This is a genomic window from Tenggerimyces flavus (genome assembly GCF_016907715.1).
Lineage (GTDB): Bacteria > Actinomycetota > Actinomycetes > Propionibacteriales > Actinopolymorphaceae > Tenggerimyces > Tenggerimyces flavus.
The window spans coordinates 5,687,497-5,743,961 of sequence record NZ_JAFBCM010000001.1 but is presented as its reverse complement, the minus strand read 5'-3'; the positions used below and the strand labels follow the sequence as shown (position 1 = coordinate 5,743,961).

57 protein-coding genes and 2 pseudogenes (2 of these 59 only partly in view) are annotated in these 56,465 nt (G+C 69.9%); 34 read left to right on the top strand and 25 right to left on the bottom strand.

Going from position 1 to position 56,465, the window contains the following annotated elements:
* Positions 1-217, bottom strand: partial view of a lipoyl synthase gene (lipA, locus tag JOD67_RS26890; RefSeq protein ID WP_205123194.1) — the 5' portion only. The gene continues 695 nt to the left of window position 1, outside the view; only the first 217 of its 912 coding nucleotides appear in the window; the start codon lies at positions 215-217; its stop codon lies off the left edge, out of view.
* Between the two features lie 87 nt (positions 218-304).
* Between lipA and JOD67_RS26885 the strand changes: the two genes are divergently transcribed.
* Positions 305-880, top strand: a complete 576-nt coding sequence (locus JOD67_RS26885; protein WP_205120484.1) for a DUF84 family protein — start codon at positions 305-307, stop codon at positions 878-880.
* On the opposite strand, the gene lipB is transcribed toward JOD67_RS26885, so the two are convergent.
* Positions 877-1,530, bottom strand: coding sequence for a lipoyl(octanoyl) transferase LipB (lipB, locus tag JOD67_RS26880; RefSeq protein ID WP_307782566.1), 654 nt, complete (start codon positions 1,528-1,530; stop codon positions 877-879). The two genes, JOD67_RS26885 and lipB, sit on opposite strands and share 4 nt — an antisense overlap.
* Before the next feature lie 80 nt (positions 1,531-1,610).
* Here lipB and JOD67_RS26875 point away from each other — a divergent pair, with 80 nt between their 5' ends.
* A complete protein-coding gene (locus JOD67_RS26875) occupies positions 1,611-3,182 on the top strand; it encodes a serine/threonine-protein kinase (RefSeq protein ID WP_205120482.1) in 1,572 nt (523 codons plus the stop codon).
* A gap of 10 nt (positions 3,183-3,192) precedes the next feature.
* The gene (locus JOD67_RS26870) at positions 3,193-4,947 is read left to right on the top strand and encodes a serine/threonine protein kinase (protein WP_205120481.1); all 1,755 of its coding nucleotides are present in this window, start codon (positions 3,193-3,195) and stop codon (positions 4,945-4,947) included.
* 7 nt (positions 4,948-4,954) lie between these two features.
* Here JOD67_RS26870 and JOD67_RS26865 read toward each other — a convergent pair whose 3' ends face one another.
* From JOD67_RS26865 to lpdA, 3 genes are read right to left on the bottom strand one after another with little or no spacing between them, the layout of a single operon-like run.
* Entirely contained in the window at positions 4,955-5,845 is an 891-nt protein-coding gene (locus JOD67_RS26865) for a TIGR01777 family oxidoreductase (protein WP_205120480.1), read from the bottom strand.
* 7 nt (positions 5,846-5,852) lie between these two features.
* Positions 5,853-7,748: a 2-oxoglutarate dehydrogenase, E2 component, dihydrolipoamide succinyltransferase gene (gene sucB, locus JOD67_RS26860; RefSeq protein WP_205120479.1), complete on the bottom strand. Its 1,896-nt coding sequence runs from the start codon at positions 7,746-7,748 to the stop codon at positions 5,853-5,855.
* A gap of 20 nt (positions 7,749-7,768) precedes the next feature.
* Complete coding sequence (gene lpdA / locus JOD67_RS26855; RefSeq protein WP_205120478.1) at positions 7,769-9,160, bottom strand: dihydrolipoyl dehydrogenase; 1,392 nt, start codon at positions 9,158-9,160, stop codon at positions 7,769-7,771.
* Positions 9,161-9,337: 177 nt separating this feature from the next.
* On the opposite strand from lpdA, the gene JOD67_RS26850 reads away from it, so the two are divergent.
* On the top strand, positions 9,338-9,685 hold the full coding sequence (locus tag JOD67_RS26850) for a hypothetical protein (protein ID WP_205120477.1): 348 nt from the start codon (positions 9,338-9,340) through the stop codon (positions 9,683-9,685).
* A 189-nt stretch (positions 9,686-9,874) separates the two neighbouring features.
* A complete protein-coding gene (locus JOD67_RS26845; protein WP_205120476.1) occupies positions 9,875-10,039 on the top strand; it encodes a contact-dependent growth inhibition system immunity protein in 165 nt (54 codons plus the stop codon).
* An 18-nt stretch (positions 10,040-10,057) separates the two neighbouring features.
* Here JOD67_RS26845 and JOD67_RS26840 read toward each other — a convergent pair whose 3' ends face one another.
* Entirely contained in the window at positions 10,058-10,972 is a 915-nt protein-coding gene (locus JOD67_RS26840; protein ID WP_205118013.1) for an IS982 family transposase, read from the bottom strand.
* Positions 10,973-11,227: 255 nt separating this feature from the next.
* On the bottom strand, positions 11,228-12,742 hold the full coding sequence (locus tag JOD67_RS26835; protein WP_205120475.1) for a leucyl aminopeptidase: 1,515 nt from the start codon (positions 12,740-12,742) through the stop codon (positions 11,228-11,230).
* Positions 12,743-12,847: 105 nt separating this feature from the next.
* On the opposite strand from JOD67_RS26835, the gene gcvT reads away from it, so the two are divergent.
* From gcvT to JOD67_RS26815, 4 genes are read left to right on the top strand one after another with little or no spacing between them, the layout of a single operon-like run.
* The gene (gcvT, locus tag JOD67_RS26830) at positions 12,848-13,939 is read left to right on the top strand and encodes a glycine cleavage system aminomethyltransferase GcvT (protein ID WP_205120474.1); all 1,092 of its coding nucleotides are present in this window, start codon (positions 12,848-12,850) and stop codon (positions 13,937-13,939) included.
* Positions 13,936-14,835 (top strand): acyltransferase domain-containing protein, encoded by a 900-nt coding sequence (locus JOD67_RS26825; RefSeq protein ID WP_205120473.1) that lies wholly within the window; start codon positions 13,936-13,938, stop codon positions 14,833-14,835. The genes gcvT and JOD67_RS26825 overlap by 4 nt, the downstream gene beginning before the upstream one ends.
* Positions 14,836-14,894: 59 nt before the next feature.
* On the top strand, positions 14,895-15,149 hold the full coding sequence (locus JOD67_RS26820; RefSeq protein WP_205120472.1) for a helix-turn-helix domain-containing protein: 255 nt from the start codon (positions 14,895-14,897) through the stop codon (positions 15,147-15,149).
* Between the two features lie 3 nt (positions 15,150-15,152).
* The gene (locus JOD67_RS26815) at positions 15,153-15,698 is read left to right on the top strand and encodes an ATP-dependent Clp protease proteolytic subunit (RefSeq protein WP_205120471.1); all 546 of its coding nucleotides are present in this window, start codon (positions 15,153-15,155) and stop codon (positions 15,696-15,698) included.
* On the opposite strand, the gene JOD67_RS26810 is transcribed toward JOD67_RS26815, so the two are convergent.
* The 4 genes from JOD67_RS26810 to JOD67_RS26795 are packed head-to-tail and all read right to left on the bottom strand — an operon-like array spanning position 15,682 to position 19,937.
* Positions 15,682-16,470 (bottom strand): ECF transporter S component, encoded by a 789-nt coding sequence (locus JOD67_RS26810; protein WP_205120470.1) that lies wholly within the window; start codon positions 16,468-16,470, stop codon positions 15,682-15,684. The genes JOD67_RS26815 and JOD67_RS26810 overlap by 17 nt on opposite strands.
* The gene (locus JOD67_RS26805; protein ID WP_205120469.1) at positions 16,467-18,083 is read right to left on the bottom strand and encodes an ABC transporter ATP-binding protein; all 1,617 of its coding nucleotides are present in this window, start codon (positions 18,081-18,083) and stop codon (positions 16,467-16,469) included. The genes JOD67_RS26810 and JOD67_RS26805 overlap by 4 nt, the downstream gene beginning before the upstream one ends.
* Positions 18,080-19,177 (bottom strand): energy-coupling factor transporter transmembrane component T, encoded by a 1,098-nt coding sequence (locus tag JOD67_RS26800; RefSeq protein WP_205120468.1) that lies wholly within the window; start codon positions 19,175-19,177, stop codon positions 18,080-18,082. Before JOD67_RS26800 ends, JOD67_RS26805 begins: the two co-directional genes overlap by 4 nt.
* Positions 19,178-19,181: 4 nt before the next feature.
* A complete protein-coding gene (locus JOD67_RS26795) occupies positions 19,182-19,937 on the bottom strand; it encodes an SCO2322 family protein (protein WP_205120467.1) in 756 nt (251 codons plus the stop codon).
* A gap of 385 nt (positions 19,938-20,322) precedes the next feature.
* Here JOD67_RS26795 and JOD67_RS26790 point away from each other — a divergent pair, with 385 nt between their 5' ends.
* The gene (locus tag JOD67_RS26790; protein WP_205120466.1) at positions 20,323-20,532 is read left to right on the top strand and encodes a hypothetical protein; all 210 of its coding nucleotides are present in this window, start codon (positions 20,323-20,325) and stop codon (positions 20,530-20,532) included.
* A gap of 189 nt (positions 20,533-20,721) precedes the next feature.
* Here JOD67_RS26790 and JOD67_RS26785 read toward each other — a convergent pair whose 3' ends face one another.
* Positions 20,722-21,306: a DUF3043 domain-containing protein gene (locus JOD67_RS26785; RefSeq protein WP_205120465.1), complete on the bottom strand. Its 585-nt coding sequence runs from the start codon at positions 21,304-21,306 to the stop codon at positions 20,722-20,724.
* A gap of 161 nt (positions 21,307-21,467) precedes the next feature.
* Here JOD67_RS26785 and JOD67_RS26780 point away from each other — a divergent pair, with 161 nt between their 5' ends.
* The 4 genes from JOD67_RS26780 (at position 21,468) to pspAB (ending at position 24,243) form a co-directional block, all read left to right on the top strand.
* Entirely contained in the window at positions 21,468-22,307 is an 840-nt protein-coding gene (locus tag JOD67_RS26780) for a PspA/IM30 family protein (protein WP_205120464.1), read from the top strand.
* Positions 22,304-22,582, top strand: coding sequence for a PspA-associated protein PspAA (gene pspAA / locus JOD67_RS26775; RefSeq protein WP_205120463.1), 279 nt, complete (start codon positions 22,304-22,306; stop codon positions 22,580-22,582). The genes JOD67_RS26780 and pspAA overlap by 4 nt, the downstream gene beginning before the upstream one ends.
* 107 nt (positions 22,583-22,689) lie before the next feature.
* A complete protein-coding gene (gene htpX, locus JOD67_RS26770; protein ID WP_205120462.1) occupies positions 22,690-23,580 on the top strand; it encodes a zinc metalloprotease HtpX in 891 nt (296 codons plus the stop codon).
* Positions 23,581-23,649: 69 nt separating this feature from the next.
* Positions 23,650-24,243: a PspA-associated protein PspAB gene (gene pspAB, locus JOD67_RS26765; protein WP_205120461.1), complete on the top strand. Its 594-nt coding sequence runs from the start codon at positions 23,650-23,652 to the stop codon at positions 24,241-24,243.
* Here the strand turns inward: pspAB and JOD67_RS26760 are convergent.
* Positions 24,240-25,127, bottom strand: a complete 888-nt coding sequence (locus tag JOD67_RS26760; RefSeq protein ID WP_205120460.1) for a GNAT family N-acetyltransferase — start codon at positions 25,125-25,127, stop codon at positions 24,240-24,242. The genes pspAB and JOD67_RS26760 overlap by 4 nt on opposite strands.
* Before the next feature lie 92 nt (positions 25,128-25,219).
* On the opposite strand from JOD67_RS26760, the gene JOD67_RS26755 reads away from it, so the two are divergent.
* Both JOD67_RS26755 and JOD67_RS26750 read left to right on the top strand, forming a co-directional pair.
* Complete coding sequence (locus JOD67_RS26755; RefSeq protein WP_205120459.1) at positions 25,220-26,323, top strand: glycerate kinase family protein; 1,104 nt, start codon at positions 25,220-25,222, stop codon at positions 26,321-26,323.
* A gap of 219 nt (positions 26,324-26,542) precedes the next feature.
* Positions 26,543-26,905, top strand: a complete 363-nt coding sequence (locus tag JOD67_RS26750) for a HesB/IscA family protein (RefSeq protein WP_205120458.1) — start codon at positions 26,543-26,545, stop codon at positions 26,903-26,905.
* Positions 26,906-27,038: 133 nt separating this feature from the next.
* On the opposite strand, the gene JOD67_RS26745 is transcribed toward JOD67_RS26750, so the two are convergent.
* The 4 genes from JOD67_RS26745 to JOD67_RS26730 are packed head-to-tail and all read right to left on the bottom strand — an operon-like array spanning position 27,039 to position 31,722.
* Positions 27,039-28,430, bottom strand: a complete 1,392-nt coding sequence (locus tag JOD67_RS26745) for a CehA/McbA family metallohydrolase (RefSeq protein ID WP_205120457.1) — start codon at positions 28,428-28,430, stop codon at positions 27,039-27,041.
* Positions 28,427-29,896, bottom strand: coding sequence for a M81 family metallopeptidase (locus JOD67_RS26740; protein WP_307782565.1), 1,470 nt, complete (start codon positions 29,894-29,896; stop codon positions 28,427-28,429). The genes JOD67_RS26745 and JOD67_RS26740 overlap by 4 nt, the downstream gene beginning before the upstream one ends.
* A gap of 13 nt (positions 29,897-29,909) precedes the next feature.
* Complete coding sequence (locus tag JOD67_RS26735) at positions 29,910-30,758, bottom strand: amidohydrolase family protein (RefSeq protein WP_205120455.1); 849 nt, start codon at positions 30,756-30,758, stop codon at positions 29,910-29,912.
* The gene (locus JOD67_RS26730) at positions 30,748-31,722 is read right to left on the bottom strand and encodes an aldo/keto reductase (RefSeq protein ID WP_205120454.1); all 975 of its coding nucleotides are present in this window, start codon (positions 31,720-31,722) and stop codon (positions 30,748-30,750) included. Before JOD67_RS26730 ends, JOD67_RS26735 begins: the two co-directional genes overlap by 11 nt.
* Before the next feature lie 141 nt (positions 31,723-31,863).
* Here JOD67_RS26730 and JOD67_RS26725 point away from each other — a divergent pair, with 141 nt between their 5' ends.
* Complete coding sequence (locus JOD67_RS26725) at positions 31,864-33,159, top strand: enolase C-terminal domain-like protein (protein WP_205120453.1); 1,296 nt, start codon at positions 31,864-31,866, stop codon at positions 33,157-33,159.
* A gap of 181 nt (positions 33,160-33,340) precedes the next feature.
* On the opposite strand, the gene JOD67_RS40450 is transcribed toward JOD67_RS26725, so the two are convergent.
* Positions 33,341-33,499: a hypothetical protein gene (locus JOD67_RS40450; RefSeq protein WP_239554072.1), complete on the bottom strand. Its 159-nt coding sequence runs from the start codon at positions 33,497-33,499 to the stop codon at positions 33,341-33,343.
* On the opposite strand from JOD67_RS40450, the pseudogene JOD67_RS42465 reads away from it, so the two are divergent.
* Both JOD67_RS42465 and JOD67_RS40445 read left to right on the top strand, forming a co-directional pair.
* Positions 33,471-33,533 (top strand): annotated as a pseudogene (locus tag JOD67_RS42465) (hypothetical protein); the annotation flags it as partial. The gene JOD67_RS40450 and the pseudogene JOD67_RS42465 sit on opposite strands and share 29 nt — an antisense overlap.
* A 61-nt stretch (positions 33,534-33,594) precedes the next feature.
* Complete coding sequence (locus tag JOD67_RS40445) at positions 33,595-33,909, top strand: hypothetical protein (protein WP_239554070.1); 315 nt, start codon at positions 33,595-33,597, stop codon at positions 33,907-33,909.
* Here JOD67_RS40445 and JOD67_RS26715 read toward each other — a convergent pair.
* The gene (locus JOD67_RS26715; protein WP_205120451.1) at positions 33,906-34,892 is read right to left on the bottom strand and encodes a carbohydrate kinase family protein; all 987 of its coding nucleotides are present in this window, start codon (positions 34,890-34,892) and stop codon (positions 33,906-33,908) included. The genes JOD67_RS40445 and JOD67_RS26715 overlap by 4 nt on opposite strands.
* Before the next feature lie 107 nt (positions 34,893-34,999).
* Between JOD67_RS26715 and JOD67_RS26710 the strand changes: the two genes are divergently transcribed.
* The 5 genes from JOD67_RS26710 (at position 35,000) to JOD67_RS26690 (ending at position 40,221) form a co-directional block, all read left to right on the top strand.
* Positions 35,000-35,494 (top strand): hypothetical protein, encoded by a 495-nt coding sequence (locus tag JOD67_RS26710; RefSeq protein WP_205120450.1) that lies wholly within the window; start codon positions 35,000-35,002, stop codon positions 35,492-35,494.
* 270 nt (positions 35,495-35,764) lie between these two features.
* On the top strand, positions 35,765-36,634 hold the full coding sequence (gene ctaC, locus JOD67_RS26705; protein WP_307782564.1) for an aa3-type cytochrome oxidase subunit II: 870 nt from the start codon (positions 35,765-35,767) through the stop codon (positions 36,632-36,634).
* Positions 36,631-38,409: an aa3-type cytochrome oxidase subunit I gene (ctaD, locus tag JOD67_RS26700; RefSeq protein ID WP_205120449.1), complete on the top strand. Its 1,779-nt coding sequence runs from the start codon at positions 36,631-36,633 to the stop codon at positions 38,407-38,409. The genes ctaC and ctaD overlap by 4 nt, the downstream gene beginning before the upstream one ends.
* The gene (locus JOD67_RS26695; RefSeq protein ID WP_205120448.1) at positions 38,406-38,801 is read left to right on the top strand and encodes a cytochrome c oxidase subunit 4; all 396 of its coding nucleotides are present in this window, start codon (positions 38,406-38,408) and stop codon (positions 38,799-38,801) included. Before ctaD ends, JOD67_RS26695 begins: the two co-directional genes overlap by 4 nt.
* A 187-nt stretch (positions 38,802-38,988) precedes the next feature.
* Positions 38,989-40,221, top strand: coding sequence for a L,D-transpeptidase family protein (locus JOD67_RS26690; RefSeq protein ID WP_205120447.1), 1,233 nt, complete (start codon positions 38,989-38,991; stop codon positions 40,219-40,221).
* A 79-nt stretch (positions 40,222-40,300) separates the two neighbouring features.
* Here the strand turns inward: JOD67_RS26690 and JOD67_RS26685 are convergent, their stop codons facing one another.
* Both JOD67_RS26685 and JOD67_RS26680 read right to left on the bottom strand, forming a co-directional pair.
* The gene (locus JOD67_RS26685; protein WP_205120446.1) at positions 40,301-40,732 is read right to left on the bottom strand and encodes a peptidase inhibitor family I36 protein; all 432 of its coding nucleotides are present in this window, start codon (positions 40,730-40,732) and stop codon (positions 40,301-40,303) included.
* Positions 40,733-40,755: 23 nt separating this feature from the next.
* A complete protein-coding gene (locus JOD67_RS26680) occupies positions 40,756-41,619 on the bottom strand; it encodes a hypothetical protein (RefSeq protein WP_205120445.1) in 864 nt (287 codons plus the stop codon).
* Between the two features lie 135 nt (positions 41,620-41,754).
* On the opposite strand from JOD67_RS26680, the pseudogene JOD67_RS42460 reads away from it, so the two are divergent.
* The 3 genes and pseudogenes from JOD67_RS42460 to JOD67_RS26670 all read left to right on the top strand — a co-directional run.
* Positions 41,755-42,315: pseudogene (locus JOD67_RS42460) on the top strand (epoxide hydrolase family protein); the annotation flags it as partial.
* Positions 42,316-42,457: 142 nt separating this feature from the next.
* Entirely contained in the window at positions 42,458-42,907 is a 450-nt protein-coding gene (locus JOD67_RS42090) for a hypothetical protein (protein ID WP_307782771.1), read from the top strand.
* A 4-nt stretch (positions 42,908-42,911) separates the two neighbouring features.
* The gene (locus JOD67_RS26670) at positions 42,912-43,451 is read left to right on the top strand and encodes a hypothetical protein (protein ID WP_205120444.1); all 540 of its coding nucleotides are present in this window, start codon (positions 42,912-42,914) and stop codon (positions 43,449-43,451) included.
* A 68-nt stretch (positions 43,452-43,519) separates the two neighbouring features.
* Here JOD67_RS26670 and qcrB read toward each other — a convergent pair whose 3' ends face one another.
* Genes qcrB through ctaE form a run of 4 tightly spaced genes read right to left on the bottom strand, consistent with a single transcriptional unit; the run spans position 43,520 to position 47,726 of the window.
* Entirely contained in the window at positions 43,520-45,199 is a 1,680-nt protein-coding gene (qcrB, locus tag JOD67_RS26665) for a cytochrome bc1 complex cytochrome b subunit (RefSeq protein ID WP_205120443.1), read from the bottom strand.
* A 4-nt stretch (positions 45,200-45,203) separates the two neighbouring features.
* The gene (gene qcrA / locus JOD67_RS26660) at positions 45,204-46,232 is read right to left on the bottom strand and encodes a cytochrome bc1 complex Rieske iron-sulfur subunit (protein ID WP_205120442.1); all 1,029 of its coding nucleotides are present in this window, start codon (positions 46,230-46,232) and stop codon (positions 45,204-45,206) included.
* A complete protein-coding gene (gene qcrC, locus JOD67_RS26655; protein WP_205120441.1) occupies positions 46,229-47,038 on the bottom strand; it encodes a cytochrome bc1 complex diheme cytochrome c subunit in 810 nt (269 codons plus the stop codon). The genes qcrA and qcrC overlap by 4 nt, the downstream gene beginning before the upstream one ends.
* A gap of 40 nt (positions 47,039-47,078) precedes the next feature.
* Entirely contained in the window at positions 47,079-47,726 is a 648-nt protein-coding gene (gene ctaE / locus JOD67_RS26650; protein WP_205120440.1) for an aa3-type cytochrome oxidase subunit III, read from the bottom strand.
* A 1,173-nt stretch (positions 47,727-48,899) separates the two neighbouring features.
* Between ctaE and JOD67_RS26645 the strand changes: the two genes are divergently transcribed.
* From JOD67_RS26645 to JOD67_RS26615, 7 genes are all read left to right on the top strand, one after another.
* Positions 48,900-49,331 carry a hypothetical protein gene (locus tag JOD67_RS26645; RefSeq protein WP_205120439.1) on the top strand — a complete coding sequence of 144 codons (432 nt, stop codon included), beginning with the start codon at positions 48,900-48,902 and terminating at the stop codon, positions 49,329-49,331.
* A gap of 96 nt (positions 49,332-49,427) precedes the next feature.
* Positions 49,428-50,480 carry a LacI family DNA-binding transcriptional regulator gene (locus JOD67_RS26640; protein ID WP_205120438.1) on the top strand — a complete coding sequence of 351 codons (1,053 nt, stop codon included), beginning with the start codon at positions 49,428-49,430 and terminating at the stop codon, positions 50,478-50,480.
* The gene (locus JOD67_RS26635; protein WP_205120437.1) at positions 50,477-51,754 is read left to right on the top strand and encodes an extracellular solute-binding protein; all 1,278 of its coding nucleotides are present in this window, start codon (positions 50,477-50,479) and stop codon (positions 51,752-51,754) included. The genes JOD67_RS26640 and JOD67_RS26635 overlap by 4 nt, the downstream gene beginning before the upstream one ends.
* Positions 51,755-51,761: 7 nt before the next feature.
* Positions 51,762-52,637, top strand: coding sequence for a carbohydrate ABC transporter permease (locus JOD67_RS26630; protein ID WP_205120436.1), 876 nt, complete (start codon positions 51,762-51,764; stop codon positions 52,635-52,637).
* A gap of 3 nt (positions 52,638-52,640) precedes the next feature.
* The gene (locus tag JOD67_RS26625) at positions 52,641-53,483 is read left to right on the top strand and encodes a carbohydrate ABC transporter permease (protein WP_239554068.1); all 843 of its coding nucleotides are present in this window, start codon (positions 52,641-52,643) and stop codon (positions 53,481-53,483) included.
* Positions 53,484-53,486: 3 nt separating this feature from the next.
* Entirely contained in the window at positions 53,487-54,557 is a 1,071-nt protein-coding gene (locus tag JOD67_RS26620) for a glycoside hydrolase family 130 protein (protein ID WP_239554066.1), read from the top strand.
* On the top strand, positions 54,554-56,465 hold the 5' portion of the coding sequence (locus JOD67_RS26615) for a hypothetical protein (protein ID WP_205120435.1). Its footprint extends 50 nt past the window's final position; only the first 1,912 of its 1,962 coding nucleotides appear in the window; the start codon lies at positions 54,554-54,556; its stop codon lies off the right edge, out of view. Before JOD67_RS26620 ends, JOD67_RS26615 begins: the two co-directional genes overlap by 4 nt.

The following is a 56,465-nucleotide window of genomic DNA, read 5'->3' as shown; positions in this document are numbered from 1 at the left end:
GCGTGCACTGGTCGCCACCGATCAGGAACGTCGCCTCGCGGTCCTCCCAACACTCGTAGATGTTGGGACAGCCGGCTTCCTGACACACGGTGTGGAGCTGTTCGGACTTCACGAGGCTGCGCAGCTCGGTGTACTCCGGACCCATCTTCGCCCGCGTCTTGATCCACTCGGGCTTCTTCTCGATGGGCGTCTCGGAGTTGCGCACCTCCAGGCGCATCAGCTTGCGTCCTTCTGGGGCCACGGTCACGGTTCTCACCCTACGTCCCCAGGCCTCGTTAGCCGAGGTTGGCTACTGTGGGTCGACGTGTCTATCTGCGTAGCCATCGCCTCGGCCAACCCGGTGAAGAAGCGGGCCACCCTGGAGGCGGTACGAGTCGCCCTCGGCATCAAGGACGTCGACGCTGTCGTGGTCGAGGTCGAGCACGGGATGCCGGACCAGCCGATCGGGGACGAGGAGACGCTCCGCGGCGCCCGGGTCCGCGCGGAGGGCGCCCTAGCCTTGCGCCCGGACGCCGACTACTGGGTCGGGCTGGAGGGCGGCGTGACCGAACGGGACGGCGAGCTCGAGGCGATGGCCTGGGCGGTCGTGCTGGGGCGCACCGCCGAAGGTGAGCTGCGGCGCGGCGAGAGCCGTACAGCGACGTTCACGCTGCCGCGGGAGATCGCCGACCTGGTCCGGTCCGGTGTGGAGCTGGGCGAGGCGACGGACAGCGTGTTCGGCGAGAGCGACACCAAGCGCGGCCCGGGAACGGTGGGCCCGCTGACCGGCGGGATCATCGACCGCGTCTCGTACTACGCGCACGCGATGGTGCTCGCGCTGGTGCCGTTCCGGAACCCGGAGTTCACGTTCGCCCCGGCGACCGAGCGCGTCGAGGCCTAGGCGGGAACCGTCGCAGGGGCGAGGAACGCGGCGAGGTAGCGCTCGGTCAGGGGAAGCACGTCCTCCACGGTCACCGGCCGGTCGAGCTCGGCCGCCAGTGAGGTGACGCCGGCGTCGGCGATGCCGCAGGGCACGATGCGGCTGAACACGGACAGGTCGCAGTCGACGTTCAACGCGAAGCCGTGCATGGTCACTCCGGACGCGACGCGCAGACCGATCGCGCCGAGCTTGCGGTCGGGTCCGCGGGAGTCGGCGGAGACCCACGTACCGCTGCGGCCCTCGATCTGACCAGCGGGAACGCCGATCTCGGCGCAGACCGCGATCATCATCTCCTCCAGCCGACGGACGAACGCCACGACGTCGATCGGCTCGGAGAGCTTGACGATCGGGTACCCGACCAGCTGGCCCGGCCCATGCCAGGTGATCTTGCCGCCGCGGTCGGTGTCGACCACCGGCGTACCGTCGAACGGCCGCTCGTGCGGCTCGGTGCGCTTGCCGGCGGTGTAGACCGGCTGGTGCTCCAGCAGCAGCACCGTGTCGGGGATCTCGTCCGCGACCCGCAGCGCGTGCAGCCGTCGCTGCTCGGCCCACGCCTGCTCGTAGCCGACCGCCTGGTCCCCGAACCCGTATCGAATGAATCGCAAGGTCACAACCGCCACCCTACGCCTGAGGCTGTGGACAACCCGGGCGTGGCGCGGGCCGTTACGTGACGTTCTGAAAGGCTTAGCCCATGCAGGGCGACTTCGTGGTCGAGGGCTACGAGATCGAAGGCCTCCTCGGCGCCGGACCGGCGGGCGAGGTGTGGCTCGCGCGCGACAAGGCGAGCCACCGGCAGGTCGCGCTCAAACGCCTTCGCCCGCGCGACGACGAGGCCCGCGACCGGGCCCGACGACTGGTGTCCACGCTCGACCTCCTCAGCCATCCGAACCTGCTCGGCGTCCAGCAGATGCTGCCGTACGGCGACGAGATCGTGTTCGTCCTCGAGCACGCCAACGGCGGCAGTCTCGGCCAGCTGCTGCTGGTCCGCGGCACGCTCGACCCGGGCGAGGTCGTCACGGTCGTCGGGGGAGCGGCGCAGGCCCTCGCGGCCGCCCACGCCCGCGGGCTGGTGCACGGCGACCTCACGCCGGAGAACATCCTGTTCTCCGCCGACGGCCGCCCGCAGGTCACCGACCTCGGCCTGCTCGCGCTCGTCGACGGTGGTGAGGCACTCGGCACCCACGGCTACACCGACCCCTCGGGGCTGCCGACCAGCGGGCCGACGGCGGAGGGCGACGTGTACGCGCTCGCCGCGGTCTGCCTCACCGCGCTGACCGGCACGCCGCCCGACCCGAACCAGAAGCGCGCGCCCCTGCACCAGGTCGCGCCCGGCGTGCCGTCCGGCCTCGCCCACGCGGTCGAGGCAGGCCTGCACCCGGAGCCCGCGGCGAGGCCGAACGCGAGCCAGTTCGCCGAGCTGCTCGCCACGGCGGCCGCGGCGGCGCCCGTACGGTTCCCGGAGGGGCTCACCTCCCTCCCGGGCTCCGGCGGATCCTCGGCGCCGCCGACGCAGCAACAGCCCGACGACGACCCGTTCATCTCGAGCCTGATCCCGCCGCCGGCGACGTTCCAGCCGACCCCGCCGTCGAACGTCCAGCCGCCCGCGCAGACCCCGCCGACCTCGACGTTCCCCGTCGGCCCGCCGCCTCAACAGCAGGGCGACGACGAGGACGAGCCACCCCAGCGGCGGACGGCCCTGATTCTGCTCGCGGTCGGACTCCCGCTGCTCGTCCTCGCGATCGCGATCACCGCGTTCGTGTTCTGGCCCCGCGGCGCCGACCCGAAGCCCGACCCGACGGCCAGCAGCTCCTTGTCAGCCTCGCCGACCACGAACCCCACGAGCACCAGTACCGGCACAGGGACCGGCGACGCGTCGGCGCGGTGGACCGGCATCCTCAACGGGCTCGACAAGCGTCGGGAGGAGGCGTACGCGAAGGGTGATCCCGCACTGCTGACCAGGGCCTACGCGGCCAACTCGCCGGGCCTGGCCAAGGACCAGAAGACCATCCGCACCGAGCTGAAGGACAAGGGTTACAACAGCGCGGAGGGTCTGCAGACTCCCGTTTCATCTGTCAAGATCATCTCCGAGGACGATCAACGGGTCGTGCTCGACGTGACCAGCCAGCTGCAGGCGTACACGCTGGTCACGACCGACGGTCGGCGGCTCTCGGCACCGGGCGGGGACCCGAGGCGGTTCACGATCACGCTCGTGCCCGACGGCCAGGGTGGCTGGTTGATCTTCGACAGCGTGCAGGCGGGGTGAGCAGGTAGCGATGCAGGGCGGCTTCGGCGTTCCCGGCTTCCAGGTGCAAGGGCTGGTAAGTGCCAGCCCCACCGGTGAGGTCTGGCAAGCCCGGCACGAGGCCTCGGGCGATCACGTTGCGTTGAAGCGCGTACGGATCCCGCACGGCCCTGCCCGCGACGAGGCGAAGCGGATCGTGTCGATCCTCGGCCTCATCGGCCACCCGCATCTGCTGCGCATCCGCGAGGCGATCCCGCTCGACGAAGAGGTCGTGTTCGTCCTCGACTACGCCGACGGCGGCAGCCTCGCCGAGCTGCTGAGCGCCCGCGGTCCGCTCGATCCGGCCGAGGTCGTCACGACGATCGCGCCGATCGCCGAAGCGCTCGCCGCGGCGCACGAGCGCGGCCTCGTCCACGGCGACGTCACGCCGGACCACATCCTGTACACCGGCGACGGGCGGCCGGTCCTCGCCGACCTCGGCCTGCTGTCGCTGATCGAGGGAGGCGAGGCCCTTCGTACGCACGGCTATTTCGACGAGTCCTCCTCGGCCCAGAGCAGTACGCCGCCGGGCGACGTGTACGCGCTCGCCGTCTGCGCCGCGACCGCGCTGACCGGCGAGCCGCCCAAGGCCGGCACAGCTCGGCAGCCGCTGGCCGAGCAGCGCAAGGACCTGCCGCCCGGCCTGGTGCACGCGGTCGAGGCCGGCCTGCAGCCGCTCGCGCCGCGGCGGCCGACCGCGGGTCAGCTCTCCGAGCTCGTGTACGCCGCCTGCCCGCCGGCGCCGATCCGCTTCCCCGTAGGGCTCGTTCTCACCGACGCGGACCTGGCGAAGATGGCAGAGCAGGCGAAGGCGGCGGAGGCCCAGAAGCCGCCCCAACCGCCCGGCCAGCAGCCCCCGCCCGGGCCGCCGCCGGCGGTGCCGGGGAACTCGTCGGAGCAGGACCCGTTCGTGCACAACCTCGGCGGCGGACCGGCACCCGGCCCACAGGGCCCGCCAGGGCCGCCCGGTCCGCCGAGACCGCCGGGGCACCGGCCGCCGCCCGGCGGCTTCGAGTCGCCGGACTCGATCGAGGACTTCGACGCCGAGCTGATCGAGGCCGGGCGCAGGCGTCGCCGCCTGATCATCGGGGCCGCGATCCTCGGTCCGATCCTCATCGCGGTGGCGATCGTCGCCGGACTGGCCTGGGCGAAGTACGCCGGACCGGTCGACCCGCCGACGATCACCCAGCCCGAGACGACGCCGAGCGTGTCGGCCGAGCCCTCCGCCACCCCCTCGGCATCGACCTCGCCGTCCCCGGAGCAGACCCCCACGTTCAGCCCCGAGCCGCTCCCGACGGTCACCAGCCCGCTGTCCCCGGTCCCGACCACCACCACGCCGCCGACGCCGGGGGCGACGGCCGGTCCGGACGCGCGCTGGCGGTCAGTGCTGAACGGGCTCGACACCGAACGCGCCCGAGCGTTCGCCGGCCCCGACATCGCGCCACTGTCCCGCGTCTACATCGCGGGCTCGGAGCTGCTGGCCAAGGACCGGACCGAGGTCGACAAGTGCGTCAAGGCCGGCTGCAAGCTCGAGGGGCTGCGGTTCGACATCAAGAACCTCGTGATCGTGAGCGAGACCGCCACCCAGACCGTCCTGGACGTGGTCGACCAGCTGCAGCCGTACACCGTCGTGCAGTCCTCCGGCGAACGCAACGAGCGCCCCGCCGGAGCGGTCACGTCGCGCCGGATCACGCTCGTCCAGCAGCCGGGCGCCGGCTGGCTGATCTCGCGGATCGAGCAGCGCTGACGCGCGCTCAGCGCTTGGCGAGGGCCGCGGCGATCGCCGCGGTGATGTTCGGCGCGCTGAACTCGTAGCCCGCGTCGAGCAGGCGCCGCGGCACGATCCGGCGGCTGCCCAGGAGCTCGTCGGCCAGGTCGCCGACGCCGAGGCGTACGAGACCACCCGGCACGGTCAGGAACGTCGGCCGGCGCAGTAGCGCACCGAACGCGGCCGTGACCTCGGCGTTGGTCGGCGGCACCGGCAGCGTGAGGTTGTACGCGCCGGCCGCGTTCGGAAGGTCGACGAGGAACCGCACGGCACCCAGCCAGTCGGCCAGGCCGATCGTGCCGAAGTACTGCTCACCCGACCCGAACCGTCCGCCCAGACCGAGGCGGAACGGCAACGCCATCAGGCGAAACGCGGTCGACTCGGCCTCCAGGACGACGCCCGTACGGAGCAGGATCACGCGGACCCCGGCCTCGGTGGCGGGCGACGTCGCGTCCTCCCAGGCACGCGCCATCTCCGCCGCGTACGTCGACCCGGCAGGCGACGACTCCTCCAGCTCGCGGTCGCCCGCGTCGCCGTAGTAGCCCACCGCGCTCTGCGACACGAACAGCGGCGGCGTCGGCAACGCGGCGAGCGCCCGGGCCAGCGTGCCGGTCGTGTCGACGCGGCTGGACATCAGCACCCGCTTGTACGGGGGCGTCCAGGGCCGCCCGATGTTCGCGCCGGACAGGTTGACGACGACATCCGCGGCCGCGAGCACGTCCCGGTCGACGACTCCGGCCGACGGGTCCCAGCGCGACTCGTCGGGGGAGCGCGGCGGCACCCGTACCAGCCGGGTCACGTCGTGACCCGACCGAGCCAGGTCGGAGCGGAGCATCCGGCCGAGGTAGCCGGATGCCCCCGAGATGACGTAGCGCACGGCCGGCCTAGAGGCCGAACTCCGCTTCGAACTTGCCGTCCTCGAGCCGCTCCTTGATCGTGCCGAGGAAGCGGGCCGCGTCGGCGCCGTCCACCAGGCGGTGGTCGTAGCTCAGCGCGAGGTACATCATGTGCCGCACCGCGATCGTCTCGCCGAGGTCCTCGTCGTCGATCACGACCGCGCGCTTCACGACCGAGCCGGTGCCGAGGATCGCGACCTGCGGCTGGAAGAAGATCGGGGTGTCGAACAGGGCACCCCTGCTGCCGGTGTTGGTGAGCGTGAACGTGCCGCCCGCCAGCTCGTCCGGAACGAGCTTGTTGGTGCGCGCCCGCTCGGCCAGGTCGGCGATCTTCTTCGTCAGGCCGACGATGTTGAGGTCGCCCGCGTTGTGCACGACCGGCACCAGCAGCCCGCGCTCGGTGTCGACGGCGACCACGAGGTGCTCGGCGTCGTGGTAGGTGACCTCGCCCTTCTCGACGTCCATCGAGGCGTTCAGCTTCGGGTGCACCTTCAGCGCCTCGATCGCCGCCTTGGCGAAGAACGGCAGGAACGACAGCTTGACGCCGTTCTGCTTCTGGAAGTCGTTCTTCACCTTGTTGCGGAGCCGGGCGATCTGGGTGACGTCGACCTCGACCACGGTGGTGAGCTGCGCGGAGACCTGCATCGACTCGACCAGGCGCTGCGCGATGATCTTGCGCATCCGGGTGAGCTTCTGCGTGGTGCCGCGCAGGTTCTCCGCGTCGGCGGAGGCGGCCGGAGCCGCGCTCGCCGCGGGAGCGGCCTGTGCTGCCGGGGCAGGTGCCGCCGCGGCGGCCTTCTTCGCCTCGGCCGCGGCCAGGACGTCCTGCTTGCGGATCCGGCCACCGACACCGGTGCCGGTGATCGTGCTGAGGTCGATGTCGTGCTCGTTGGCGAGCTTGCGGACCAGCGGGGTCACGTACTGGCTCGCGCCATCGCCGTTCGGCGGTGCCGCGTCGGCCGGCTGGGCCGGCTTCGGGGCTTCCTCGGCCGCGGGCGGCTGGATGGCCGGTGCCTGGGCCGCCGGGGTCTCCGCGGGCGGTGCCGGGGGCTCGGGCGTGCGTACGGGCTCGGCCTGCGGCTGCTGGGCCTGCTGCTGCTCGGGCGCCGCCGGGGCCTCGGGCTCGGCGGACGCGTGCTTGGGTGCGGCGGCCTGGTCGCTGCCGATCACGCCGAGCTCGGCGCCGACCGCGACGGTCTCGTCCTCGCCGACCGTGATCCGGAGCAGCGTGCCGGACGCCGGTGCCGGGATCTCGGTGTCGACCTTGTCCGTGGAGACCTCGAGCAGCGGCTCGTCGGTCTGGACGGTGTCGCCGATCTGCTTGAGCCAGCGGGTCACCGTTCCCTCGGTGACGCTCTCGCCGAGGGCCGGCAGCGTCACGGAGGTCTCGGCGCCGCCGCCTTCGCCGGAGGGCGCGGGCTGCTCCTGCTGCTGGGGCTGCTGGGGCTCGGCCTGGGCCTGCGGCTGCTCGGGCTCGGCCGCCATCGCCTGTTGGTCGGACGCCGCCTGCTCGTCGCGGGCGACCTCCTGCTCCTGCGGCTGGGCCTCGACCGGCGCGGCCTGCTCCTGGGCGGGCGCTGCCTCGGCCTGCGGCTCCTGCTCCGCCGGCGCGGCCTCGCCGCCGCCCGCGGACCCGGAGTCCTCGCCCTGGTCGCCGATCACGCCGAGCTCGGCGCCGACCGCCACCGTCTCGTCCTCGCCGACCGTGATCTGCAGCAGCACGCCGGAGGTCGGCGCGGGAATCTCGGTGTCGACCTTGTCCGTGGAGACCTCGAGCAGCGGCTCGTCGGTCTGGACGGTGTCGCCCACCTGCTTGAGCCACCGCGTCACGGTTCCCTCGGTGACGCTCTCCCCGAGCGCGGGGAGGGTGACGGAGACCGGCATCCTTGCTCCTTCTCCTGTTGTCAGCTGTGCGCGTGCAGTGGCTTGCCGGCGAGCGCGAGGTGGGCTTCGCCCAGGGCCTCGCTCTGCGTCGGGTGCGGGTGGACCAGCTGGGCGACTTCCTCGGGGAAGGCTTCCCAGTTGTAGATCAGTTGAGCCTCGGCGATGAGCTCCGATACGCGGCTGCCCACCATGTGGACGCCCACAACCGGACCGTCCTTCTGCCGCACGAGCTTGATGAAGCCCTGCGTACGAAGGATCTGGCTCTTGCCGTTGCCCCCCAGGTTGTAGTTGTACGTCGTGACGGCGTCGGCGCCAAACTTCTCCTTCGCGGCGTCCTCGGACAGCCCGACGGAGGCGACCTCCGGCTCGCAGTACGTGATCCGCGGGATGCCGGTGTCGTCGAACGGCGCGGGGTCGAGCCCCGCGACGTCCTCGGCCACGAAGATGCCTTGCTGGAAGCCGCGGTGGGCGAGCTGCAGGCCGGGCACGATGTCGCCGACCGCGTAGATGCCGGCCACGTTCGTCCGCAGGCGCTCGTCGACCGGGACGAAGCCGCGGTCCATTGTGACGCCCTGCTCCTCGTACCCGAGGTCGGCGGTCGTCGGGCCGCGCCCCACGGCGACGAGGAGCACGTCGGCGTCGAACGTCTCGCCTCCCTCGACGGTCACGCGCACGCCGGTGTCGGAGCGTTCGACGGTCTTGAACGGGGTGCCGACCTTGAAGGCGATGCCGCGCTTGCGGAACGTGCGCTCGACCTGCTTGGAGCTGTCGGCGTCCTCGACGGCGAGCAGCCGGGGGAGCGCCTCGATGATCGTGACCTCGACCCCGAACGAGCGCCAGGCGCTCGCGAACTCCACGCCGATCACGCCGCCGCCGAGGACGATCGCGGACTTCGGCAGCTCGGTGAGGTTGAGCGCGTGCTCGCTGGTGATGACGCGTTCGCCGTCGACCTCGAGGCCGGGCAGGCTCTTGGAGAACGAGCCGGAGGCCAGCACGACGTGCTTGCCCTCGTACCGCGTGCCGTCGACCTCGACCGCGTTCTTGGCGACGAGCCGGCCGGCGCCCTCGACGATCGTGATGTTCTTGTTGCCGGTCAGCAGGCCGGTGAGGCCCTTGAAGAGCCGGCCGACGACGCCGTCCTTGTACTTGTTGACGCCCGCCAGGTCGACGCCGTCGAACGTCGCGCGGACGCCGAACTCGCCGGCCTCCTTCGCGGCGTCGGCGACCTCGCCGGCGTGCAGCAGGGCCTTGGTCGGGATGCAGCCGCGGTGCAGACACGTACCGCCGAGCTTGTCCTTCTCCACGAGCGCGACCTTCAGGCCGAGCTCAGCGGCGCGGAGGGCACAGGCGTAGCCGCCGCTGCCCCCGCCCAGGATCACGAGGTCGAACGAGCTACCGGCGTTGTCCGCCACGGGTTCCTCCGTGCCGAGTGGGTCAGTGGATGTACTGGTCAGCGCTGTCATCCTTCCACGCGGGCGGCTCGGCGCGCCAAAGGGTCGTGCGTTCTCGCGAGTCGCAGTGTCGGGGTGCGCGAGGGGTGGAACCTGGGCGACACTTGGGACGTTGCGTGACCAGGAGGTTGGCTGACCATGTTGCGATGGTTCCGGCGGCGGTCGAAGTCAGGTGGGCCGTCCAGCACTCGCCCCAAGGCGAGCGAGGACTTCGCGCACCTGGAGCGGTTCGCCCGTGAGCGCATGGGCGTCGAGGGCTTCGTGGAGCCTCCGACGGCTGTGACCCAGACCACGTTGTTGTTGGTCGCGAACGACGGCGAGTGGACCCGCCGCCGCGTCCCCAACGCGGCCGCGGCGCACGCGTTCGCGAACAAGCTCGGCGTGCCGAGCTACGACGCCCAGGTGGTGGGCTACCCGCAGCGCATGCGGGACTGGAACGCGCGCAAGAAAGCGGCCGAGAAGGCCCGCACCGACCCGATGAACTGACCGCATCCGTCCTGAACGCATCCGTCCTGAACGCCCAAACTGTGGGGTTCTGGTAGCGACACGCCGGCGTGTCGCTACCAGAACCCCACAGTTTGGGCGTTCAGGTGGGTCGGAGGGGTGGGGTCGCTTCGACGAGCGGGTCGCGACTAGAGGTCGCCGGCCGCTGCGTCTTCGGCCAGGCCGATCAGCGTGCAGACGCTGCTGCCGCTCGCGCTGGACGTGCTGGCCGCGGATCCACGGGCCGAGGGGGACCTCTATCCCGGCGACCTGATGGCCGCGGTGCGAAGGGTGCCCGACACCTACTGGGCCGAGCACCCCGACCAGGCCACCCGCTGGGCAGCCATTCGCACCTAGATGATCGATTCCAAGGGGTTAGTGGTCGTAGGCCAGGAGTGATCGCTTGATCGGTTGGCTGGTGTGATCGTTGTGCCAGATCGCGGTAGTCATGGCCAGGACGCGTTGGAGGACGCGGACCCAGACGCCTGCGGGGGTGTGGCCGCCGTGGTGTTCGAGGTCGAGTTGGCCTTTGAAGGTGTCGTTGATCGACTCGATGACTTGTCGTAGCGGTTGGAAGAACTCGGCGCCTGCCCGTGGGGTTTCGCCTTTGCGGGTCGGGCGGAGCAGGTGGAGGCCGGCGTCGGCCAGGGCGGTCTCGAACTCGCGGCCGTAGTAGTTCTTGTCCGCGATCACGATCTGCCCGACCCTCCCGGTGGTCAGGTCGGGGTCGGCGTGGAGGACGCCGAGCAGGATCTGACGTTCGTCGGCCTTCGCTCCGGTCAGGGCGAACCCGACCGGTAGCCCGTGCAGGGTGCACAGCAGATGCAGCCGCAGTCCCCAAAAGAAGCGGGAGTGGCTGGCGCAGTAGCCGTACTCAGCCCAACCGGCCAGATCGGAACGACGCGCGGTCTCGCGTGATCGACCGCACTCGACCGGAGTCGAGTCGACCACCCACACATCGTCGGTCCACATCGTGGTGTCGCGGGCCAGCACCCCGACCAACCAACCGATCGTCGAGCCCAACCGCCGCAGCCGCTTGTTGTAACCGGGCTGCTTGGGCAGATACGGGAACAACGCCCGCAGGTGGCTCCGGGCATAGCGCAACCAGCGCGCCTCGCTGGTGTGTCCGAGCAGTGCCTGCATCACCGCCAAGGTGACCAGTTCAGCGTCACTGATCTTCGGAACGATCCCCACCGCAGGACGCCATGGCGCTCGTTCCGGCGCCGACTTCAACCAATCATCGGTCCGCACGTACAGTGCTGTCGCGAGGGTGTCCAGGTCAGCGTCCACGAAGGTCTCCACGAGATCGGCGTCGGGTAAGCAACGCCGATCCTGGACACCCTCCACCTCAGCCAACACTCACCACGCCGAACCACACCCCTTGGAATCGATCATCTAGCCTCGATCTGTCGTCCGGCGGTGGGTTCGACCGGCCCCGCCCGCCCTGCCCTGGGGCCAATGATCATGTAAACATGATCAGCGGCCCCTTTACGTGGGGTGGACGCCGGGTAATGGGGCCACTGGCCGCGTAAGGCGACCCCGAGGCTAGAGGTCGCCGGCCGCCGCGTCTTCGGCCAGGCCGATCAGCGTCCGTACGCTGCTGCCGGTCGCGCCCTTCGGGGTGTAGCCGAACGGGCCGCCGTCGTTGAACGCCGTGCCGGCGATGTCGAGGTGGGCCCAGCGCACGCCTTCGGGCAGGAACTCGGCCAGGAACGCCGCCGCGACCAGGGCGCCGCCGGCGCGGTCCGAGGCGACGTTGGCCAGGTCCGCGACCTTCGAGTCGAGCCGCTCGCGGCTGCCCTCGGGGATCGGCAGCGGCCAGGCGTTCTCGCCGACGCGCGCCGCGGTCTGCTGCACGTGCTGCTGGAAGTCGGTGTCGTGGGTGATGATCGCGTACGTCTTGTGCCCGAGCGCCACCACGCAGGCGCCGGTGAGCGTCGCCACGTCGACCAGGATGTCCGGCCGTTCCTCGCCCGCCCGCACCATCGCGTCGGCCAGCACGAGCCGGCCCTCGGCGTCGGTGTTCAGGACCTCGACGGTCTTGCCGCCGTACATGTTCAGCACGTCGGACGGACGGGTCGCGGTGCCGGACGGCATGTTCTCGGCCATCGGCGCCCACGCCGTCACGTTCACCGGCAGGCCCAGCTCGGCGACCGCGGTCACGGTCGCGAGGACGGCGGCGGCGCCGCTCATGTCCGACTTCATGCCGGGCATCGCGTCCGGCGGCTTCAGCGACAGGCCGCCCGAGTCGAACGTGATGCCCTTACCGACCAGCGCGAGGTGCCGCTTCGCCTTCGACGACCGGTACGCCAGCCGCACGAGCCGCGGCGGGTTCGTCGAGCCGATGCCGACGCCCATGATGCCGCCATACCCACCCTTGGTGAGCGCCTTCTCGTCCAGGACCTCGAACTCCAGGCCGTACTGCTTCGCCGCGGCCTTCGCGTCGGCAGCGAACTCCACCGGGTGCAGGTCGGACGCCGGCCGGTTGATCCAGTCGCGGGTCAGGTTGACCGCCCGCGCGATCGCCTCGGCGCGGGCGACGGCGGCCTTGACCGCCTTGTCCGGCGCCTTGTCCGTGACGAACGTCACTGTCTGGATCTTCGTCGGCTTGGTGCCGTTCTGGGACCGGAACTGGTCGAAGGCGTACGCGCCGAGCAGCGTCCCCTCGGTGAGCGCCCCGGCGTATCCGGGCTCCTCGTCCGAGCTGAGCACGAACGCCACCGTGGTCGCCTTGCCCGCGAGCCGGCGCAACGCCGCCCCGGCCGCGCGACGTACCTGCTCCTCCGTCGGAGAGCCGGAGCCGAGGCCCACGCCGACGACGACAGGAGCGGAGACCGCGCCGCCGGACGGGATCAGCGTGACCTCGTCCGCCTTGCCCGTCGCGCCGACGCTCGCGAACGTCGCGGCGAGCTTGCCGCCGAAGGCGCTGTCGAGCTCCTCGGTACCTCGGGCGAGCGTGACGCCGTCCGATCCAGGGGAGAGGCCAACGACCACGGCATCGGTCTTGATCGACGCCGACTTGGCCTTGCGGACTGCGATGGTCGGACTGGTCGTGCTCACGGAAGGCACGTCTCCTGTCGTTTCGTGGCTTTTCGTTTGATGACCTGCGAGGACTCCGCCGCAGGATACGCGGTCGAGTCGTGGAAGCGGGATAGGTTCTCCCGCATGACACGTTCGCCTCTGCACGATCGGCACGAGTCCCTGGGCGCGAAGTTCGCTCCGTTCGGTGGCTGGGAGATGCCGCTGGAGTACGCCGGTGGCGGCGTGGTCAAGGAGCACACGGCGGTCCGTACGGCGGTCGGCGTCTTCGACGTCAGCCATCTCGGCAAGGCCTCGGTGACCGGCCCTGGTGCGGCCGCGTACATCGACGCGACGCTGTCGAACTCGCTGGCCAAGATCGGGCCCGGCCAGGCCCAGTACACGCTGTGCTGCGACGACGCCTCCGGCGGCATCGTGGACGACCTGATCGCGTATTGGCGGTCGGGCGACGAGGTGTTCCTGATCCCGAACGCCGCGAACACCGCGGAGGTCGTGCGGCGGCTCGCTTCGTCGGCACCGGACGAGGTCTCGGTGACCTCGCAGCACGAGGCGTTCGCGATCCTGGCCATGCAGGGGCCGTCGGCCGACGCGGTGCTGTCGTCGGTAGGGCTGCCGGTCGGGCACGCGTACATGTCGTTCGTCGACACCTCGTGGAAGGACGCGCCGGTCACCGTGTGCCGGACCGGCTACACGGGGGAGCACGGGTACGAGGTCGTCGTGCCGTCGGAGTCCGCGGCGCCGCTGTTCGACGCCTTGCTCGCCGCCGTTGCTGACGCGGGTGGGCTGCCGTGCGGGCTCGGTGCGCGGGACACGTTGCGGACCGAGATGGGCTATCCGCTGCACGGGCAGGACATCTCGCTCGAGGTGACGCCGGTGCAGGCGCGGCTCGGGTGGGCGGTGGGGTGGAAGAAGCCCGCGTTCTGGGGACGTACGGTCCTGCTCGCCGAGCGCGAGGCCGGTCCTGCTCGACGGCTGTTCGGCGTGGAGGCGTCCGGCCGGGGGATCCCGCGCCCGGGCATGACTGTGCACTCCGCGGTGGGCGAGCCGGTGGGAACGGTGACCAGTGGAACGTTCTCCCCGACGCTCCGCCGCGGCGTCGGCCTCGCCCTGCTGGACGTGCCGATCGGCCTCGACGACGCGGTGACGATCGACGTGCGCGGCCGGGCGGAGCCGTTCACGGTCAAGCGCCCGCCGTTCGTGGACAAGTCTCCGTCGTGACCCTGGTGCTGCCAGCCGACGCCGGCGCGCTGCTGGAGCGGCTGACCGTCGACCCGGCCGCGCGCGCCGAGGCCCTCGCCGCGCGACCCGATCCGGTGGCGCATCCAGTGCTGTGGGCGGAGCTGGAGCGCAGGTACGACGAGCAGCTCGACGCCATGGGGCGCGGTGTCCCGATCGACGGCTGGGCCGGCTGGCCGCTCATCCCGGCGGACGCCGGTGTGGTGGGACGCCACCTGTACGTCTGGCTCTACCTCGCGCTGGTCCCGCACGTTCGCGCGTTCCACGCCGAGCGCGGGATCCTCGACGACGTGTCCTGGACGGCGCTCGCCGAGCTCGGCGACTCGCTGCGATCCCACCTACGGCTGTTCGGTGAGCACGGCGTCGGCGGGTTCTCCCAGTGGTCGTTGCCGCTGCGCTTCCGCGGCGCTGAGTACGCGCTCGGCCGGCTCGCCTACAACCGGGTGGCGATCGCGTTGGCCAACGGGCAGTGCGGATTCGCCCTGAACGTGCACATCCCGGCGAGTGGCCCGCTGGATCCGACGGCGTGCGACGACTCCATCGAGCGGGCCCTCGAGTTCGCCGCACGGCACTTCCCGGAAGAGCCGCTCGCGTTCCTCACCTGCAGCTCCTGGCTGATGGACCCGCAGCTCGCGGAGTACCTGCCGGAGACCTCGAACATCGTCGCGTTCCAACGCCGGTTCCAGCTCGTCCCGCACCTCCCGAAGGCGGACGAGACGCGCGACGACCGCGACGTGCTCGAGTACGTCTTCGGCCGGATGGACCCGGTGCCGCTGGAGAAGCTGCCGCGGGACACGACGCTGCGGCGCGCCTACGTCACCCACCTGCGGGCGGGCCGGCACTGGAAGTCGCGGACGGGCTACCAGGCGCTCACCTGACCCTCGGTGCGGCGCGTCGGTCCTAGGCGCTATACCAAATTCGAGATAGCGTTTCCGGTATGGACGATCGACTGCCGGTGATGCCGGGGTTCCGGGAGATGGCGCGGCGGCGGCGTGAGCTGGGCCGGGAGCTGGTCGAGCTGCGGCGCGAGTCCGGCCTCTCGCAGACCCAGGTCGCCGCTCGGATGGGCACCTCGCAGTCCGCCGTCGCCCGCATGGAAGCCGGTGACGTGGACGTACGCATGTCGACGCTCGAACGCTACGCGGCCGCTGTCGGGCAGTCGCTCGACGTCCGCCTCAAGGGCAGGGAGTGAGACATGGACGCGACGAGCTTCGACGGCTACATCCAGAGCCAGCTCTTCGAGCGCCGCATCGTGCTCGCCCGCGGCACGATCGACGACGCCATGGCCACGAACCTGGCCGCCCAGCTGCTCACCCTCGACGCGAACGCGGACGAGCCGATCCAGCTGCACCTGTCCAGCCCCGGCGGCGACCTCGGCGCCGCGCTCACCCTCGCCGACACGATCAAGGTCCTCGCGGCCGACCTCACGGTCACGGCGGTCGGCGAGGTCAGCGGCGCGGCGATCGCCGTTCTCGCCGCCAGTCCGAGGCGAACGGGCTACCCGCACGCCCGCTTCGGCTTGAAGGAGCCCGAGAGCGGGCAGCTCACCGGCACCGCCACCGACCTCGGCACGCACGCGCAGGAGTACCTCCGCCAGCGCGGCAACCTCGTCGACCTGATCGCCGAGGCCACCGGCCGCCAGCCCGAGAGCGTGGACGAAGACCTGCGCAAGGGCCGCTTCCTGTCCGCCGAGGAGGCCGTCGGCTACGGGCTGATCCAGCGGGTCATGGTGAGAACCTGACGGGGGCTTCGAAGGCGGCCCGCCGCGCCGCCCGCCGCAGCACGGCGAGAATCGGCCGGCCGGCGAGCAGGACGAGCACCCCGTTCAGCACCGCCCGCGTCGTGTCCCACGCCAGCGACGTCGTCACGTAGAACGCGCCGTAGTGCACGACGTTCGTCCACACCGACGCACCGGGCTCGTACGCCAGCCCCGGCGCCAGGTAGGACGCGAACGGCCAGAACCACAGGTTGAGCAGCGCGCCGTACGCGAACCCGGTCACCGCTGCATACCCCGCCAGCATCCACCGCTCCGGCCACCCGGTGGCAGGCGGCAGCAGTCCGGCCATCAGCCCGACCCAGCCGAGCCCGAACATCTGGAACGGCATCCACGGCCCGACCCCGCCCATCACCAGCGAGCTGGACAGGATGATCAGCGCGCCGAGCGCGAAGCCGAAGCCCGCGCCGAAGACCCGTCCGGCCAACAGCAGCAGGAAGAACGCCGGTTCGAAGCCGATCGTCGCCGGGCTCAGCACCCGCAGAGCAGCGCCGACCGCCGCGAGAACGCCCAACAGCGCAACGCTCTTCGCGTCCATCCCGCCCTCGGTGAGCTCGGCGAGCACGACCGCGACGATGAGCGGGAGCAGGACGACGAACAGGTACGGCGCGTCGCCGGAGTGGCTGGACAACGTACTCGCCGGGTCGGCGAAGAACGGCCAGCCGAACGCCACGACACCGACCAGGGACGCGAGGACCAGCGCCGCGAGCGAGCGCTTGCGCAGGGCGAGGACGTTCACGACGCCTCGTCGAGAGCGGCGACGACGTCCCGGACGGTGAGCCAGGGGAGTGGTCGCAGGATCTTCGAGACCTGCGGAGCGAACGCCGGCGAGGCCGCGAGGACCGACGCGGCAGGTCCGTCGGCGACGACCTCGCCGTCGGCGAGCACCACGACGCGGGTCGCGAGCTCGGCGACCAGCTCGACGTCGTGGGTCGCGAACACCACGGCGTGCCCGTCACCGGCGAGCGCGCGCAGTTGCGCCGCGAGGCGTGCCTTCGCGAGGTAGTCGAGCCCGCGGGTCGGCTCGTCGAGCAGCAGCAACGGCGGCGCGGCGGTGAGCACGATCGCCAACGCCAGCGCGAGCCGCTGGCCCTCGGACAGGTCGCGCGGATGCCGGTCGAGCGGCACCTCGGGCGCGAGGTCGGCGAGCAGAGCGGCGCACGTTCCGCGCGGCGAGCCGTGGTCGGCGTCGGCCTGGGCGCACTCGCCGCCGACGGTCTCCGCGTACAGCAGGTCGCCTGGCTCCTGCGGCACCAGCCCGACCGCCTTCGCGATCTGACCCGGCTTGGAGTCAGCAGGATCCATCCCGCTGACGGCGATCTGGCCGGCGGCGGGTTTCACCAAGCCCACAAGGGACTTGAGCAACGTCGACTTGCCGGCTCCGTTGCGGCCCATCAGCGCGACGGTCTCGCCAGCGCCGACCGAGAGCGTGAGGTCCTGCAGCGCGGCGCGGCCGCGCCGGCCGTACCGGACGAGCAGCCCCTCGACCGACGCGAGCGGCCGGCTCGAGGCGACCGAACGAGCCGGCGGCTCGTGCCCCTCGAGCCGAGCGCGCAGAGGCCCGGCGAGCCGGCGCGCGTCGCGGATCGACATCGGCAACGGCGACCAACCCGCGAGCCGGCCCAGCTCGACCACCGGCGGCGCGATCGGCGAGGTCGCCATGATCTCCGCCGGCGTGCCGACCGAGAGCGCGGCGCCGTGGCCGGGGACGAGCACGACGCGGTCGGCGTACTGCACGACGCGTTCCAGCCGGTGCTCGGCGAGGACGACGGTCACGCCGAGGTCGTGCACGAGCCGCTGCAGCGCGCCGAGCACCTCCTCGGCCGCCTGCGGGTCGAGCGCGGAGGTGGGTTCGTCGAGGACGAGGATGCGCGGGTCGCTGGTGAGCACGGCGCCGATCGCGACCCGCTGCTGCTGGCCGCCGGACAGCGTGCCGATCGTGCGCGAGCGGACGTCGGCGAGGCCGAGCAGGTCGAGCGTCTCCTCCACCCGCGTTCGCATGACGTCCGGCGGGACGCCCAGCGACTCCATGCCGTACGCGAGCTCGTCCTCGACCACGTCGGTGACGAAGCCGCTCAGCGGGTCCTGCCCGACGACACCGACGACGTCGGCCAGGTCGCGCGGCCGGTGCTCGCGGGTGTCGCGGCCGTCGACGAGTACTCGGCCGGTCAGCGTGCCGCCGGTGAAGTGGGGGACGAGCCCGTTGATCGCGCGCAGCAGCGTCGTCTTGCCGGTGCCCGTCTCGCCGACGACGAGGCAGAGCTCACCCTCGGGGATCTCCAGGTCGACGTCGCGCAGGATCGGCTGGTCCTGGCCGGGGTAGCGGATGCTGACGTTCTCGAACCGGATCATGGCGCCGGCTCCTTCAACGGTGGTGCGAGGAACGCCGGAAGCACGCCGACCAGCGTGCCGACCACGACGACGAGCGGCAGCTCGGGCATCGCGAGCGGAACGGTCGCCGGCATCAGCCCCTGCTCGCCGGCGATCGCGGCCCACACGAATGCGGCCGCCACGACCGTGCCGGAGCCCGCGACCAGCCACTCGGGCAGCGCCCACGGGTCGGGGCGGTAGCGCGAACGGACGACGCGGCGACCGCCGAGCACGAGACCGGCCGCTGCGGCGAGCGCGCCGACGGCGAGCAGCGGAAGTCCAAGCAGGGCTGGGGATCCGGCGTTCAGCAGGCCGTACGTACCGGCGCAGATGCCGAGCATGCCGACGAGCACGAGCGCGCTGGTGATCCGCCTCGTGTGCCGCGGGACCGTGCCGGTGCGCCCGTATCCGCGGGAGTCCATGGCGGCGGCGAGCGCGATGGAGCGTTCGAGGGCGTTCTCCAGCACGGGGACCGCGGTCGAGGCGATCGAGCGCACGCCGCCTTCGGGCTTGCCGCGCAGCCGCCTTGCCGCGCGGGTGCGAGCCGCGTCGGTGACGAGCTGCGGGGCGAACGTCATCGCGACCACCACCGCGACACCCAGCTCGTACAGCGCGCCGGGCATGGTCTGAAGGAGGCGCTTGGGGTTGGCGAGCGCGTTCGCGGCGCCGATGCAGGCGAGGATCGCGGCCAGCCGCAAGCCGTCGTTGACAGCGGCGACCAGAGCCTCGAGCGTGACCGGTCCGCCGATCCGGATGCCCTGCAGCCAGTCGGGCATCGGGACCTCGGGCAGCGTGAGGAGCACCGTTCGGCCGGAGATGCCGGCGCCGAACACGAACTGGAACAGCACGCGGATCCCGATCACGACCAGGCCCAGCTTGAGGAACGCGACGTACGACCGTGCCCAGGGCGCGTCGCTCCGGCGGTTCGCGACGACGAAGCCGGCGACGGCCAGCAGCAAGATGAGCAGGATCGGGTTCGTCGTACGGCTCGCGCCGGTGGCGAGGCCGAGCGCCCACAGCCACCACGCCCCGGGATGCAGGTTCCGGGGCAGGGTGGGGTTGTGGGCGGCGCGCACGGTCCTAGCTGGCGCCGCTGCCCGAACCGCGGCGGCGGGCGATGACGAACCCGGCGACGCCGAGCAGGACGGCGAGCACGATGACGATCCAGACGACCGGCGACGTGCCGCCGCCGTCGTTGGAGCTCTCGTTCGCCTGCGGTTCGGGTCTGGCGGGCGCGGACTCGGCGGCACTCGCCTCGGCGGTCGGCGTCGGGCTCTCGGCCTCGGGCAGGACGAGCTGGACGGCCGGCTCGGGCGACGGGACCTTGGGATCGGCGTCGACCTGGTCGCCGCAGCCGGACGCGGGGAAGGTGTCGACCGCGCAGACCAGGCCCTTCTCCTCCCGTACGGTCGCGACCTCGGCGAGGACCTGGGCGGACGTCGCCTTCGCGTCGACGACCGCGCAGTCGCCGCGGGCGTCGGGTGGGGTGGTGCCCGTGGGCGCCTCTTCGGCGAGGCCGAAGTCCATCACCACGGCGACGCGCTTCTTGCCGGGCTCGGCGGGGGTGGTGGCGCAGATCTGGTCGAAGTCGCCGTTCGCGCGGGGGAGCCGCGGCGGCGTGGTCTCGCCGCTGACCGCGAGCCGCCAGCCCTCGACGGCGCCGTCGGGCGGCGTGACCTGGGCGGCGCCCTTGGTGGCGAACGCCCAGGCGCCGTTCGTCCACTGGTAGAAGCCCCAGAAGCGGTACGCGGCGGCGTCGGCCGCGGTGGCCGTACCGGCGAACGTGGCGATGACGATGAGCAGAACGGCCGCGCCGGATCGGATGCTGCGACGCATCGAGTCCTCCAAGCTGCGGTCTTTCGGCGGCGAGTTTCCGCGCAGGAGAACCCGTGCTCCGCCCGCAGACCTCGACGGGGTTGTGGAGCCGTTTCGCCTGGCCCAGGTGCTCCGGCTCGCCGCTCTCCTCGTGTCGAGCGGCCTACGGTTGCGGGTCAGCGCCGGACTTCGACCGGCTTCCCCCAGGACGGGCGTCGTGCAGAACGGACGCTGCCATGCCGGTTCCGGACCGTCAACTTCGGGTTCCCGTCGCGATCCGGATCGTCGAGGAAGCATTCCCACACGGCGGTCATGCCGCTGACAGGTGTTCGGACGCGCCATCACCGCGAAACTGAGCGATCCGGACTCGCGACCATGGGCAATAGCGACGATAGGCTCCCGGACCATGGCATGGACCTGGACGTACGAGGACGCCGCCGGCAACGCGGTCGAGTCCGAGGAGTTGACTCGACCGGAGTTCCCGTCGCAGAGCGACGCGGAGAGCTGGGTCGGGGAGACCTGGCGGGAGTTGCTGGACGCCGGGGTGGAACAGGTCCGGCTGTTCGATGCCGAGCGCGAGGTCTACGGGCCGATGAGCCTGCGCCCGGCGGAGTGACTCGTACGAGCAGGTCGTGTCTGGCAAAGAGTGCCGGCTTCCCGCGCCGTGGTCGACTTACCCGGCCAGTGGCCCCTCTACCTGGCGTCCACCCCACGTAAAGCGGCCAATGATCATGTAAACATGATCATTGGCCCCGGGTCGGACCGGTCGAAACCCACCGCCGGACGAAGGTGCTGGGCGTTCGGGCTAGACCTTGTCGCCCGGCTTGACCTGCGGCTTGGGGAGCCGCAGCCGGCGGATCTGGGTGCTGCGCATGATCGCGTACGCCATCACGCCGCGGTGGCTATCGTCCGCGAAGCGCGTCTTCAGCTCCTTGCGGAACCGGAAGCCCAGGAAGATCAGGTCGATCGGCACGATGATGATCGCCGCCAGCCACAGGAACAGCGAGATCTCGCGGACCAGCGGCACCGTCGGCGGGAACATCATCAGCACGAGGATGACCAGGAAGAACGGGAGCAGGAACTCCGCCAGCGTGCGCCGCGCGTCGACGTAGTCGCGGGCGAACCGGCGGACCGGGCCCTTGTCCCGCGCTGGCAGATACCGTTCGTCGCCGGTCTGCATCGCCTGCTGCACCTTGGCGCGTTCCACCCGCGACTTGTCCCGCTGCTGCTTGAGCGCCTCGCGCCGGTCCTTCGGCGCGGTCACCCGCGCCTTGCGGGCCGCCTCCGCCTCGCGGCGTTTGGGCGTAGGACGACCCTTGCCGTCGAGCCTTTCGTCGGGAGCGACGGGCTCGGTGGGCGCGGCTTCGGTGGCGGTGCGGCGTCGGAACACAAGCTCAGGGTAATGCGATGGCAGGTCGGGGTCGCCCTCGGTCCGTCCGCGGAATAGGGTTGACACTGCCAATTGCCAGATAGGACCAGATCAAGTCCGGAGCCGACCCCGGCCCGGGACGATACGACCGGCCTGGACACCGAAGGGGGCGGCCGACCTCGATGGGTATTCTCAACCGCTTCGCGATGATCTTCCGCGCGAAAGCCAACAAGGCACTCGACGCTGCCGAAGACCCCCGCGAGACACTCGACTACTCGTACCAAAAGCAGCTCGAAATGCTGCAGAAGGTACGTCGTGGCGTTGCTGACGTCGCGACGAGCCGCAAGCGGCTCGAGCTCCAGATGAACCAGCTGAACGGCCAGTCCTCGAAGCTCAAGGACCAGGCGCAGAAGGCCCTCGGCCTCGGCCGGGAGGACCTCGCGCGCGAGGCGCTCACCCGGCGTTCCGGGCTCGAGCAGCAGGTGACCGACCTCTCCACGCAGCACGCCACGCTGCAGGGCGAGGAGGAGAAGCTGACTCTTGCCGCGCAGCGGTTGCAGGCCAAGGTGGAGGCCTTCCGTACCAAGAAGGAGACCATCAAGGCCACGTACACCGCGGCCGAGGCGCAGACGCGCGTCGGCGAGGCCTTCACCGGCATCTCCGAGGAGATGAGCGACGTCGGTCTCGCGGTGCAGCGCGCCGAGGACAAGACCGCGGAGCTGCAGGCCCGTTCGTCCGCGATCGACGAGCTGCTCGCTTCGGGCGCGCTCGACGACGTGACCGGCACGGGCAAGGACGACATCTCGCTCGAACTGGACCGGATGGCGTCCGGCTCCGACGTGGAGACCGAGCTTGCCGCCATGAAGGCCCAGCTGGGTGGCGGCTCGACCGAGGCTCCGCGGCAGCTCGAGGGTCAGGGCACGCCCGACCAGGCGGCGCCGCCCGCGGCGCCGGCGGCGAGTGAGCAGCCGACCCAGCCGATCGCGCAGGACCAGCCACAGCGGCAAGGGGAGGGAACGTGATCGTCCGGATTCTCGGGGAGGGGCAGCTCAAGATCGCTGCGGACCACATCGACGGGCTGAACGAGTTGGACAGCGCGCTCGAGGCAGCGGTCAGCTCCGGCGACGAGGCGGCGTTCCGCGTCGCGTTGTCGGCGCTGCTGGAGAAGGTTCGGGCTGTCGGCGAGAAGTTGGCGGACGACTCCCTGGAGGACTCCGACCTGTTCCTTCCCCCTGAGGACGCGACGATCGAAGAGGTCAAGGAGCTGCTTGGCGAGGAAGGCCTGATTCCCGGCTAGAACGCCAAGAATCAGCCAAGAAGTGCACGCGCGGCGCGGGCTCGGGGAACACCCCGGGCCCGTGCTGCGTCTTCACCTCGGTAGTACTTCTGAGGAGCGGTGAAGCAATGGCGAGTACGCGGTTCGCACCGGATCGTGGGTTGACCTCCCGAATGGTCATCGTGATGTTCCTGCTGGGCCTGCTGTACGTCTCGGCGATCGTCGGTCTGATCGTCGCGGGCGTGAACGCGGCTCTGGTGCTGGTCATCGCGGGTGGATTCCTGTTCGCGCAGTGGTTCTTCTCCGACAAGCTCGCGCTGATGGCGATGCGCGCTCGCGAGGTGACGGCGGAGGAGGCGCCCGAGCTGCACGCGATCGTCGACCGGCTGTGTGCGTTGGCGGACATGCCGAAGCCGAGGATCGCGTACGCCGACTCGGACATGCCGAACGCGTTCGCGACCGGCCGGAGCCCGAAGAAGGCCGTGATCTGCGTCACGCGCGGGATCATGCAGAGGCTGGAGACGCCCGAGCTCGAAGGCGTGCTCGCGCACGAGCTGTCGCACGTCGCGCACCGTGACGTCGCGGTGATGACGGTCGCGTCGTTCCTCGGCGTGCTGGCCGGGCTCGTCGCCCGGTGGGGCCTGTACTTCCGTGGCGGCAACAACAACAACGCGGCGATCGTGTTCGTGGTCGTGTGGCTCGCGTCGATCGCGGTGTACGTGATCTCGTTCCTGCTCACCCGGGCGCTGTCCCGCTACCGCGAGTTCGCCGCCGACCGCGCCGGCGCTTACCTGACCGGCCAACCGTCCGCCCTGGCGTCGGCGCTGACCAAGATCTCCGGCGACATGGCCCAGATCCCGACGAAAGATCTGCGCCGCGCGCAGCCGGCCCAGGCGTTCTTCTTCGCCCCGGCCGCGGTAGGCAAGTCGCTCGGTAACCTGCTGTCGACCCACCCGACCACCGAAGCGCGGATCGCCCGCCTCGCGGAGATCTCCGCCCAGCTCGGCCGCCCGACGTAGGTGCCGACACCCGATCGCCGATCAGGCTGCGGCCGTGATCGCCTGACGCGGATCTGAGAGGGTGGGGGCGTGGTCAAGTTCTTCGATGCCCTGTTCGGGCGGAGCAAGCCGGTCAAGGCCAACCTCGACCAGCTGTTCGGGCTGCCGCAGGCGGCGCTGACGCTGGAGGTCGCGACGACGTTCCGCCCGACGGGGATCGGCTCGGTCTGCTATCGGGCGGCGGAGGGTGGAGCGTTCGCCACCACGCAGTCCGACATCCAGCAGCTGCTCGACATGAGTGCGCCCGGGCCGACGACGAGCACCGCGCCGAAGGTGGAGCGCAAGGAGGACGAATACGGGTTCACCTGGCTCGTCGTCAACCACGACCCGTCCGACTCCGCCGGCCTCGTCACCGACCTGCACGCGGTCAACACCTCGCTGGAGGGCGCCGGCTTCGGGCCCGCGCTGCTCTGCTCGCTGCTGCACTTCGCCGACGACCAGGGCCGCAAGCTCGCGCTCGTCTACCTCTACAAGCGCGGCTCGTTCTACCCGTTCGCCCCGCAGGCCGGGGAACGACGCGACAACGCGCTGGAGCTGCAGATCCGCGGCCTGATCGCCAACGACCTCCGCGTCGAGGACGACCTCAGCCGCTGGTTCCCGGTGTGGGGCGCGCCCGGTCTCTAGAGAAAGGCCGGCGAGGGGATGTACGGCTCCGGCGGCCGCATGTGCCGCAACGCCAGGTAGCCCTCCGTACGCACCGACAGCCCCGCGGCCAGCACCACGTCCACCGCCCACTCCTGCGCCGCCGTGAGGTGGTTCACGTGGACGGTCGCGCCCGGCGGTGACAGGGCCAGCGCCGACCAGAGCAGCCGCTGCGCGACCTTCTTCGTCGACGCCGCGAGCTGGATCGGCGAGCCGTCCTTGTCGACGTAGCAGTACCCGCTGCCGGTGAGCGTGTCGCAGACCAGCAGCTGGTAACGCTCGCTCAGGAAGTCGTGATCGGGCCCGTGCGCCGCCCCGCGCGTGCGCCGGTCGGAGGAGTCGCACAGGTCGCGGTCGCCGATGCCGCCGAGCCGTACGCCGTCCACGACGGGCAGCACCTCACGCCGTACGACGCCTGACGACCGCATCGTGGGGTGCAGCGTGAACCCGGCCAACCGATACCGCCGCGCCGCCCGCGGGTCCTCGGTGGACACGATGATCCCGCGCAGACAGCCGCGCGAGTACTCCAGCAGCGGCTCCATCAGCGCCGCCCCCGCGCCGGTGCCCTGGCGGTCCGGGCGGACGAAGTACGCCGACAGTCCCCACAGCTTGTCCCGTACGAGCGCGAGCCCCACGCCGAAGACGTCCCCGTCCTCCGCCACCCACGCCCCGCCGGGGTCGGTGCCGAGCAGGTGCAGGATCTGGGCACTCCACCGTTCCGGCCACCCCGCCGGCGGCGCCGCGTCCGGGTCCGGCGGCGCCGTCCCCGCGGCGATCGCTATCCGCGCACGGACGACCGACATGGACCGGTAGACCACGTCGAGCACATCGGGCAGGTCGGACTCGCGCAGCGGGCGGATCAGCACTCCTCCAACCTATGCCGTGGCGAGACCTGCCGCCCTTGCCGATCGCGCCGGCCGACTACTGACCAATTCGCCGCGTCCGACAGGATGCACGTGTGCGCGTGCTGATCGCTCCCGACAAGTTCGCCGGCACGCTGTCCGCCGTGGAGGCCGCCGAGGCCATCGCGGCTGGGTGGCGGCAGCAGGCTCCCGACGACGAGGTCGTACGGGTCCCGATGTCCGACGGCGGCCCCGGCTTCGTCGACGTCCTCCAGGCCGCGCTCGGCGGCGAGCTCGCCGCGCTCACGGTCACCGGTCCGCTCGGCGAGTCGACGCCGGCGACGCTGCTGCTGGTCGGCGACACGGCGTACGTCGAGTCCTCCCAGGCCTGCGGCCTCGACCTCATCGAAGCCCCGAACCGCGAGCCGGAGCGCGCCAGTACGTACGGCGTCGGCGAGCTGATCGTCGCCGCCGTCGAAGCCGGGGCGAAGCGGATCGTGATCGGCCTCGGCGGCAGCGGAACGAACGACGCCGGCGCCGGCATGCTCGCCGCCCTGGGCGCCACCGCCGAGCCCCAAGGCGTCCTCCAGCAAGGCGGATCCGCGCTCCAGCAGCTGACCAGCATCGACGTCACGCCCGCCCGCGAGCGGCTGGAAGGCATCGAATTGCTCGCCGCCTCCGACGTCGACAACCCCCTCCTCGGCCTCCGCGGCGCCACGAACATCTTCGGCCCGCAGAAGGGCGTCGAGGCCGAACGGATCCCGCCGCTCGACGCCGCCCTGGAGAACCTCGCCACCCTGGTCGACCGGCAGCTCGCCGACTCCAAGGGAGCCGGCGCCGCGGGCGGTCTCGGGTACGCGCTCATGCTCGTCGGCGCGAGCCGCGTTCCCGGCATCGAGACGATCATCGACGCGGTCAAGCTCGCCGAGCACGCGAAGACCGTCGACCTGGTCCTCACCGGCGAGGGCGGCTTCGACTACCAGTCCGCGAGCGGCAAGGTCGTCTCCGGCGTGGCCAAGGTCGCGGGCGACGCCATCCGCCCCTGTGTGGTCCTCGCCGGCCAGGTCCTCGTCGGCGCCCGCGAGATGCGCGTGATGGGCGTCCAGTCCGCGTACTCCCTGGTCGACGCGGTCGGCAAGGAGGCCGCTATGGGACAGCCGGCCGAGAGCCTGGCCGCCCTGGCGGCACGCGTGGCGCGCACGTGGTCCCGCAGTATTTGATTGTCGCGGCTCCGGCTCGCTCAGTTTCGCGGGTTTGTGCCACCGGCCGCCTGTCAGCGGCATGACCGACGCGCGGGCATGCTTCTTCGACGAGCCGGACCGCGAGTGGCACCTCTGTGCAACCATGGAGACAGCGAACGACGCCGGAATGCCCGGGCAGCGCACCGCGTTGGCCAGAGTTGACCGGCAAGACATAGCCAGCGACCAGGGAGTATGCGGATGACCGTTCAGGACACGCCCCAGGAGACGACGCAGGTCGACGGGGTCGTCCTCACCGAAACCGCCGCCGAGAAGGTGAAGAGCCTGCTCGACCAGGAGGGTCGCGACGACCTCAGGCTTCGGCTCGCGGTGCAGCCGGGCGGTTGCTCGGGTCTGCGCTACCAGCTGTTCTTCGACGAGCGCAGCCTCGACGGCGACGAGGTCCGCGACTTCGGCGGCGTCGGCGTGGTGGTCGACCGGATGAGCACCCCGTACCTGCAGGGCGCGGTGATCGACTTCGTCGACACGATCGAGAAGCAGGGCTTCACGATCGACAACCCGAACGCCACCGGCTCCTGCGCCTGCGGCGACAGCTTCCACTAGTCGCACGGTCGCGCTGGCGCGCTCCGAGTCGGGTGCTTCGAACGTCTGCTTGGTGCAACCGCCGCGGCACCCGACTAGGCCCCAAGCGTCCGAACGGGCCGGCACCCCACGTGGGTGCCGGCCCGTTCGTGCGTCATCGAGCGCCGAGGAAGATCGGGTTGGTCAGCGCCGCCATCGGCTCCAGCCCGGGGATCGGTACGGGGACCGCGTGCCGCACCTCGAGCCGTACGTACGCCGAAGCCCGAGGCGTGGTGGCGAAGCCCGTCGACGCGTTCTCCGGCAGCTGCCGCTCGAGCAGCGTCCCCTTGTCGTTGTACAGCCGCAGCAGCGCGTCGGGCACGCCGCGCACCGCCACCATGATGGCCACGCGCTGGTCCGGATCCACGATCAGCCGGTCGCCGACCCCGACCGTCTGATCGAGCGTCGTCGCCTTGAACTCCACCTCGACCGACGACGACTCGGCGACGTATGAACGACCCGCCCGCAGACCGGCGAGGATCGCCGGCCGCGACAGCTCCTCGGCGTACACCACGGTCTGGGCCAGCCCAGGCGCTTCGGATTGCTCGTGCGAGTCGCTGTTGCCCACCGCCGGCACCCACCGTTCGCTGGCCAGCAGCTGGTTGTCCCACGCCCGGACGGCGATCTCGTTGTGCGGACCCCAGGCGCCGTTCCACACCTCGATCGCGTCGACCTCGTCGTACCCGAACCGCCAGAGCCCGCCGACGATGTCCGCGAACGGGTGGTTCGCGACCGCGATTCCGCCGAGTGAACGGAGCTTCGCGACCTGCTCGGCGAGCGCCCCGCGATCGGCAGCGCGGAACCGCCAGTCGATCCACTCGCCGGCCGGCAGGCCCATCGCCAACCAGTGCCCGGTCCGCGTCGTGACCTCCTCGCCGTCGATGATCAGCAGGTCGTCGGTCGCGTGACGGCCCCACTGCAGCGAGGCGGAGTACGTGTTGTGCTCGCTCGACCCGATGAAGTCGAGCCCAGCGGCCCGCGCCGCCGCCACCAGCTCCGCGGGCGTCCACTGGCCGTCGGAGTAGACGGTGTGCAGGTGCAGGTCGCCGCGGTACCACCCGGCGCCGCGTCCAGGCACGGCGTACGGCGCGTACGACGGCTCGAAGACCGCAGCGTCCGAGCCGGCCTCCAGCGAGATCGTGACCTCGAAGCTCAGCCCCTCCGGCGCGATCGTGTACGGGCCGAGCACCAGCCGCCACACGCCCGCCCCTACCGGCCCCGGGATGTACCCGGGCGTGGCCTCCGAGGCGCTGATCGTGAACGAGTCCCGCGCCCCGCCCGACCAGCCGCGGAGCCCGGCCGCGTCGAACACGCCGATGTCCAACGCGTTCCCCTGGAACCCCGCCGGCACCTCGGGCCGGTCGTAGGAGTACCGGACGGAGATCGACCGCGCGCCTTCCGGCACGACGAGGGGCAGGTAGACCCAGTCCGCCTCGCCCCACGTGAAGACGCCCGAGACGACGCGGGTCTCCCCGAGCGCCAGCGTGACGGCTGCGAGCTCGGTCATGAGCGGAACACGACCGGTGTGAGGTCCGGGTCGTCGAACGAGTCGAGCGGATGGATCGGCCGTTCGACCGCGCCGTACGAGATCCGCGCCAGGTCCTGGTCCACTCCGCCGGGTGTCAGCGCGAGCACCCAGCCCTTCGCCGCCGCGAACAGGTCGGGCTGCAGGTAACCGATCTTCACCGCCGTGAGGTCGTGCGCGGCCGGGTCGAGGCCGAGCGCCAGCAGGTCCTTGACGTAGTGGTACGGCTTCCGCCGCGTGGTGAGGATCGCGTACACGCCGCCGGAACGGACGACCGCGATGTCGCCGCCGACCGGGTCGTCGCGCAGGACGAACGTCACCTCGCCGGTCAGCTGCACGGGCGTTCCGCCGCCGAACACACCGCCGACCCGCACCGAGATGTCGCTGCCCGCACCTGCCGCGACGCACGCGCGGACGGCGTCCGGGTCGATGCAGGACGCCCAGATCGCGGTCCGTTCGCCGGAGGCGAGCGCCGGTGTGGCGAGGAGTTCGCCCAGCAGGTAAGCCATGTCGCCCGATCCGCCGGCGGTCGGGTTGTCGCCGGAGTCACTGACGAAGAACGGCCGCGCGTCCGACGCGAACGCCTCGGCGATCGCCCAGTCTGCCTGCCCGGCCGGCGCGCAGAACTCGAACTCGTCCCGGACGTCCCACCACCGCCGCGCGAGCGCCTCGGCCTCGGCCGACACCGCGGCCTCGTCCGTTCCGCTCACCACCACAGTGGCGGCCGAGCGCGGCTCGTCCGCCCAGGCGTATCCGACCCAGATCGCGGCGTCGATGATGCCGGGGAGCTGCTCGACCCGCTCGAGGTCGGCGTAGATCGACTGCGCCGGCTCGACCCGCGTGCTGGTCTTCTCGCCGGGGAGCAGGACGGGAACGCGGACCCACGCGCGGAGTGGGCGGGTCCCGTTCACCAGACAGGTCGCGAGGTTGCGGACGGCGCGCTCGCGGGTCTCGACGTAGTCGATGTGCGGCGCGGTCCGGAACGCGGTCAGCAGGTCGAGCTGCCCGGCGAGGTCGGCCGACACCTGCCCGTGCAGGTCGAACGACGCCGACAGCAGGCAGTCCGGACCGACGATCTCCCGGATCTTGGCGGCGAGTCCGGCCTCGGCGTCGCGGCGGCCGTCGACCGCCATCGCGCCGTGGATGTCGAAGTGGAAGCCGTGCAGCGGGCCGTCCGCGACCGCGCCGCGGACCAGCTCGAGCAGCTCGGCCTCGATCGCGTCGTACGCCTCCGGCCGCACCTGTCCGCCGGGCATCGCGCTCGCCTGCAGCAGCGGCACGAACTCCACGTCGGGGAGCTCGGGCAGCCGCCAGTCGGTGAGGTACGAGTAGCGGTCGGCGAGATCGGCGCCGCGGACGATCCGGAACTCGCCGAGCGTGGTCCGGTGCGGCGCGAACGTGCTGGACTCGGTGGACATGCCGGCCATGCCGACGCGGTACTGCGACACTTTTCTGTTCTCCCTAAAGGGCATAGACGCGGCGCGCGGTGCCGCCGAAGACGGCTTCCCGTTCGGACTCCGACAGCCCGGCGGTGAGCTGCTCGGCGGCCGCGACCCAGTCGGCGTACGACGACGCGAGCAGGCACACCGGCCAGTCCGAGCCGAACATCACCCTGTCCGGTCCGAACGCCTCGAGCACGACGTCGACGTACGGCTGTAGGTCGGCGACGGTCCAGTGCGCCCAGTCGGCTTCGGTGACGAGACCGGACAGCTTGCAGGTGACGTTCGGGTAGCTGCCCAGCTCACGGATCTGCGCGGCCCACGGCTCCAGCTCGCCGCTCGCGATCAGCGGCTTCGAGCAGTGGTCGAGGACGAACGGCAGTTCCGGGAGCTCGGCGACCGTCCGCAGGGCGGCCGGCAGCTGCGGCGGCTTGGTGAGCAGCTCGTACAACATGCCGGGCTGCCACAGGGCGCGCAGACCTCGGAGTACGTCCGGGCGGTTCAACCACTCGGGATCGGGCTCGTCCTGCACCTGGTGCCGGACTCCGCGCAACCAGCGTCCGTTCGGCTCGGCGCGCAACGCCGAGAGCTGGTCGGCGAAGTCCGGCGCGGTGAGGTCGAGCCAGCCGGTGACGCCCGCGACCAAGTCGCTGCTGTCGGCGAGCGCGAGGAACGCGCGGGTCTGCTCGACCGAGCTCTGGGTCTGGACGAGCACGGTCGCGGTGACGTTCGCGGCCTTGGCGAGCGGCTCGAGGTCGTCGACGCCGAACGGGCGCCGGATCGGCGCCAGCTCCGGCGCGTCCATCCACGGCTCCGGCTCCGGCCAGACGTGGTGGTGGACGTCGACACGACCGTTGTCGTCAGCCGGCATGGCGCGCGGCTCCGGCGGCGGCGAGGTCGGACCAGAGCGCGTCGGGGATCGTGTACTCCATCATCGTGATGTTCTCGTCGAGCTCGTCGACCGAGCGCGCTCCGGTGAGGACGGTCGCGACGGCCGGGTGCGCGAGCGGGAACTGGATCGCGGCGGCCTTGAGCGGTACGCCGTGGCTCGCGCAGATCTCGCCGAGCTCCTGAGCGCGTTCGACCAACGCTGGTGGGGCCTCGGCATAGTCGTAGGTGGCGCCGGGTTTCGGATCGGCAAGCAGGCCTGAGTTGTAGACGCCACCGATGACAACGGAGGCGCCTCGCTCGAGGCAGGCGGGGAGGAGATCCTCGTTGCCTGACTGGTCGAGCAACGTGTAGCGGCCGGCGAGCAAGACGGCGTTGACATCGGTCTCGCGGACGAACCGGGTGGGGATGCGGGACTGGTTCATGCCGACGCCGATGGCCTTGACGACGCCCTGATCGCGCAACTCGTTCAGGGCGGGGTAGGCGACGGTGAGCGCCTCGTCCTCGTGGTCGTCGGGGTCGTGGATGTAGAGGATGTCGACGGAGTCGAGGCCCAGCCGTACGAGGCTCTCCTCCAGCGAGCGGTGGATCCCGTCGCGGCTGTAGTCGAACGTCGCCTCGGTCGCTTCGCGGTCCACATAGCCGTCGGCGTTCCCGGCGGGGTTGTCGACGATCAGCCGGCCGACCTTGGAGGAGAGCACGAACCTGCTCCGGTCCACGCCGGCGAGCGCGGCGCCGACCCGGCGCTCGGCGGTGCCGTGGCCGTAGAGGGGAGCGGTGTCGACGTACCCGAGGCCGGCGTCGAGCGCGGTCCGTACGACCGCGGTGGCGACGTCGTCCTCCACGTGGGTGAACAGACCACCGAGGGGAGCGGTGCCGAGACCGAGTTGAGTGACCTCGACGGCACTGCCGCCGAGCCGGCGCCGTTCCGTGGATCGTCCGCCCATCCTGGAGCCTCCTGCGTTGTTGCCGACCGACCGATTGGTCTGACCTTATCCAGCGATCTGGCGCCCGCCGATGGCGCTTACAGGGATCGGCCAAGCTCCGACTCGACCGAGAGGTCGGAGCGGACCAATACAGTGGTGCCCGTGACCAAGATCGAAGCCGTCGACGTGGTGGACCTCCGGTTTCCGACCTCGTTAGGTCTGCACGGTTCCGACGCGATGAACCCCGATCCCGACTATTCGGCCGCGTACGTGATCCTGCGCACGACCGACGGGCCGGACGGGCACGGGTTCGCGTTCACGATCGGTCGCGGGAACGAGATCCAGTGTCAGGCGATCCGCGCGCTGGTGCCGTACGTGGTGGGCCGTTCTGTCGAGGACATCTGCTCCGATCTCGGCCTGCTGTACCGGGACCTGACGCACGACTCGCAGTTCCGCTGGCTGGGGCCCGAGAAGGGCATCATGCACATGGCGATCGGCGCGGTCGTCAACGCTGTCTGGGATCTGGCGGCGAAGCGCGCGGGCAAGCCGGTCTGGAAACTGCTTTCCGACTTCACGCCGGAGCAGGTCGTGTCGCTGGTCGACTGGCGGTACCTGTCCGACGCTCTGACGTCGGACGAGGCGCTGGACCTGCTGCGCGCCGGTGAGCCAGCCAAGGCTGCTGGGGTCGCGCGGCTGGAGTCGGCCGGCATCGCCGCGTACACGACGACGCCCGGCTGGCTGGGGTACGACGACGCGACGGTCGAGCGGCTGTCGATCGAGGCGGTCCAGGAGGGCTTCACCCAGATCAAGCTCAAGGTCGGCCGCGACCTCGACGACGACCGGCGGCGGTTCGCGGTGGCACGGAAGGCCGTGGGCAACGACATCCGGATCGCGGTCGACGCCAACCAGACCTGGGACGTCGGGCAGGCGATCGCCTGGATCGACCGGCTGCGCGAGTTCGACCCGTGGTGGGTGGAGGAGCCGACCTCGCCGGACGACGTGCTGGGGCACCGGGCGATCCGCTCGGGGATCTCGCCGGTGCGGGTGGCGACGGGGGAGCACGTGCAGAACCGCGTGGTTTTCAAGCAGCTGCTGCAGGCTCAGGCGATCGACGTTCTGCAGCTGGACGCGGCGCGCGTGGGTGGGGTGAACGAGAACATCGCGATCCTCTTGCTGGCGGCGAAGTTCGGCATCCCGGTCTGCCCGCACGCTGGTGGCGTCGGGCTGTGTGAGCTCGTTCAGCACCTGGCGATGTTCGACGAGGTCGCGGTCGGTGGGCACCACCCGGACCGAGTGGTGGAGTTCGTCGACCACCTGCACGAGCACTTCGTGGATCCGGTCGTGGTGCGCGCCGGTGCTTATCGCGCGCCGTCCGCGCCGGGGTTCTCGGCGGAGATCAAGCCGGAGACGTTGGCCCGCTTCAGCTTCCCCGACGGTCCCGAGTGGTCGACGAGCTAGACCGCGGGCGCTTCGCCCGCCCTGTCCGCCACGGTGCCGAGGTGCATCGCCGGCCTTCCGGTGCCGCTGTCCATCAGCTGCTGCGGCACTTCGAGGCGGTGGGGTGTGCTCTGACTCCGCGCTTCCTCGGCCTGACCGCTGACGGCTTGGAGCGGTTGTCGTTCGTCGAGGGCTCGACGGGCTATCCGCCGTTGTCGGATTCGGTTCGTTCCGACGAGGCGTTGATCTCCGTGGCGCGGGCGATCCGGGCGGTGCACGACGCGTCGGTGGGCTTCGTGCCGTCGCCGGACGCGGTGTGGCAGTCGTACGAGATCGCTCGGCCGGCGGCGTACGACTGCATCGGGCATCACGACCTCGCGCCGTGGAACGTCGTCTTCGACGGCACGCAGGTGCGGGGGATCATCGACTGGGACACCGCGGGACCGTCCAGCCCGGGTGTGGGACCTGGCGTACGCGGCGCACCAGTTCGTGCCGTTCCACCCGACGGCCGACCTGGCGGCGTGGGGCTGGTCCGCCGAGCCCGACCGTTCCGGGCGGTTGCGGCTGTTTCTTTCGGCGTACGGGCTCGACATCGCGGCCGCATCGGTGGTCGACGCGGCCGTGGTCCGGCTCGCGTCGATGGGTGCGTTCATCGGCCGGGAGGTGGCGGCCGGCAACCCCGCGTTCGCCGTGCACGCCCGTGAGGACCACGCCGCTGGCTACCTGAAGGCCGCGGCGTGGATCGTCGGCGAGCGGGCTCGGTTGCTCTAGGGGCGCGGGGCCTGGACGTGCGGGGCGACCTCGGCGGCTGCCTCGTCGCCGTACGCCGCGGCGAAGCGGGCGAGGAAGCCGCTGGTCGAGAGCTCGTACTCCTGCGTTCCGGTGATCTCCAGCACGTACACCGCGAGCACGCAGCCGACCTGGGCCGAGCGTTCCAGCGTGAGGCCCCAGGCGATGCCGGCGAGGAAGCCCGCGCGGAAGCCGTCGCCCACGCCGGTGGGATTGGCGATGCGCTCGGCCGGCACGGCGGCGACGTGGATGGGCGGCTCGCCGAGGCGGTCGATCCGGACGCCCTTCTCCGCGAGCGTGGTCACGCGCACCTTGACCTCGCCCAGGATCTGCTCCTCGGACCAGCCGGTCTTCTGCTCGGTGAGCGCGGCCTCGTACTCGTTCGTCAGCAGGTAGTCGGCGCCCGACACCAGGGTGCGGATCAGCTCGCCGTCGGCGAACGCGAGCTGCTGCGACGGGTCGGCGGCGAACGGGATGCCGCGCTGATTGCACTCCTCGGTGTGGCGCGCCATGCCGTCCGGGTCGTGCGGGCCGATCAGCACGAGGTCGAGCCCGCCGACGCGCTGCGCGATCGGCTCGAGCTCGATGTCGCGGCCCTCGACCATCGCGCCCGTGTAGAACGTGCCGATCTGCGCCTGGGTCCGGTCGGTGGTGCTGATGAACCGGGCGGTGTGGCGTACCTCCGACACCCGGATCGAGTCGCAGTCGACGTTGTGCCGCTCGAGCCAGGAGCGATAGTCGGCGAAGTCCTCGCCGACCGCGCCGACCAGGATCGGGCGGAGGCCGAGGCAGCCCATGCCGAACGCGATGTTCGCCGCGGTGCCGCCGCGGTGGATGCGGAGGTCCTCGACGAGGAACGACAGCGAGATCTTGTCGAGCTGATCCACGACCAGGGAGTCCTTGAACCGACCGTCGAAGTTCATCAGATGGTCGGTCGCGATGGAGCCGGTCACCGCAATTCGCACGAAAAGACCCCTTTAGTCTGTCGCCTGGCAATCGAAGAGAAGGTAACGGTTCAGCGTACGGGCTGACGTTCGCGGAACCGCAAAGGGAAGGGAAGCGTCCGAGCGCCATGAGGCAGATCACATTCGCGAACCGCGCCGCCTTGTTCGGCGCCTCGCTGGCGGCTGTCGCGGTCATCGCTTCGGCCTGCGGGTCGGGTACGACCACGACCAACCCGTCCGACCCTTCCGAGTCGCCGTCGCCTTCCGCCTCGTCGACCAGTCCGGCCGCCAAGCCGATCCCCACCCAGCCGCAGACCGGCAAGCTGTCCGGCACGATCCCGATCGAGGCTGTGAAGCTGTCTCCGGACGGCAAGCAGCTGACGGTGTCGTACTACATCGGGCCGGAGGCCTGCCACGGGTCGCTGGACAAGGCCGACGTCTCGCAGAACGCGTCGGGCGTCTCGGTGCGTCTGCTCCGCAAGCCGCCGGCCAAGGCGGACGAGTCGATCGCCTGCGTCGACATGGTCGAGCTCAAGACGACCGCGGTGACGCTGGAGACCCCGCTCGGCTCCCGGCCTTTGACGGATGGCGGAACGGCCAAGCCGATCAAGGTCACGGGCTAAGCCCCGCCACCCCAAGCACGTCCTCCTGCGTTGAGTTGTTGGACAGATGTCGGGATAGAGGCCGAGATCTGTCCAACAAGTCGTCAGGCGAGTCGGCGAAGCCCTCCGACGTGGCCCAGGTCACACCAGCCAGAACCTTGATCGAATCCGTTCGCGACACCCCTAGGGTCGCGGCTGACGCCAGCCGTGCTGGGAGTAGGGTGCTGATCGCTGGAACGACCTCCTGGGCCGACACGCGCCGAGGGTCACGTGAGGGAGAAAGGCGTCGAAGTGGGTTCGAACGCTGGCGACCGCCCGCCGCGCCTGAAGGGTTCGCGGCGAGCTCTCCTGGCGCTCGCGGGTACCGCACTGCTCGTCCTCAGCGGTTGCTCGAGAGACGAAGTGGTACGCCTGGGACTGCCGGAGCCGGCAACTGACCGGGCCGGGCACACGCTGAGCTTGTGGCAGGGCGCGTGGATCGCCGCTCTTGCCGTCGGTGTCGTGGTCTGGGGCCTGATCATCTGGGCGGTCATCGCCTACCGGAAGAAGTCCGATCGGATTCCGCCGCAGTTCCGCGAGCACCTGCCCATCGAGGCGCTGTACTTCGGCATCCCGCTGATCATGGTCGCCGTGCTGTTCTTCTTCACCGCGCGCGACCAGACCGCGATCCTCAAGATGGACACGCAGAACCCGCCGGAGCACGTCCTCGACGTCGTCGGGCAGCAGTGGAGCTGGACGTTCAACTACCGCGCCAACGGCGAGCTGCCGGAGGAAGCGGTCTGGGAGACCGGCACGCCGGAGCACCTGCCGACGCTGTACCTCCCGGTGAACGAGCCCGTCCAGGTACGCCTCAGCACCCCGGACGTCATCCACTCCTTCTTCGTGCCCGCGTTCCTGTTCAAGATGGACGTGATCCCGGGCAAGGTGAACACCTACGAGTTCACCGCGACGAAGGAAGGCGAGTTCGCGGGCAAGTGCGCGGAGCTGTGTGGCTACCAGCACGCGCGGATGCTGTTCACCGTGCACGTGGTGTCGCGGGTGGAGTACGACGCGCACCTGCAGGAGCTGCGCTCGGCGGGCCAGACCGGCCTGGCGGAGGGCAGCGACACCTCCAGGGAGCAGGTCGGAGTCGACGCGGACGCGGAGGGTGAAGCCCGATGACAATCCTCAGTGACCGCCCAGGCGCCGGAGGGGCAGGCGCAGCCACCGAAGCGCTGCCTGCCCGCAAGCGCCGCATCGGAACGATCGTCGTCAACTGGCTGACCACCACCGACCACAAGGTGATCGGTCACCTCTACCTGATGACTTCGTTCGGGTTCTTCATCATCGGCGGCATCATGGCGCTGATCATGCGGAGCGAGCTCGCTCAGCCCGGCATGCAGGTTCTCGGCGCCCAGAAGGGTGAGGAGATCTTCAACCAGCTCTTCACCATGCACGGCACGATCATGCTGCTGCTGTTCGCGACGCCGCTGTTCGTCGGGTTCGCGAACGTGATCATGCCGCTGCAGATCGGCTCGCCCGACGTCGCGTTCCCACGCCTGAACATGTTCAGCTACTGGCTGTTCCTGTTCGGCGGCCTCATCGTGCTGTCCGGCTTCCTCACCCCGGGCGGCGCGGCCGACTTCGGCTGGACCGCGTACACCCCGCTGTCGGATGGCGTACGTTCACCAGGCGTCGGCGGCGACCTGTGGGTGATGGGCCTCTACCTCGCCGGTCTGGGCACGATCCTCGGTGGCGTCAACTTCGTCACCACGATCTTCTGCATGCGGGCGCCCGGCATGACGATGTTCCGGATGCCGATCTTCACCTGGAACGTGCTGGTGACCAGCATCCTGGTGCTCGTCGCGTTCCCGATCCTCGCCGGCGCGCTGCTGATGCTCGAGGCGGACCGCCGGCTCGGCGCCCACATCTTCGACCCGGCGAACGGGGGAGCGCTGCTCTGGCAGCACCTGTTCTGGTTCTTCGGGCACCCAGAGGTCTACATCATCGCGTTACCGTTCTTCGGCATCATCACCGAGATCCTGCCGGTGTTCAGCCGCAAGCCGCTGTTCGGCTACACCGGCATGGTGCTCGCGACGCTCTCGATCGCGGCGCTGTCGCTCGCGGTGTGGGCCCACCACATGTTCGTCACGGGGAGCGTCAACTTACCGTTCTTCTCGTTCATGACGTTCCTCATCGCGGTGCCTACCGGTGTGAAGTTCTTCAACTGGATAGGCACGATGTGGCGAGGGTCGTTGACGTTCGAGACCCCGATGCTGTGGTCGATCGGCTTCCTCGTCACGTTCCTGTTCGGCGGGCTGACCGGCATCATCCTCGCGTCGCCGCCATTGGACTTCCACGTCTCCGACACGTACTTCGTCGTCGCGCACTTCCACTACGTGGTGTTCGGCACGGTCGTGTTCGCGATGTTCGCCGGGTTCTACTTCTGGTGGCCGAAGATGACCGGCCGGATGCTCGACGAGACGCTAGGCAAGATCCACTTCTGGACGTTGTTCATCGGCTTCCACACCACGTTCCTCATCCAGCACTGGCTTGGCGCCGAGGGCATGCCCCGACGGATCGCCGACTACCAGGTGGAGGACGGCTACACGACGCTCAACACGGTCTCGACGATCGGCGCGTTCCTGCTGGGCATGTCCACGTTGCCGTTCATCCTGAACGTGGTCCGCTCGTGGCGTACGCCCAAGGTCGAGGTCGACGACCCGTGGGGTTGGGGCCGGTCGCTGGAATGGGCGACGTCCAGCCCACCGCCACGGCACAACTTCACCTCGATGCCGCGGATCCGGTCCGAGAGCCCGGCGTTCGACCTCCGGCATCCGGAGATCGCGCTGCTGGAGCTCGAGGACGCGGCCCAGCCTGACATCGACGTACCCGACCGGGCAGGCAAGCGCGAGGTCGCACAGGAGAACCTCGCCGAGAAGGAGGACCGGTCGTGAAGGTCGAAGGCCTGATCTTCGCTATCCTGGCGGCGTTCCTGGTGATCGTGACGCCGGTGTACTGGTTCATGTCGAAGGACCCGACCGGTACGAGCGCGCTGGTCCTCACGTTCGGGCTGGCCACGCTGGTGACGTTCTACGCGTTCATCACCGCGCGCCGGATCCAGCCGCGGCCGGAGGACCAGAAGGACGCCGAGATCGAGGAGGGCGCCGGCGAGATCGGGTTCTTCAGCCCGCACAGCTGGTGGCCGCTGTTCACCGCCCTGTCGTTCGCCGTGACCGTGCTCGGCATCGTGTTCGGCTGGTGGCTGTTCCTGATCGGCGCCGCGTTCGGCATCGTGACCCTGCTCGGCTTCGTGTTCGAGTACTACCGAGGCGCCCACGCGCACTGAGCCGCGGAAACGTGCCGCTACGCCTTACTGTCGGTGACAACCGGTAGGCTAGGTGAGTTCATGGGGAATGACGTGCAACTTCTCTCCGAGTCAAGGCGTCGTTCTTACATGTAGGGCACATCAAGCGCTCGGATGCAGGGAGAGTCGAATGTTGGTGCGGGGGGCATCGCCCGCCACGCGGGGTCTCGTGGGTTTGCTCGCGGCCATCGCCGCGGGTGCGATGCTGTTGGCCGGATGTTCCGGGGGGAACGGGTCTCCGATCGCCTCGGGTACGTCGGGACCGACGCAGGGGGCCGGGGGCAGCAGCGGTTCGGAAGACGGTGGCGAGCAGGAGGAGCCTTCCGAGGCTCCGCCGCAGCCCAAGCCGAGCCCGAAGGCGAAGATCGAGATCAAGCCGGCGACCGGAGCGTCCGAAGTCGAGCTCGACACGCCCGTCACGGTCAGTGTGATCGGCGGAGAGCTGACCAAGGTCAGCGTCAAGGACGCCAAGGGTGAGACGCTCGCTGGTCAGCTCAACCCGACCAAGAGCACCTGGACGTCCACCGACGGACTGTCCGAGGAGGCCACGTACCAGGTCGCGGCGACCGCTGTCGACGCGGAGGGGCTGGCGACCTCGGCGTCGAACTCGTTCACCACGATGGACGTCTCCAAGAGCGACGTGCTCGAGACCAACATCGAGCCGGACGGCCAGACCGTCGGCGTCGGGATGCCGATCGTGATCAAGTTCAGCGACGACGTCGAGAACAAGGCGGGCGTCGAGAAGAAGCTCAAGGTCGTGACGTCCAAGCCGGTCGAGGGCGCTTGGCGCTGGTTCGGCGACGAGGAAGTGCACTGGCGGCCGAAGTCGTACTGGCCGGCGTTCACCGACGTCTCCGTGCACGTCGACCTCAAGGGCGTGCCGTCCGGTGAGGGCGACTGGGGCATCAAGAACAAGGTCAAGCACTTCAGCATCGGCCGCTCGGTGATCCACAAGGTCAACCTGAGCGACCACCACCTGCGGTCGTACGTCAACGGCAAGCTCGCCAAGACCATCCCGGTCAGCGGCGGCAAGGCCGGCTGGCGGACCCGGGTGGGGACGAAGATCATCCTGCAGAAGCGGACCAACCTGCACTTCACCGACGAGCAGATCGACGCCGACGACAACTACGACCTGACCGCCGCGTACGGCGTGCGGGTGACGTGGAGCGGCGAGTTCCTGCACAGCGCCGACTGGTCCCGCGCCAACCACGGCGTGCGGAACGGTTCGCACGGCTGCGTGGGCATGTCGACGAAGAACTCCCGCTGGATCTACAACAACTCCCTCGTCGGCGACCCTGTCGAGGTCGTGGGTGGCGGCGGCAGCCAGATGCCGGTCTGGGGTAACGGGCTCGGCGACTGGAACATGTCGTGGAACAAGTGGCAGCAGGCCAAGGCCAGCTGAGGCTTGAGCTAGCTCTCGCTCGAAGGTGACGAGGCCCTGGGTGCGGATCCCGCACCCAGGGCCTCGTGCTGTCTGACGGTCAGTCCAGCAGGGCCATGCACTCGCCGCTGCCGACCCACTTGTGCGACGTGATCCGGTTGTCCACCCCATAGCCGTTGTGGAACCGCTCGTCCCGCAGATCGTCCGCGTACAGCTCGTCCGGGTAGAGGCAAGCGTGCCCACCCCGGTGGTTGACGTCCTCGTAGAAGTTCACAATGTCCCGCCCGCCCAGGAAGCCGCGGTTCATCAGCGACGAGGCCCGGTCGTTCGCGCCACCCCACCAGGTGCTGTTCCCCGCCGTAGCGATGATCGCGCCGCCGCCGCAGTCCCGGGCGTCCCAGGCGTACACAAAACCGTTCCGTGGCCCCCACTTGCTGTTGCAGACCGGCCCGGCCTGCGCTGCCGTCGCGGGGACGACGAGGCTCAGCGCGGCGAGCCCGAGGACCGCTGCGGTGGCGATGCCCTTGTGCATGATGGTCTCCCTTCGGTTGGCGTTCACGAACGTTCCGGAACGATGCGCACCGCCCGGTCGTAGGCGCGCTGAGCGAGCCGCCGCTGGGCGTCCACCTCCGACCCGTACCGGGGCCGCAGGCGGTCCTGGAAGGAGCGCTCGCGCGCAGCGGTCGCCTGACGCAGAGACATCGAGCGCGCGCACGAAGCGTCCGCCACAGCGATCTCCCGTTCGGCGGCGAACGACAGCGCCAGCGCGCCGTCCCGCGCCGCAGGCGGGTCCGCGTACGGGTGCCCCGCCCCACGCATGCAGCGCGACCAAGCGCCGAGAGCCGCGGTGAGCTGACGGTCCTTCATCAGCTCCTCGCCGTACAGCGACGGCAGGCCCTCGGCGACCTTGCGGGTACGGAACCACTCGTCCGGATCGCCATAGAGCTTGCGCTCGGCCTCCTCCGTACACCCACCGAGGCGCTTGCGGATCTCCCCGCCGGCCGGCAGCCGAGTGGTGAGGATGCGCGCCTGGTCGCCACCGTCGAGGGCGGTGTCGAACGCGGTACGCCGAGCCTCCGGCAGGCTCTCCCGGTACGCGCCGTTGGGATTGCGCGCACGGTAGCGCTCGTACTTCGCGTCGATCCGGCTGCCGTACCCGTACGTCCGCGCCCACTCGACGTCGTCCCGCACGTAGCCCACCGGACGGCTCTCTCGGAGCGTCAGGACCCTGTCCTCCCAGTACTCGAAGCCGTGCCGGTTCATGCACTGCCGGACCAGATGCTGCAGGGCGTCGCCGACGCGCAGCTCCTGCTGCCACGTCAACGGCTGCGGAGGCGGGGCCGGGACCGGAGTCGGTGCAGACCTCGCGACCGCATCGGCACCACCGCAGCCAGTCGCGACGGCAGCGGTGGCCACCAAGACCGCGCACCAAGACCTGAACCCTCGTCGCATAACGGGCCCCAGTAGATCAATTCGCGCTGGCGCGACTCTGGCGGCGCGGCCCGCGCCAGTTCAGGACGGTAGTTGACCTGAAGAGGGGGAATCGTGGCGCGCATGACCACGACTCCCCAGCCGTTCCGCATCGACGTCCCACAGTCCGACCTCGACGAGCTCGCGTTCCGGCTGGAACGTACGCGCTGGCCGGACGAGCTTCCCGGCGTCGGCTGGTCGTACGGCGTCAGCAAGGCGTACCTGCGCGACCTGGCCGACTACTGGCGCACCGGATACGACTGGCGCGCACATGAGGCGAGGCTGAACGCGATCGAGCAGTACACGACGACGATCGACGGCCAGAACGTCCACTTCCTGCATGCCAGGTCGCCCGTCCCGGACGCGACGCCGCTGCTGATCACGCATGGGTGGCCGAGCACGGTGTACGACTTCCTCGAGCTCGTAGGTCCGTTGACCGACCCGGCCAGCCATGGTGGCGACCCCGCGGACGCGTTCCACATCGTCGCTCCCTCGCTGCCGGGCTTCGCGTTCTCCGGACCCACCACCGAGACCGGCTGGGGCATCAAACGGACCGCCCGCGCGTGGCTGGAGCTGATGACGCGGCTCGGGTACGAGCGGTTCGGCGCACAGGGCGGCGACTTCGGCTCGATCGTCTCTCCGGAGCTCGGCCGGATCGCCCCCGACCGGCTGATCGGCATCCATCTCAACGCGATCGCGAACGCCAGCACGCCGACCGACCCCGAGCGATCACGAACTGCTCAGCGAAGCGGACCTGGAGCTCGCACAGCAGCAGGAGTACGCCTGGATGGCTCGCGCCGGCTACGCGGCCGAGATGGGGACCAGGCCACAGACCATCGCGTACGCACTCAACGACTCCCCGGTCGGCCAGCTGGCGTGGAACCTCGAGTGGTTCGTGGACTACGACCCCACGACCACCAAGCAGACGCCGATCGACACGGACGCGATCCTCACCAACGTGACGATCTTCTGGCTCACCCAGACCGCCGGCTCCGCGGCGCGCATCTACCTCGAAGCGGGCGAGGCCTGGGGCGAACGTCCCGACCCGTCGCCCGTACCCACGGGCGTCGCCAACTTCCAAGGAGACGGGCCGATTCGCGCCCTCGTCGAGCGCTCCAACAACGTCACGCACTGGACGGAGTACGACCGCGGCGGCCACTTCGCCTCGCTGCAGGCGCCGGACCTGCTGGTCGACGACGTTCGCACGTTCTTCCGTGGCCTGCGGGTGGTTTCATAGGCGCGTGAGCCCAGCAAGGAGGTTCGAGGACAAGGCGGTGCCCGGCTCGGTGTACGAGCCGCGCAGCGCCGCGGCGCTCGGGCGGGAGTTCCCGTACCGGCTCGCGACCGTGTGCTACTTCGAGGTCCAGACCGACGGGACGGTCCTGTGGGGCGGCGGCCGCGAGTCGTACGACCGTGCGGTGGCCGGCGAGTCGAGGCTGTTCGCCGTCTGGCCGGGGGAGTGGTCCAGCCACCTGTTCCTGATCGACGACCTCGAGGTGTTCGCGCGGGCCGTCGGGATCGTGTACGACCCGAAGTGGACCGGCCTGGCCGAGCACCGGCACGAGGTCACCTGGAGCATCCGCGAGGAGCAGCCCAAGTCCCGCGGCGCGTACGTGACCGTCGACGTCCGGCTCGACTGCGGCTGCGAGATCCTCGAGCTCGACACGTTCGCCCAGCACCTGCGCGACCAACAGGGCTGGGAGGTCGCGACCTCGGGCGCCTGGGGCGGCAGCGGCGGAAAGCACCACGTACGTGTACGGCGGAAGAGCCTCGGCTCCTGAGCACGAAGAGAAACGGCCGGACACCGTGAGGGTGTCCGGCCGTTTCGCCGTCGTACGTGGGGGAGCGGTCAGTCGCCGCCACCGCGGGCGCCGGAGCCGACCTCGCGGCCGGAGGACTCCGACGAGCCGGACTCGAGCTCGCCGTGGCCGTTGCCCTCGTGCCCGTGTCCATGCGAACGGGCGATCTCGAGCTCCTTCGCCGTCGGCTTCTGCACGACGTCGCGGAAGTAGAACCGCGACACCCGCCGACGCAGCTTCGCGAGCATCCCACCGGGGGCCGCGACGCCGTTCGCGTCGACCTCCGGCTCGGAGACGGGGAGCTGCCGATCGTGCGCGACGAGCTCGTACGCCTCTTCGTTCGAGATCGGTTCGTGCACCTCGATGAACTCACCGTGCGGTAGCCGCATCACGATGCCCGTTTCTCGCCCGTGCAGCAGCTGATCTCGGTCGCGTCGCTGCAAGCCCACACAGATCCGTTTCGTGATCAGGAACGCGATCACCGGCCCGATGAAGACGAGTATTCGGAGCGCGATCGTGATGTGGTTGATCGCGATATGGAAGTGCGTCGCGATGATGTCGTTACCGCCACCGATCCACATCAGACCGTAGAACGTCATGCCAGCAACGCCGAACGCGGTCCGGGTCGGCACGTTCCGTGGCTTGTCGAGCAGGTGGTGGTCGCGCTTGTCCCCGGTCACCCATTGCTCGATGAACGGATACAGACCCGTCACGATCGCCAATAATCCGAGTAACCCGAGGCCGGGCAGCATCACGTTCCAACTGATCGTGAAGCCTAAGATGTTCGACTCCCAGTTGGGCATGATCCGCATGCCGCCCTCGACCCAGCCCATGTACCAGTCGGGCTGCGTGCCCGCCCCCACTTGCGTTGGGTTGTAGGGCCCGTAGATCCAGACCGGGTTGATCTGCAGCAGGCCACCCATCAGGGCGGTCACGCCGAAGGTGATGAAGAAGAAGCCGGTCTGCTTGGTCATGTACACCGGCACGAACGGGTAGCCGACGACATTCGCATTCGTCTTCCCGGCGCCCGGTTTCTGGGTGTGCTTGTGGTAGACGACCAGGAAGATGTGGAACGCGATCAAGCCGAGGATCAAGCCCGGGATCAGCAGGATGTGAATGCCGTAGATCCGTGGGATGAACGCGTCGCCGGGGAACTCACCGCCGAACGCCCAGAAGGACACGTACGTGCCTAAGACCGGGACCGAGCGGATCAGACCCTCGACGAACCGCAGACCCGTACCGGACAGCAGGTCGTCCGGCAGCGAGTAGCCGGTGAAGCCCTCGATCAGGCCGAGCTGCAGCAGGATCGTGCCGAGCAGCCAGTTGAGCTCGCGCGGCTTGCGGAACGCGCCGGTGAAGAACACCCGCAGCATGTGGATCGTCATCGACGCGATGAACAGCATCGCGGCCCAGTGGTGGATCTGCCGCATCAGCAGACCGCCGCGGACGTCGAACGAGATGTTCAGCGTGGACGCGAACGCCTCGGACATGTGCACGCCGACGAGCGGTCCGTACGAGCCGTCGTACACGACCTCCTGCATGCTCGGCTTGAACCAGAGCGTGAGGAACGTGCCCGACAGCAGCAGCACGATGAAGCTGAAGAGCGCGATCTCACCGAGCAGGAACGACCAGTTGTCGGGGAAGACCTTGCGGAAGACCGGCTTCGCGATCTTGGACAGACCGAGTCGGTCGTCCAGGAACCCGACCGGACCGGCGACGGGTTTGCTCATGAGATCAGCCCCGCTCCCAATAGCTAGGCCCGATGGGCTCCGTGAAGTCGCGCTGGGCGACCAGGTAACCCTCGGCATCGACCATGATCGGCAGCTGTGGCAGGTCGCGCGCCGCCGGCCCGAAGACGACCTTGCCGCTGTCGGACAGGTCGAACGTGGACTGGTGGCACGGGCACAGCAGGTGGTGGGTGACCCGCTCGTATAGGTTCGTCGGGCAACCCACGTGCGTGCAGATCTTCGAGTAGCACATGACCCCGCCGACGCTCCAGTTGCGGCGGTTGGGCATCGCGCGGATGTCGCCCTCTTCCATCCGGACGAGGATGACGGCGGCCTTCGCCTTCGCGGCGTGCTGCTCCGCGCCTTCCTTGAGCTCTTCGATGTTGGCGGGCAGCGCGTTGACCAGCTGGCCGAGCTTGATGTCCTCCGGCCGGACCGGCTTGTTGCTGACGTCGTTGACGATCCGTACGCCGCGCCGCCAGACCGTGTGCGCCGGCTTGTTGCCCGGCAGCGGACCGAGGTCGGCGAGCAGGATGACCACCGGCAGACCGAGTGCGGCCATCGCGCCGATGAGCGACCGGCGGAGCAGCTTGCGCCGGTCGAGCGCGCTCTCGACCGCGGCCCGCTTGAGGGTCTCGCCCGCCTCATCGCGGGATTCCGACGTGGTGCGGTCGAAGTGGCGGTCCTGAACGATCTCGTGGTCGCTCATCAGCTTGCGCGTCCAGTGGATGCACGCCGCGCCGATCAGCGTGAGCGCGCCACCGAGCGTGACGCCGAGCGCGAGGTTGGACGCGCCCAGGTTCAGGAACGAGCTGTGCCGGGGCACGATCAGGTAGAGCACGACGAACGCGATCACCAGGATCGTCGCGACCCCGAACATGCCGGCGATCTGGCGTTCTGCGCGGTCCGCGGCCTTCGGGTCGACGTCGGTGAGCCGCGGCTCGTGCGGCGGCAGACCGGGGTCGGCGACCGGATCCGCCAGCTCCTGCCCGGCCGCCGGCCGGTGCGCTACCTCGTGGGAACCGTGGTCACTCACTTCTTCACCCTCGCACCCCTGGCTGCGATCCAGACGGCGACCAGGACCAGCACGGCCAGGCCGATGAGCCAGGTCGCAAGCCCCTCTGTCACCGGTCCGAGTGAGCCGAGATCGAAGCCACCTTGGCTCGGTGCCGTGGTGATCTCCTCGACGTACCCGATCAGCTTCTTCTTCTCCTCCGGCGTCATGACCTCGTCGGAGAACACCGGCATCTGCTGCGGGCCGGTCAGCATCGCCTCGTACATGTGCCTCGGGTCGACACCGCCCAGCTTTGGCGCGTACTTGCCCCAGGGGAGCGCGCCGCCCTTGCCAGCCACGTTGTGGCAGGCGGTGCAGTTGGTACGGAACAGCTCACCGCCCTCGGCGATGTCCGCGTCGGAGAGGCCTTCGGGGTCGTACTGTTCCGGAGCCGGAACCGACGGACCAGGCCCGAGCGAGGCGACGTACGCCGCGATGGCGGCGATCTCCTCGTCGGTGAAGATGACCTTCTTGCGCGGCATCTGCGGGCCGGGCTGCTGCGCCGGCATCCGGCCGGTCCCGACCTGGAAGTCGACAGCCGCGGCACCGACGCCAATCAGCGACGGGGCCTCCTTGCTGCCCTCGGCGTTCAGGCCATGGCAGGACGTGCAGCTGACCGCGAAGAGCTTGCGCCCCTCCTCGATCTGCGTCGCCTGCGCGGCGGCGTCAGCCGCGGCCCTCTGCTGAGGCGCGATGACGGCGTACGTACCCCCGAGCACCACGAGGGCGAACAGCGTGACGACGACGCCGGCGAACCGGTGTCGTCGCCCTGCCGATAGCAGTCTCACCTGAACCTGCTTTCGTTTCTGGGATGCGGCCGGCGCCCTACTACTGAATGAGGTAGATGGTCGCGAACAGGCCGATCCACACGACATCGACGAAGTGCCAGTAGTAGGACACGACGATCGCCGTGACGGCCTGCTCGTGGGTGAACCGGCGCGCCATGAACGTCCGGCCCAAGACGATGAGGAACGCGAACAGCCCGCCGGTCACGTGCAGGCCGTGGAAGCCGGTCGCGAGATAGAAGATCGAGCCGTACGCGGACGACTGGATCGTGATGCCCTCGTGCACGAGCTCGGCGTACTCGTACGCCTGGCCGCCCACGAAGAACGCGCCCATGACGTACGTGAGGGTGAACCACTCGCGCAGTCCCCACTTCGCCGGGTTGAACACGCTCCCGATCCGCCCCACCTGCCCCCGCTCCGCGGCGAACACGCCCATCTGGCAGGTGACGGAGGAGAGCACCAGAATCGTGGTGTTGAACGAGGCGAACGGCAGATTGAGAATCGCCGTCGACTGTTCCCACAGCTCCGGCGAGACCGCCCGAATCGTGAAGTAGGCCGCGAACAAGGCGGCGAAGAACATCAGTTCGCTCGCCAGCCAAACGATCGTGCCCACGGAGACCATCGAGGGTCGCCCAGGATGCCCGTGGAAGCGCGCCGTCGGCTCTACGGTTGCAGTCGCCACGAGGCTCATTATGTCGGTCCCCTACAGCTCGTAGTGGGGGACCCCCGAACCCCGGCGCGCCGTCTTGGTTCCGGGCTCTGAACAGGGCGGTTGACGGGCTCGTGATCGCACTCACAAGACCTCTCACCTCCCACCCAGCGCGGTCTTCGGGGTGTGAGACCACGATTGCTCATTACCTATGACGAGGACAGAGGTCGGAACGTGACATCCGCCACTAGAACCGCGCCCGTTTGGTATGAGGGGCGTCCCTGTATCGAATAGATCGCTAGAGGGACGCCCTGATTCGAAACGAGGGGAGCGGACGGCCACCCCCGGCTTCATCCGCACGACAAGAGACCCGGGGCCTAACAAGTGACGCGAGCACGGCAGCAAACCTGAACGGCAAGGAACCTCCTCCGGGCACCCGTTCCCGGGGGTGGGGCGGCGCGTGAAAAGCAGGTGGCCGGGCCGCGGCGAGTCAAGGGCCGCAAAGTGGTCGCGAAGCGACGTCTCTCTCGGTCTGCGCGAAGCGCCCCCTGGGAGGCGCCCTTGACGCGCCCCGGACCGGCCACCAAAATCGACCGCCGCAACAGCCCACGCCAGCTCCCAGGCCCCGATGAGGCCTCATCCCGAGACCGGCATCCCGACAGCCCGCACCGCCAATGAGCTGCGCAAAGCAACTCGGGGAGCGTCATTCTCGCCCGCCAGTGTTTTAGCCGGAGCCGTCCGCGTCAAGGGCGCCACGGCGGCTTCGCCGGAGGGCGGCGTCGCTACGCGATCGCAAGCGACCCTTGACCCGAACGGCTCCGGCCAAAGAGCGGCGGGACGACGCCGACGCCCCACCTGGTCGACGCCACAGTCCCCCGCGCCTGGACCCTTGGATGAAGGTGCCCTTCATCCAAACCTCTCCACCCGCACCTGCCATCCGAGCCAGGCCCGGTGATCATGTACGTGATCATGAAGGCGCAACCGTCGCATAGACCGCTACGCCTTCACGATCACGTACATGATCACCAGCCACGCCACATCAACCCCACCCGCCACACCGCGGATTAGGGCGAAGACTATGCGCGCTATAGCGACCAAAAGTCTTCGCGCTATCCCGCCCGGCCCTGGCGAAGGCGAGCGGGTCCCCGGTCGGCAACCCCACCGCATCGATACGATCGTCTGCAGAGGCCCCCTAGCTCAGCCGGAGTGCGACCCGTGAGTGCTGATTCCGCCGCGTCGAACGAACGCTCGTTGCGCGTCCTCGTCTACTCCGACGACCGCACTACGCGGGACAAGGTGAAGTTCGGGATCGGCAAGCGGCCCGAACGGGACCTGCCGAACGTCGAGTTCGTCGAGTGCGCCACCCACCACGCTGTCATCCAGCAGCTCGACGACGGTGGCATCGACGTCGCCATCCTCGACGGCGAGGCCGTTCCTGCTGGTGGCATGGGGCTCGCGAGGCAGCTCAAGGACGAGATCTACCAGTGCCCGCCGATCCTCGTGCTGACCGGCCGCGTCCAGGATGCTTGGCTCGCCACCTGGTCCCGGGCCGAGGCGGTCGTGCCGCATCCGATCGACCCGATCGCGCTGGTGAAGGCGTTCGTCGGCCTCGCGCGCAGTCGCCGCGCGGCGCAGCCCGCCTCCTGAAGGTAAAGCCCGCACCAAAAGAAGTCCTTGACGCCCGGGGGTATAAACCGGTTTAGTGTCTAAACCGGTTTACCACTGGACCCAGGAGTCACGGGCATGCCTGAACGCGAGCGCGGCCGAAGGCTGACGATCGCCGACGTGGCAAAGCACGCGGGAGTGTCCAAAGGTGCCGTCTCGTTCGCCCTCAACGGTCGCCCCGGCGTCGCTCCGGCCACCCGCCAGCGCATCCTCGAGGTCGCCGAGGAGCTCGGCTGGACGCCCAGCCAGGCAGCTCGCGGACTCTCGGTCAAGCGGGCCTTCGCGCTGGGCCTCGTCATCGCCCGCGACCCGGTGCTCCTCGGGTCCGACCCGTTCTTCCCCGCCTTCATCGCCGGCGTCGAGACAGTCATGGCGGAACGGTCCCACTCCCTCGTCCTGCAGGTCGTCCGCGACGCCGAGGAAGAAGCCGAGGGCTACCGCCGCCTCGCGCGCGACCGCCGCGTCGACGGCGTGTTCCTCACCGACCTCCGCCGCAGAGACCCGCGGCTGAAGCTGCTCGACGACCTCGCCATCCCGGCCGTCACGCTGAACGTGCCCGACGAGGAGTCGCCGCACCCCGCGGCGAGGCTCGACCACGAGCCCGGCATCGCCCAGGCCGTCGACCACCTCGTCGCGCAAGGCCACACGAACCTCGCCCACGTCGCCGGACCGGAGGAGTACGTCCACGGCCACGGCCGGCGCGAGGCGTTCCAAAAGGCTCTCGAAAGGCACGGACTCCCACCAGGCCGCGTCGAGGCAGCCGACTTCACCGCAGCCGGCGGACGCGAAGCCACCCAGCGCCTCCTCAACACAACAGAAAGACCCACAGCGATCGTCTACGCCAACGACCTCATGGCCATCGCCGGCATGAACGTCGCCCAACAGCTCGGCATCGACGTGCCCGGCGAGCTCTCGGTGACCGGGTACGACGACACCGAGCTCGCCGCCCACATCCACCCGGGCCTCACCACCGTGCGGACGAACGTGTTCGCCTGGGGTCAGGTCGCCGCCCACATGCTCGTCTCCCTCGTCGAGGGGAACGTCGTCGCCGACGTCGAGCTCGAGCCGCCCGAGCTGGTCGTCCGAGGGTCGACCAGCACGCCAAGCACCCGGAAGGGGCAACGAACATGAGGCGCATCCTCGCCGCGGCGGTGGCCATCGCCGCACTGGCCAGCACCGTCGCCTGTGGCAACAACGGGGGCGAAGCGACGAGCGAGGCGAACCAGGCTCGAGGCCCGATCAAGGTCTGGTTCTCCAACAACAAGGAGGAGGTCGCGTGGGGCAAGCAGTTCGTCGAGTCCTGGAACGCCGACCACCCCAACGAGAAGGTCACCGCCCAGGAGATCCCCGCCGGCAAGAGCTCCGAAGAGGTCATCGGCGCCGCGATCACCGCGGGCAACGCTCCCTGCCTGATCTTCAACACCGCACCGGCGGCGGTTCCGCAGTTCCAGAAGCAGGGCGGCCTGGTCGCCCTCGACGACTTCGAGGGTGCGCGGCAGTACGTCGAGGAACGCACCGGTGAGAAGGCGAAGCAGTACGAGTCGCCCGACGGCAAGCTCTACCAGCTGACCTGGAAGTCCAACCCGGTCATGATCTTCTACAACAAGGCTCTCCTGAAGAAGGCCGGCGCCGACGAGGCGAACCTCGGTACGTACGAGGACTTCCTCGCGACAGCACGGAAGATCGTCAGCAGCAAGGCCGCGCCGTTCGCGATCTGGCCGGCTCCCAGCAACGAGTTCTATCAACCCTGGTTCGACTTCTACCCGCTGTTCGCCGCCGAGACCGGCGGCAAGCTGCTTGTCGAGGACGGCAAGGCGCAGTTCACCGACGACGCGGGCAAGGCGGTCGCGGACTTCTGGAGCAGCCTGTACAAGGAGAAGCTCGCCTCGCAGGAGAAGTACAACGGCGACGCGTTCGCCGACGGCAAGGCCGCGATGACGATCGCCGGACCGTGGGCGATCGCCTCCTACGGCGACAAGGTCGACTGGGGCGTCGTGCCCGTTCCGACCAAGACAGCCAAGCCCGCCGAGGAGATCTTCACGTTCTCCGACGCCAAGAACATCGCGATGTTCTCGGCCTGCGCCAACCGCGCCACCGCGTGGGACGTGCTGAAGGCCGCGACGAGCAAGGAGCAGGACGGCAAGCTGCTCGAGACGACCGGGCAGATGCCGATGCGGCAGGGACTGCCGGCTGCCTACCCCGACTACTTCGCCAAGAACAAGCCGTACGAGACGTTCGCCGCCCAGGCCGACCGCACGGTCGAGGTCCCGAACGTCGCGAACTCCATCGAGATCTGGCAGGCGTTCCGGGACGCATACTCCAAGTCGGTGATCTTCGGCCAGCAGGAGCCGGCGGCAGCCCTCGACGAGGCCGCGACCAAGATCGACGGCCTCGCCAAGCAGTGAGCCGTCCATGACGAGGCTCCTGGGCAAACAGCCGGTCGGCGCGCTGTTCGTCGCGCCGTACGTGATCTTCCTCGCGGCCGTCTTCGCCTTCCCGTTGGGCTTCGCGGTCTACATGTCGTTCCACGACTACTTCTTCGCCGCGCCGGGAGCGATCGTCGACCGGCCGTTCGTCGGCTTCGCCAACTACGCGGCGGTGCTCTCCGACGCGGCGGTGCGCCAGTCGTTCGTCAACATCGCCGTCTTCCTCGTCATCAACGTGCCATTGACGGTCGCGTTGTCGCTGGTCCTCGCGACAGCGCTCAACAAGGCCGTGCGGGCGAGGACGTTCTTCCGCGTCAGCTACTACGTCCCGTACATCACCGCGAGCGTCGCGGTCGTCGGCGTCTGGCTGTTCCTGTTCAACTCGAACGGTCTCGTCAACGCGATCCTCGGGCCGCTCGCCCCCGATCCGTCCTGGCTCGTCAACGAGACGTTGGCAATGCCGACCGTCGCGATCTACGTGACCTGGAAGCAGCTCGGCTTCTTCATCCTGCTCTATCTCGCCGCGCTGCAGAACGTGCCGAAGGAGCTGTACGAGTCCGCCGCGGTGGACGGCGCCGGAAGGTTCGGCACGTTCTGGGCCGTCACCATGCCCGGCGTCCGTCCGGCCACCACGCTCGTCGTGCTGCTCGCCACGGTCACCGGCGCCAACCTGTTCACCGAGCCGTACCTGCTCACCGGCGGCGGTGGGCCGGACGGTGCGTCCACCTCGCCGGTGCTGCTCATGTACCAACGCGGCATCGAGCAGGGCAACCCCGACGTCGCCTCCGCGATCGGCGTGATCCTGGTCGTCGGTGCGCTGCTCGTCGCTTTGATCCAGCGCCGCCTTCTGGAGAGGGACTGAGCGATGAGAACGGCGTCCAAGCCCATCCGCGTGCTGCAGTTCGTCGCCCTGCTGCTCGGTGCCGTCCTGTTCCTGTTCCCCTTCTACTACATGATCGTCGGCAGCCTGCAGGCCGAGCCGGAGTCGTCTCCGGCCGGCGCGTTCCCCGATCCCGGCAACATCACGTTCGGCAACTACCGCGAGATCCACGGCGCGATCGACCTGGTCTCGTCGCTGATCAACTCGGGCATCTTCACCGGCGGGGTCATCCTGGGCACGATCACGCTGGGCCTGTTGGCGGGATACGCCCTTGCCCGCTTGGAGTTCCGCGGTCGCGGTGCGGTCTTCAACACGATGCTGCTGATCCAGATCGTGCCGTTCCAGCTCCTGACCGTCCCGCTCTACGTGCTGATCGTCCGCGACTACGGGCTGGCCGACTCCTACCTCGGCATGATCCTCCCGTTCGCGATCAACTCCACCGCGGTCTTCGTGTTCCGGCAGTACTTCCTGCAGCTGCCTCGTGAGCTGTTCGAGGCGGCCCACATCGACGGTGCGAACGAGGTGCAGATCCTGCTCCGGATCGCCGTGCCGCTCGTCAAGCCGGCCTTGCTCACGGCGGTGCTGCTCACGTTCATCGGTCCGTGGAACGAGTTCCTCTGGCCGTTCCTCATCACCAAGGAAGCCGACATGCAGCCGCTCGCGGTCTCGTTGGCCAACTACATCTCGAACGTCTCGTCCCGCGCGGCCAACCCGTTCGGCGCGATCCTCGCGGGCTCCTGCGTGCTGGCCGCTCCGGCCGTCGCGCTCTTCGTCGCGCTCCAGCGGCATTTCGTGTCCACCAATCTCGGCAGCAGTGTGAAGGGCTGACTCTTGACGACCACGACCGGCACCGTCCCGTACACGCTCACCAGGCTCGGCGTCGTGATGACGCCCGATCCTGGCGAGGAGTTCGAGGCGGAGGGTGTGCTCAACCCGGCGAGCGGCCGGACTCCCGACGGCCGCCTGCACCTGCTGCCTCGGCTCGTCGCCACGGGCAACGTGTCGCGGGTCGGGCTCGCCGAGGTCGTCCTCGCCGACGGGGTGCCGGTCGGTGTCGAGCGGCGCGGAGTCGTGCTCGCACCCGACGAGGGCTGGGAACGCGGCCTCAACAACGCTGGCGTGGAGGATCCGCGGACGACCTGGGTCCCTGCGCTCGGCCTGCATGTGATGACGTACGTCGCGTTCGGCCCGCTCGGTCCGAAGCTCGCGCTCGCGGTGTCGGAAGACCTGGCGCACTGGCGGCGGCTCGGTCCGGTGCACTTCGGGTACGACCCGGCGCTCGACACCGACCTCAACCTTTTCCCCAACAAGGACGCGGTATTCTTCCCCGAGCCGGTCCCCGGCCCGGACGGCGAGCCGGCGTTCGCGATGCTGCACCGGCCGATGTGGGATCTCGGCTGGTTCCGGCCGGGGGAGGGCGTGCACCTGCCGGCGGGCGTCGAGGACGAGCGGCCCGGCATCTGGGTGTCGTACGTCCCGGTCGCCGAGGTGCAAGGCCGCCTTGACAGGCTCGTCCAGCTGAGCGGACACCGGCTGGTCGCGCTGTCCGTCTACGAGTACGAGGCGCTGAAGATCGGTGCCGGACCGCCGCCGATCCGAGTCGACGAGGGCTGGCTGCTGATCCACCACGGGGTCAGCGGCGACGCCGGCGAAGGCTGGGACCCGTCCGCCGCGAAGGTCCGGTACGGCGCGGGCGCGATGATCCTCGACGCGGCCGACGTCTCGCGCGTGCTCGCGCGGACGGCCGAACCGCTGCTCGTCCCGGAGACCGACGACGAGCGCGTCGGCACGGTGTCGAACGTGGTCTTCCCGACCGCGATCGAAGAAGTCAACGGGGTTCGATACGTGTTCTACGGCATGGCGGACGCGCGCATCGGCGTCGCCAGACTGGAGCGAGTATGAGGACCATCGTCCGCCTTCTCTGCCTGGCACTCCTCGCTGTCGGGCTGATCGCGACACCCGCGCAAGCCCAAGCCCCGTTGACGAGTCTCTCACACTTGAACTGGTTGCGCGACTCCGTCGCGCCGCCGGCGCAGGTCGGTCACACGACGTTCCGCCTCGCCCAGCAGCCCGAGCTCGGCATGCTCTGGACCTACGCCGACCGCCAGGCTGACGGAACCTACAAGCGGATCGGTGGCGGTACGTACGACGCGGCGACCGACACCTACGGTCAGGGCGCGTTCAACGCCGACGACGTGAGCCGCGCGGCCGTCGTCTACCTGCGGCACTGGCGGGCGACCGGCTCGAAGAGCAGCCGGGAGGCGGCGTACCAGCTGCTGCGCGGGCTCGGCTACCTGCAGACCTCGAGCGGACCCAACGCCGGCAACGTCGTGCTGTGGATGCAGCCGGACGGCACGCTCAACCCGAGCGCCGAGCCGGTCGAGCTGCCCGACCCGTCGGACAGCGCGGACTCGTACTGGCTGGCCCGCACGATCTGGGCGTTCGGCGAAGGGTACGCGGCGTTCGAACGGTCCGATCCGGCGTTCGCGGGCTTCCTCCGCGACCGGCTGCGGCTCGCGCTCGGTGCGGTCGAGCGGCAGGTGCTCGTCGACTACGGCCGGTACCTCGACATCGACGGGACCCGCGTGCCCGCGTGGTTGATCGCCGATGGTGCGGACGCGACCGGCGAAGCGTTGCTCGGCCTTTCGGCGTATCTCCAAGCCAGGAACGACGATCGCGCGCGGACTGTGCTCCGCAAGCTCGCCGCCGGCGTGGCCGGGATGCGGGCCGGCGACGCTCGGCAATGGCCGTTCGGCGCGGTGCTGCCGTGGGCGCTGTCGCGATCGGTGTGGCACGCCTGGGGCGGGCTGGCGCCGGCCGGACTGGTCGGCGCGTACGAGGCGGTCGGCGGGACGCGGCTGCGTGACGCCGCGCTGTCCGACGCGGCCTCGTTCACGCCCCACCTGCTCATCGCGGCAGGACCGCAGAACGGCTGGCTGCCCTCGCCGACCGACCAGGTGCAGATCGCGTACGGAGCGCAGTCGCGCGTCGAGACGCTGCTCGCCGCCGCGCGACACCGTCCAGCGCTGCGGGTCGTCGCGGGGATGAGCGCCGCCTGGTTCTTCGGCGCTAACCCGTCCGGCCAGCCGATGTACGACCCGTCGACCGGCCGCACGTACGACGGCGTCGAGGGCTCCGGCAACGTGAACCGCAACTCCGGCGCGGAGTCGACGATCCACGGCCTGCTCGCGATGCTCGCGCTGGACCGGGCGCCGGACGTGGCGGCCGTGGCGCGGACGGCGACCGTGGCCGAACGGACGACCTGGCGCCTGCACGAGGCCGAGGCGGCAGCGCGGTCCGGCGCGGCGGAGGCGTACGTGCCGCCGAGCGCGTGGACCGGCGAGTCGCTGTGGAGCGGCTCCGGCGTACGGCTCGCTCTCGGCGGCCGGCTGGACTTCGGCGCCGTGGCGACGGAACGGTCCCTGCTCCTGCCGGTGGTCGAGCTCGCGCCGGGTGCCGGGACGAGCAGGTGGTCCACCGGCAAGGTCGACCATGGTCGCATCGGGGGTCAGGGCGACTCGCCCGCGCCTGGTGCGTTGACGATGGTGACGCTCCCTCGCGTGATCGAGGCTGGCGAGCCGGTGTCGGCGGTCGGGCTGGACGGTACGGCCCTGGTCGACGCGGTCCTCGTCCAACCGGAGGTCGAACGACTCGTCCTCACCGGAGGAGGCCACAGCACGGCCCTGCTGCGCAGCTTCGCGTCGAGCAAGCGCGCGGCGACGATCGAGCTGCCCGGCTCGGGAACCGCCAAGGTGTGGGTGTTCGATCCGACGGGCCGGACGACGTCGGTGCGGACCGTCGACGGTCCGG

Bases quoted from the DNA above. Each gene is read 5' to 3' on its own strand.
- JOD67_RS26875 (WP_205120482.1), top strand. From the start codon at position 1,611: ATGCAGGGCGACTTCGTGGTCGAGGGCTACGAGATCGAAGGCCTCCTC.
- JOD67_RS26870 (WP_205120481.1), top strand. From the start codon at position 3,193: ATGCAGGGCGGCTTCGGCGTTCCCGGCTTCCAGGTGCAAGGGCTGGTA.
- sucB (WP_205120479.1), bottom strand. From the start codon at position 7,748: ATGCCGGTCTCCGTCACCCTCCCCGCGCTCGGGGAGAGCGTCACCGAG.
- JOD67_RS26850 (WP_205120477.1), top strand. From the start codon at position 9,338: ATGTTGCGATGGTTCCGGCGGCGGTCGAAGTCAGGTGGGCCGTCCAGC.
- gcvT (WP_205120474.1), top strand. From the start codon at position 12,848: ATGACACGTTCGCCTCTGCACGATCGGCACGAGTCCCTGGGCGCGAAG.
- JOD67_RS26820 (WP_205120472.1), top strand. From the start codon at position 14,895: ATGGACGATCGACTGCCGGTGATGCCGGGGTTCCGGGAGATGGCGCGG.
- JOD67_RS26815 (WP_205120471.1), top strand. From the start codon at position 15,153: ATGGACGCGACGAGCTTCGACGGCTACATCCAGAGCCAGCTCTTCGAG.
- JOD67_RS26805 (WP_205120469.1), bottom strand. From the start codon at position 18,083: ATGATCCGGTTCGAGAACGTCAGCATCCGCTACCCCGGCCAGGACCAG.
- JOD67_RS26795 (WP_205120467.1), bottom strand. From the start codon at position 19,937: ATGCGTCGCAGCATCCGATCCGGCGCGGCCGTTCTGCTCATCGTCATC.
- JOD67_RS26790 (WP_205120466.1), top strand. From the start codon at position 20,323: ATGGCATGGACCTGGACGTACGAGGACGCCGCCGGCAACGCGGTCGAG.
- JOD67_RS26780 (WP_205120464.1), top strand. From the start codon at position 21,468: ATGGGTATTCTCAACCGCTTCGCGATGATCTTCCGCGCGAAAGCCAAC.
- htpX (WP_205120462.1), top strand. From the start codon at position 22,690: ATGGCGAGTACGCGGTTCGCACCGGATCGTGGGTTGACCTCCCGAATG.
- JOD67_RS26750 (WP_205120458.1), top strand. From the start codon at position 26,543: ATGACCGTTCAGGACACGCCCCAGGAGACGACGCAGGTCGACGGGGTC.
- JOD67_RS26745 (WP_205120457.1), bottom strand. From the start codon at position 28,430: ATGACCGAGCTCGCAGCCGTCACGCTGGCGCTCGGGGAGACCCGCGTC.
- JOD67_RS26735 (WP_205120455.1), bottom strand. From the start codon at position 30,758: ATGCCGGCTGACGACAACGGTCGTGTCGACGTCCACCACCACGTCTGG.
- JOD67_RS26730 (WP_205120454.1), bottom strand. From the start codon at position 31,722: ATGGGCGGACGATCCACGGAACGGCGCCGGCTCGGCGGCAGTGCCGTC.
- JOD67_RS40450 (WP_239554072.1), bottom strand. From the start codon at position 33,499: ATGCAGTCGTACGCCGCCGGCCGAGCGATCTCGTACGACTGCCACACC.
- JOD67_RS26710 (WP_205120450.1), top strand. From the start codon at position 35,000: ATGAGGCAGATCACATTCGCGAACCGCGCCGCCTTGTTCGGCGCCTCG.
- ctaD (WP_205120449.1), top strand. From the start codon at position 36,631: ATGACAATCCTCAGTGACCGCCCAGGCGCCGGAGGGGCAGGCGCAGCC.
- JOD67_RS26685 (WP_205120446.1), bottom strand. From the start codon at position 40,732: ATGCACAAGGGCATCGCCACCGCAGCGGTCCTCGGGCTCGCCGCGCTG.
- JOD67_RS42090 (WP_307782771.1), top strand. From the start codon at position 42,458: ATGGCTCGCGCCGGCTACGCGGCCGAGATGGGGACCAGGCCACAGACC.
- qcrB (WP_205120443.1), bottom strand. From the start codon at position 45,199: ATGAGCAAACCCGTCGCCGGTCCGGTCGGGTTCCTGGACGACCGACTC.
- ctaE (WP_205120440.1), bottom strand. From the start codon at position 47,726: ATGAGCCTCGTGGCGACTGCAACCGTAGAGCCGACGGCGCGCTTCCAC.
- JOD67_RS26640 (WP_205120438.1), top strand. From the start codon at position 49,428: ATGCCTGAACGCGAGCGCGGCCGAAGGCTGACGATCGCCGACGTGGCA.
- JOD67_RS26635 (WP_205120437.1), top strand. From the start codon at position 50,477: ATGAGGCGCATCCTCGCCGCGGCGGTGGCCATCGCCGCACTGGCCAGC.
- JOD67_RS26630 (WP_205120436.1), top strand. From the start codon at position 51,762: ATGACGAGGCTCCTGGGCAAACAGCCGGTCGGCGCGCTGTTCGTCGCG.
- JOD67_RS26625 (WP_239554068.1), top strand. From the start codon at position 52,641: ATGAGAACGGCGTCCAAGCCCATCCGCGTGCTGCAGTTCGTCGCCCTG.